General features: G+C 32.8%; 50 protein-coding genes and 5 pseudogenes (1 of these 55 only partly in view). 48 read left to right on the top strand and 7 right to left on the bottom strand.

Features of this window, described 5'->3' with window-relative positions; genetic code table 11:
- From MKX66_RS07710 to MKX66_RS07680, 7 genes are all read left to right on the top strand, one after another.
- Window positions 1–203, top strand: partial view of a PTS sugar transporter subunit IIB gene (locus tag MKX66_RS07710; protein WP_000865888.1) — the 3' portion only. It extends 103 nt beyond the left edge of the window; the window shows 203 of its 306 coding nt (coding positions 104–306); the start codon falls outside the window, past its left edge; its stop codon occupies window positions 201–203.
- 11 nt (window positions 204–214) lie between these two features.
- Window positions 215–1,498, top strand: coding sequence for a PTS sugar transporter subunit IIC (locus MKX66_RS07705; protein ID WP_002035111.1), 1,284 nt, complete (start codon window positions 215–217; stop codon window positions 1,496–1,498).
- A gap of 78 nt (window positions 1,499–1,576) precedes the next feature.
- Window positions 1,577–1,843, top strand: a complete 267-nt coding sequence (locus MKX66_RS07700; RefSeq protein WP_002136308.1) for a hypothetical protein — start codon at window positions 1,577–1,579, stop codon at window positions 1,841–1,843.
- Window positions 1,844–1,864: 21 nt separating this feature from the next.
- Window positions 1,865–3,016: an anhydro-N-acetylmuramic acid kinase AnmK gene (gene anmK / locus MKX66_RS07695; RefSeq protein ID WP_033709639.1), complete on the top strand. Its 1,152-nt coding sequence runs from the start codon at window positions 1,865–1,867 to the stop codon at window positions 3,014–3,016.
- Window positions 3,017–3,034: 18 nt separating this feature from the next.
- A complete protein-coding gene (locus MKX66_RS07690) occupies window positions 3,035–3,934 on the top strand; it encodes a BadF/BadG/BcrA/BcrD ATPase family protein (RefSeq protein WP_002035114.1) in 900 nt (299 codons plus the stop codon).
- A 135-nt stretch (window positions 3,935–4,069) separates the two neighbouring features.
- Window positions 4,070–4,618, top strand: coding sequence for a glycerol-3-phosphate 1-O-acyltransferase PlsY (plsY, locus tag MKX66_RS07685; RefSeq protein ID WP_341085867.1), 549 nt, complete (start codon window positions 4,070–4,072; stop codon window positions 4,616–4,618).
- A 69-nt stretch (window positions 4,619–4,687) separates the two neighbouring features.
- Complete coding sequence (locus MKX66_RS07680; RefSeq protein WP_326997822.1) at window positions 4,688–6,271, top strand: aminotransferase class V-fold PLP-dependent enzyme; 1,584 nt, start codon at window positions 4,688–4,690, stop codon at window positions 6,269–6,271.
- Between the two features lie 127 nt (window positions 6,272–6,398).
- Here the strand turns inward: MKX66_RS07680 and MKX66_RS07675 are convergent, their stop codons facing one another.
- A complete protein-coding gene (locus tag MKX66_RS07675) occupies window positions 6,399–6,536 on the bottom strand; it encodes a DUF3956 domain-containing protein (RefSeq protein ID WP_002127410.1) in 138 nt (45 codons plus the stop codon).
- A gap of 343 nt (window positions 6,537–6,879) precedes the next feature.
- On the opposite strand from MKX66_RS07675, the gene MKX66_RS07670 reads away from it, so the two are divergent.
- Entirely contained in the window at window positions 6,880–7,092 is a 213-nt protein-coding gene (locus MKX66_RS07670) for a hypothetical protein (protein WP_000416118.1), read from the top strand.
- 247 nt (window positions 7,093–7,339) lie between these two features.
- On the opposite strand, the gene MKX66_RS07665 is transcribed toward MKX66_RS07670, so the two are convergent.
- Window positions 7,340–7,669 (bottom strand): YkvA family protein, encoded by a 330-nt coding sequence (locus tag MKX66_RS07665; RefSeq protein WP_002035120.1) that lies wholly within the window; start codon window positions 7,667–7,669, stop codon window positions 7,340–7,342.
- Window positions 7,670–7,886: 217 nt separating this feature from the next.
- Between MKX66_RS07665 and MKX66_RS07660 the strand changes: the two genes are divergently transcribed.
- From MKX66_RS07660 to MKX66_RS07600, 12 genes and pseudogenes are all read left to right on the top strand, one after another.
- Complete coding sequence (locus MKX66_RS07660) at window positions 7,887–8,141, top strand: hypothetical protein (protein WP_326997821.1); 255 nt, start codon at window positions 7,887–7,889, stop codon at window positions 8,139–8,141.
- Window positions 8,095–9,103, top strand: a pseudogene (locus MKX66_RS07655) (N-acetylmuramoyl-L-alanine amidase); the annotation flags it as partial. The gene MKX66_RS07660 and the pseudogene MKX66_RS07655, both read left to right, overlap by 47 nt.
- Before the next feature lie 42 nt (window positions 9,104–9,145).
- The gene (locus MKX66_RS07650; RefSeq protein WP_326997835.1) at window positions 9,146–10,009 is read left to right on the top strand and encodes an exosporium leader peptide-containing protein; all 864 of its coding nucleotides are present in this window, start codon (window positions 9,146–9,148) and stop codon (window positions 10,007–10,009) included.
- Window positions 10,010–10,075: 66 nt separating this feature from the next.
- Window positions 10,076–10,277: pseudogene (locus MKX66_RS07645) on the top strand (N-acetylmuramoyl-L-alanine amidase); the annotation flags it as partial.
- 423 nt (window positions 10,278–10,700) lie between these two features.
- The gene (locus MKX66_RS07635; RefSeq protein ID WP_240379987.1) at window positions 10,701–10,970 is read left to right on the top strand and encodes a hypothetical protein; all 270 of its coding nucleotides are present in this window, start codon (window positions 10,701–10,703) and stop codon (window positions 10,968–10,970) included.
- A gap of 73 nt (window positions 10,971–11,043) precedes the next feature.
- Entirely contained in the window at window positions 11,044–12,396 is a 1,353-nt protein-coding gene (locus MKX66_RS07630; RefSeq protein ID WP_193653830.1) for a DEAD/DEAH box helicase, read from the top strand.
- Between the two features lie 256 nt (window positions 12,397–12,652).
- Window positions 12,653–13,288: a TetR/AcrR family transcriptional regulator gene (locus MKX66_RS07625; protein WP_002069302.1), complete on the top strand. Its 636-nt coding sequence runs from the start codon at window positions 12,653–12,655 to the stop codon at window positions 13,286–13,288.
- 46 nt (window positions 13,289–13,334) lie between these two features.
- The gene (locus tag MKX66_RS07620; protein ID WP_254904890.1) at window positions 13,335–14,597 is read left to right on the top strand and encodes an MFS transporter; all 1,263 of its coding nucleotides are present in this window, start codon (window positions 13,335–13,337) and stop codon (window positions 14,595–14,597) included.
- 6 nt (window positions 14,598–14,603) lie between these two features.
- Entirely contained in the window at window positions 14,604–16,943 is a 2,340-nt protein-coding gene (locus MKX66_RS07615; protein ID WP_326997819.1) for an ABC transporter permease, read from the top strand.
- 12 nt (window positions 16,944–16,955) lie between these two features.
- Window positions 16,956–17,717 (top strand): ABC transporter ATP-binding protein, encoded by a 762-nt coding sequence (locus MKX66_RS07610; RefSeq protein ID WP_341085866.1) that lies wholly within the window; start codon window positions 16,956–16,958, stop codon window positions 17,715–17,717.
- Between the two features lie 106 nt (window positions 17,718–17,823).
- Window positions 17,824–18,534, top strand: a complete 711-nt coding sequence (locus MKX66_RS07605) for a class I SAM-dependent methyltransferase (protein WP_002189612.1) — start codon at window positions 17,824–17,826, stop codon at window positions 18,532–18,534.
- 118 nt (window positions 18,535–18,652) lie between these two features.
- Window positions 18,653–19,066, top strand: a complete 414-nt coding sequence (locus MKX66_RS07600; RefSeq protein WP_002012925.1) for a VOC family protein — start codon at window positions 18,653–18,655, stop codon at window positions 19,064–19,066.
- 176 nt (window positions 19,067–19,242) lie between these two features.
- Here the strand turns inward: MKX66_RS07600 and MKX66_RS07595 are convergent, their stop codons facing one another.
- Window positions 19,243–19,875, bottom strand: a complete 633-nt coding sequence (locus tag MKX66_RS07595) for a type 1 glutamine amidotransferase family protein (protein ID WP_002017047.1) — start codon at window positions 19,873–19,875, stop codon at window positions 19,243–19,245.
- 273 nt (window positions 19,876–20,148) lie between these two features.
- Between MKX66_RS07595 and MKX66_RS07590 the strand changes: the two genes are divergently transcribed.
- From MKX66_RS07590 to spoIISB, 5 genes are all read left to right on the top strand, one after another.
- The gene (locus MKX66_RS07590) at window positions 20,149–20,625 is read left to right on the top strand and encodes a MarR family winged helix-turn-helix transcriptional regulator (RefSeq protein WP_002017049.1); all 477 of its coding nucleotides are present in this window, start codon (window positions 20,149–20,151) and stop codon (window positions 20,623–20,625) included.
- Between the two features lie 153 nt (window positions 20,626–20,778).
- Window positions 20,779–21,516, top strand: coding sequence for a 2,3-diphosphoglycerate-dependent phosphoglycerate mutase (gene gpmA, locus MKX66_RS07585; protein WP_326997715.1), 738 nt, complete (start codon window positions 20,779–20,781; stop codon window positions 21,514–21,516).
- 338 nt (window positions 21,517–21,854) lie between these two features.
- A complete protein-coding gene (locus MKX66_RS07580) occupies window positions 21,855–22,595 on the top strand; it encodes a type II toxin-antitoxin system SpoIISA family toxin (protein WP_002189615.1) in 741 nt (246 codons plus the stop codon).
- Between the two features lie 112 nt (window positions 22,596–22,707).
- Window positions 22,708–22,833: a hypothetical protein gene (locus MKX66_RS07575; RefSeq protein ID WP_002069312.1), complete on the top strand. Its 126-nt coding sequence runs from the start codon at window positions 22,708–22,710 to the stop codon at window positions 22,831–22,833.
- 76 nt (window positions 22,834–22,909) lie between these two features.
- Window positions 22,910–23,086 carry a stage II sporulation protein SB gene (gene spoIISB / locus MKX66_RS07570; RefSeq protein ID WP_002189619.1) on the top strand — a complete coding sequence of 59 codons (177 nt, stop codon included), beginning with the start codon at window positions 22,910–22,912 and terminating at the stop codon, window positions 23,084–23,086.
- 18 nt (window positions 23,087–23,104) lie between these two features.
- Here spoIISB and MKX66_RS07565 read toward each other — a convergent pair whose 3' ends face one another.
- Window positions 23,105–23,494, bottom strand: a complete 390-nt coding sequence (locus tag MKX66_RS07565; RefSeq protein ID WP_002189620.1) for a YxeA family protein — start codon at window positions 23,492–23,494, stop codon at window positions 23,105–23,107.
- A 217-nt stretch (window positions 23,495–23,711) separates the two neighbouring features.
- Here MKX66_RS07565 and pepD point away from each other — a divergent pair, with 217 nt between their 5' ends.
- Window positions 23,712–25,181 carry a beta-Ala-His dipeptidase gene (pepD, locus tag MKX66_RS07560; RefSeq protein ID WP_002189621.1) on the top strand — a complete coding sequence of 490 codons (1,470 nt, stop codon included), beginning with the start codon at window positions 23,712–23,714 and terminating at the stop codon, window positions 25,179–25,181.
- A 664-nt stretch (window positions 25,182–25,845) separates the two neighbouring features.
- Here pepD and MKX66_RS07555 read toward each other — a convergent pair.
- Window positions 25,846–27,264: an exosporium leader peptide-containing protein gene (locus MKX66_RS07555; RefSeq protein WP_341085865.1), complete on the bottom strand. Its 1,419-nt coding sequence runs from the start codon at window positions 27,262–27,264 to the stop codon at window positions 25,846–25,848.
- Window positions 27,265–28,180: 916 nt separating this feature from the next.
- A complete protein-coding gene (locus MKX66_RS07550; RefSeq protein ID WP_002189624.1) occupies window positions 28,181–28,651 on the bottom strand; it encodes a DUF5065 family protein in 471 nt (156 codons plus the stop codon).
- Window positions 28,652–29,105: 454 nt separating this feature from the next.
- On the opposite strand from MKX66_RS07550, the gene MKX66_RS07545 reads away from it, so the two are divergent.
- The 21 genes and pseudogenes from MKX66_RS07545 (at window position 29,106) to MKX66_RS07440 (ending at window position 53,274) form a co-directional block, all read left to right on the top strand.
- A complete protein-coding gene (locus MKX66_RS07545; protein ID WP_098635015.1) occupies window positions 29,106–29,765 on the top strand; it encodes a CatB-related O-acetyltransferase in 660 nt (219 codons plus the stop codon).
- 719 nt (window positions 29,766–30,484) lie between these two features.
- Window positions 30,485–31,236: pseudogene (locus MKX66_RS07535) on the top strand (ABC transporter ATP-binding protein).
- 16 nt (window positions 31,237–31,252) lie between these two features.
- On the top strand, window positions 31,253–33,100 hold the full coding sequence (locus MKX66_RS07530) for an ABC transporter permease (protein ID WP_341085864.1): 1,848 nt from the start codon (window positions 31,253–31,255) through the stop codon (window positions 33,098–33,100).
- Between the two features lie 322 nt (window positions 33,101–33,422).
- Window positions 33,423–34,589, top strand: coding sequence for a hypothetical protein (locus MKX66_RS07525; RefSeq protein ID WP_341085863.1), 1,167 nt, complete (start codon window positions 33,423–33,425; stop codon window positions 34,587–34,589).
- A 347-nt stretch (window positions 34,590–34,936) separates the two neighbouring features.
- Window positions 34,937–35,623 carry a response regulator transcription factor gene (locus MKX66_RS07520; protein WP_002189634.1) on the top strand — a complete coding sequence of 229 codons (687 nt, stop codon included), beginning with the start codon at window positions 34,937–34,939 and terminating at the stop codon, window positions 35,621–35,623.
- Window positions 35,620–36,702 carry a sensor histidine kinase gene (locus MKX66_RS07515; RefSeq protein ID WP_341085862.1) on the top strand — a complete coding sequence of 361 codons (1,083 nt, stop codon included), beginning with the start codon at window positions 35,620–35,622 and terminating at the stop codon, window positions 36,700–36,702. Before MKX66_RS07520 ends, MKX66_RS07515 begins: the two co-directional genes overlap by 4 nt.
- A 165-nt stretch (window positions 36,703–36,867) precedes the next feature.
- Window positions 36,868–37,169, top strand: a pseudogene (locus tag MKX66_RS07510) (SDR family oxidoreductase); the annotation flags it as partial.
- A 448-nt stretch (window positions 37,170–37,617) separates the two neighbouring features.
- Window positions 37,618–38,931: a D-alanyl-D-alanine carboxypeptidase family protein gene (locus MKX66_RS07505; protein WP_113769428.1), complete on the top strand. Its 1,314-nt coding sequence runs from the start codon at window positions 37,618–37,620 to the stop codon at window positions 38,929–38,931.
- Between the two features lie 754 nt (window positions 38,932–39,685).
- Window positions 39,686–40,201, top strand: coding sequence for a transglycosylase SLT domain-containing protein (locus tag MKX66_RS07500; RefSeq protein WP_326997836.1), 516 nt, complete (start codon window positions 39,686–39,688; stop codon window positions 40,199–40,201).
- A 142-nt stretch (window positions 40,202–40,343) separates the two neighbouring features.
- Window positions 40,344–41,501, top strand: coding sequence for an acyltransferase family protein (locus MKX66_RS07495; protein ID WP_341085861.1), 1,158 nt, complete (start codon window positions 40,344–40,346; stop codon window positions 41,499–41,501).
- A gap of 89 nt (window positions 41,502–41,590) precedes the next feature.
- Window positions 41,591–41,722 (top strand): annotated as a pseudogene (locus MKX66_RS07490) (Fic family protein); the annotation flags it as partial.
- 162 nt (window positions 41,723–41,884) lie between these two features.
- Window positions 41,885–42,916: a VanZ family protein gene (locus tag MKX66_RS07485; protein ID WP_341085860.1), complete on the top strand. Its 1,032-nt coding sequence runs from the start codon at window positions 41,885–41,887 to the stop codon at window positions 42,914–42,916.
- A gap of 169 nt (window positions 42,917–43,085) precedes the next feature.
- Window positions 43,086–43,679: an SGNH/GDSL hydrolase family protein gene (locus MKX66_RS07480; protein ID WP_002141809.1), complete on the top strand. Its 594-nt coding sequence runs from the start codon at window positions 43,086–43,088 to the stop codon at window positions 43,677–43,679.
- A gap of 450 nt (window positions 43,680–44,129) precedes the next feature.
- Entirely contained in the window at window positions 44,130–46,103 is a 1,974-nt protein-coding gene (locus MKX66_RS07475) for a penicillin-binding transpeptidase domain-containing protein (protein WP_002141810.1), read from the top strand.
- 395 nt (window positions 46,104–46,498) lie between these two features.
- On the top strand, window positions 46,499–47,203 hold the full coding sequence (locus MKX66_RS07470; protein ID WP_002085493.1) for a response regulator transcription factor: 705 nt from the start codon (window positions 46,499–46,501) through the stop codon (window positions 47,201–47,203).
- Between the two features lie 2 nt (window positions 47,204–47,205).
- The gene (locus tag MKX66_RS07465) at window positions 47,206–48,192 is read left to right on the top strand and encodes a sensor histidine kinase (protein ID WP_002017026.1); all 987 of its coding nucleotides are present in this window, start codon (window positions 47,206–47,208) and stop codon (window positions 48,190–48,192) included.
- Between the two features lie 128 nt (window positions 48,193–48,320).
- A complete protein-coding gene (locus tag MKX66_RS07460; protein ID WP_002017024.1) occupies window positions 48,321–49,091 on the top strand; it encodes an ABC transporter ATP-binding protein in 771 nt (256 codons plus the stop codon).
- Entirely contained in the window at window positions 49,066–51,003 is a 1,938-nt protein-coding gene (locus tag MKX66_RS07455) for an ABC transporter permease (RefSeq protein ID WP_341085859.1), read from the top strand. The genes MKX66_RS07460 and MKX66_RS07455 overlap by 26 nt, the downstream gene beginning before the upstream one ends.
- Before the next feature lie 35 nt (window positions 51,004–51,038).
- A complete protein-coding gene (locus MKX66_RS07450; protein ID WP_016101987.1) occupies window positions 51,039–51,719 on the top strand; it encodes a lipoprotein BA_5634 family protein in 681 nt (226 codons plus the stop codon).
- 204 nt (window positions 51,720–51,923) lie between these two features.
- Window positions 51,924–52,457: an RNA polymerase sigma factor gene (locus MKX66_RS07445; protein WP_002127457.1), complete on the top strand. Its 534-nt coding sequence runs from the start codon at window positions 51,924–51,926 to the stop codon at window positions 52,455–52,457.
- Window positions 52,447–53,274: an SH3 domain-containing protein gene (locus MKX66_RS07440; protein WP_341085858.1), complete on the top strand. Its 828-nt coding sequence runs from the start codon at window positions 52,447–52,449 to the stop codon at window positions 53,272–53,274. The genes MKX66_RS07445 and MKX66_RS07440 overlap by 11 nt, the downstream gene beginning before the upstream one ends.
- An 11-nt stretch (window positions 53,275–53,285) precedes the next feature.
- Here the strand turns inward: MKX66_RS07440 and MKX66_RS07435 are convergent, their stop codons facing one another.
- Window positions 53,286–55,046, bottom strand: coding sequence for a peptidoglycan D,D-transpeptidase FtsI family protein (locus MKX66_RS07435; RefSeq protein WP_341085857.1), 1,761 nt, complete (start codon window positions 55,044–55,046; stop codon window positions 53,286–53,288).
- Window positions 55,047–55,456: 410 nt separating this feature from the next.
- Here MKX66_RS07435 and MKX66_RS07430 point away from each other — a divergent pair, with 410 nt between their 5' ends.
- Window positions 55,457–57,592, top strand: a complete 2,136-nt coding sequence (locus MKX66_RS07430; protein ID WP_060751857.1) for a peptidoglycan D,D-transpeptidase FtsI family protein — start codon at window positions 55,457–55,459, stop codon at window positions 57,590–57,592.
- Window positions 57,593–57,671 lie beyond the last annotated feature (79 nt).

The raw sequence follows: 57,671 nt of genomic DNA, 5'->3' as shown, positions 1-57,671 counted from the left end.
CTATTGGAACAAGTGAGGTGGAGGAAGAAGTAAAGAATGGTTGGGATGTTGTAATGGTTGCACCTCAAGTTAGACATCGATTTGACGCTGTAAAAAAACTTACAGAACAAGAATCTATTCCGTGCGGTATTATTCCGCCGCAAGCATACACGCCGCTTGGTGGACCGACTTTATTAAAAACTGTAAATGAATTAATTAGTTAGGGGGAAGCGTTATGAATAAGTTTGTCACGTTTCTTGATAAAAACTTATCTGGACCGATGGCAAGGCTTTCTGAACAGAGGCATTTACAAGCAATCCGTGATGGAGTTATTTCGGCGTTACCATTTATTATCGTAGGGAGTTTCTTTTTAATAGTAGCATTTCCACCATTACCGAAAGATAGTTTCATATCAGCCTGGGCATTGAAAAATCAAACAAGTATATTAATACCATATCGTTTAACGATGTTTATTATGTCTTTATATATAGCATTTGGTATAGGATACAATTTAGCGAAAAGTTATAAGTTAGATGCTTTATCAGGGGCACAGTTAGCAGTATGCTCACTACTTTTAACATTGACGCCCGAATTAATCGATAAAAAAGGATTTATGCTTCCGATGACAAATCTCGGAGGGCATGGATTATTCGTAACGATGATCGTATCTATTTTATCAGTAGAGATTTTAAGATTTTGTAAGACGAAAAATGTAATGATTAAAATGCCAGAACAAGTACCGCCGTCTGTTTCACGTTCGTTTGAAGCACTTATACCTGCTGCATTCGTAATTATTTTAATGAGTTTAGTAACTGTCGTTTTTAGTATTGATTTACATCATGTAGTTGATAAATTAGCGGCACCGTTAGTAAAAGCTGGTGATAGTTACTTCGGTGTAATCATTCCAGTATTTTTAATTACATTTTTTTGGTCATTCGGAATCCATGGTGTGTCGGTTGTTGGAACTGTTGCCCGGCCATTATGGGAAGTATATTTAGGGAAAAATGGTGAAGCAGTTGCTAGTGGAGCAGATCAGTTGCCATTCATATCACCAGAGCCGTTATACCAATGGTTTATATGGATTGGTGGTTCTGGTGCGACGTTAGGGCTTGTATTAGCTATGATTGTATTTGGTCGATCAAAATATTCGAAAGCATTATCAAGAACTTGTATTGTTCCTGGTATTTTTAATATTAATGAACCTGTTATTTTCGGATTACCGATTGTACTAAATCCAATTTTAATTATCCCGTTTATCATTACACCACTAGTAACAGCAACTGTTGCATATTCAGCAACTGCGATGGGATTTGTAACGCCAACACATATTATGCCGCCGTGGACATTACCAGCTCCAATTGGCGCGTATTTAGCCACAGGTGGAGATTGGCGTGCAGTAGTATTAGTTTTTATAAATATAGCAATATCATTCCTTATTTACCTACCATTCTTTAAAATGTACGACAAAAACATGCTTGAAATTGAGAAAAATGGTGATGGGGAATCTGTTAATCCGTAAGTTTTATATTTTATTTTTGAGTGATAGGCATTTTGTCTATCACTTCTTTCACATTAAGTCCAGAGAGGGTGAAATAGAATGAATATAAAATTTAGCTATAAAGGTGTATTTTTATTGTTATTTGGAGTGATATGTGCAAATTTACTTTTCGTACCTTTATTAAGAATGCTAAATCTATCACAAATGCATAGTATATGGCTGGTTACAAGCTTTGCGGCAAGTATTTTGCTTACGGTAGTTGTTTCTTTCATTGATGGATCGTTTGCATCGAAAGCACAGTTGTTTTTTAGATTTATATTGTTTTCTGTAGGTTGTACGTTGTTTACTTACATAATTGTTTTTTAGTGAATAGGGGGCATGCATATTATGTATATTGCAGGGATAATGTCCGGTACATCGTTAGACGGAATAGATGTAGCGCTCGTTCATGTAGAAGGAAACGGTGTAGATTCTAAAGTCGAACTCATTCATTTTACTACTGTTCCATTTTGTAAGGATATAAAAAATGAGATACTGCAGGCTTTATCAATTGATACATCTAATGTTCAATTGATATGCAGTTTGAACTTTAAGCTTGGTTTATGTTTTGCCAATGCTGTGGAGGAAGTTTGTAAAAAGGCTGATTTGTCATTGGAACAATTAGATTTAATAGGTTCTCACGGACAAACGATTTATCATCAGCCAAAGCAAGAAGGCAATAGTATTTCTTCGACATTGCAAATTGGAGAACCAGCAGTTATAGCATATGAAACGAACACTACGGTTATCTCTAATTTTCGAACGATGGATATGGCAGCAGGGGGACAAGGTGCACCACTTGTGCCATATTCAGAGGTCATTTTGTATCGTCATCAAACTAAAAATAGATTACTACAAAATATTGGCGGAATCGGTAATGTTACAGTAGTACCAAGTCATCTAAGTGATAAGAGTGTTATTGCTTTTGATACTGGCCCAGGAAATATGGTAATCGATGATGTATGTCAAAGATTATTTCAGTTGCCATATGATCAAAATGGTAGGATTGCAAAACAAGGAGTAGTTGTAGATGAAATTTTGACATATTGTATGAACCATCCATTTTTGAAAATGAATCCACCGAAATCAACTGGTAGAGAACAGTTTGGAGAAAAGTTTGTAAGTGAATTATTGAAGCGGTTTGAAAAGCATGGTAAAGAAAATCTTTTGACGACTGTCACGATGTTTACAGCAAGTTCAATTGTTCATCATTATAAGGAGTTTATTCTGCCGTATTATGAAATCGATGAAGTAATTTTAGGTGGTGGGGGCAGTTATAATCGTACACTTGTTGAAATGATACGAAATGGATTGAAGGAAGAAAAGTGCGCGATATTCATTCAAGAAGATATAGGCTATTCTTCAGAGGCGAAAGAAGCAATTGCCTTTGCGATATTAGCAAACGAAACGCATCATCGTAATCCGAGTAATGTGCCAAGCGCAACAGGTGCAAAGCAATCTGTAGTTTTAGGGAATATAACATTCCCTCCAATAAGATGATGAAAATGAGGCGAACATATGAAGTATATGATTGGAGTAGATGGTGGGGGCACGAAGACAGAAGCAATTGCATTTGATCAAGACGGAAACGAAGTTGTAAGAGGTACGAGTGGGTTTGGAAATATATTAATAGATTATGAAAAAGCAGTTTCGCATATTATGGAGGCGATCGATCAATGCAAGAAAGCTTTAATAGATGGGCACTGCGTTTGTATTTGTTTAGGGTTAGCGGGTGTAAGTGGAGCAAATACAAATGAATTAACAGTACGTCTAAAAAAGAAGTACCAAACACAAATTGAAGTTTTAAATGACGCAATGATTGCACATGCAGCTGCTTTAAAAGGTAAGAATGGAATATTAACTATAGGTGGTACAGGTGCAATTTGTATAGGAAAGAAAGACGAAGTGTACGAGTATAGCGGTGGATGGGGACATATTTTAGGGGATGAGGGAAGCGGTTATTGGATTGCGTTACAAGGTTTAAAGAGAATGGCAAATCAATTTGATCAAGGAGTTAGACTTTGTCCATTAAGCTTAAGGATTCAAGACGAGTTTCGACTTTTAACATCATCTCATATAAAAAGACTAGTATATAGTTCTTCAAAAGATAAAGTTGCAGCAATTGCACCATTAATTATAGAGGAAGCGAGGAATGGGAATGATGATGCACATAAAATTATTCTGCAAGCGGCTAAGGAATTAACGATAATTACGGTGAATATTTACAACAAGATGCAGTTTGATTTATCACCTTTAATTGCAGTAAGTGGCAGTATATTGCGTTTCGTTCCTGAGATATATGCTGAATTTAAGAAATGCTGTGAGAAAAATATGGGAGAAGTTATATTCGTATCACCATCAGAAATGGCAGTGAAAGGAACATATCATTTAATGAAGGGTGTATATTTTATAAAATAGAAGTATGAGAATTTTTGTATGATTTGTAAAAATATGATGTTAAAATATACAAAGGGATGTAAAGCAAGAAAAAGTACAATATACATAGTCATTGAATATTGTATAAGTACTCCCATGTAGAAAGTGAATGATTACATGATTAATAGTATGCAATTTTTGTATTTGGTGGCTTCTTATTTATTTGGAAACATATTGACCGCTTATATAGTAACGAAATGGAAACATAATGTTGATATTCGTGAAGAAGGAAGTGGTAATCCTGGAGCAAGAAATATGGGGCGCGTATATGGAAAAGGGTATTTCGTCGCTACATTTTTAGGTGATGCGATCAAAGGGGCAATCGTAGTTTCTATTGCAAAATACCTTTTCGAAGATTCTACATTTGTAATGTTAGCTTTACTGGCTGTTATACTTGGACATATTTACCCAATTTTATTTAAAGGCAAGGGCGGAAAAGGCATTTCAACATTTATTGGAGGGTTAATTGCATTTGATTATTTGATAGCGCTTACTCTTATTGCTGTGTTCATTATATTTTATTTAATCTTTAAAAGATTTACTAAGCCCGGACTAATTACAATCGCTTGTTTACCAGTTTGCATGATTTTGTATTCTTACTCTATTGTTATGACTATTTTAAGTGCACTAATCATTGTACTTATTTTATATGTAAATCGAGAATGAAATGAACTTTTAATAAGTGGAGTTAATCTCCACTTATAATTTTTATTAAATACATAAAGGAGATACAACATGGGGTTAATTTATAAAGTTGCTGATCAAGCTTGGGAATTTGAAAGTATACATAAATTGAATTATAAAACATTTGTAGAAGAAATTCCGCAACATGAAGAAACGAAAGATCGTGTTCGTATAGATCATTTCCATGAAGAAAATACATATTTAATTTGTTTAGATGACGATAAGTTAGTAGGTATGGTTGCATTGCGAGGAAAACGACCATTCTCGTTAGATTATAAAATTCCAAATCTAGATTTTTATTTGCAAGAACATGGAGAAAATGTATATGAAATTCGTTTACTTTCAGTAGAACGTGAATATCGAAATGGAAGAGCATTGTTAGGTTTAATTCGCTTTTTACATCGTTATTTGCTTCTAAATGGATATGAATTGGCACTCATTTCTGCTACAACACGTGAACTACTTTTATATGAGCAAATGGGATTCAAATCTTTCCATACGTTAGTTGGTACTGAAGAAGCAGCCTTCCAGCCAATGTATGTTACCCCAGCTATGTTTGAAGAGTCGAGTGTTGGGGGTATTATGACGAAAGAATATACGTTTTTACCTGGTCCAGTGGATATTGAAGAAAATGTTCGAAAGGCATTTTCTACTAAGCCTATTTCGCATCGTTCTAAGTCATTTCAAGTGACAATGGAAAATGTAAAAAAACGTTTACTGCAAATGACAAAAGCAAAACGTGTGCAAATAATGTTAGGAACAGGGACGTTAGCGAATGATGCCATTGCTTTACAGTTGAATTCTTTAAAAGGGAAAGGACTAGTTTTAACAAATGGGGAATTTGGAAATAGGTTAGTGGGACATGCAACACGTGCGCAATTACATTATGATACGCATAAAAAAGAAATGGCAGAGCCGTTTATTTATACAGAATTAGAAAAAATAATGGCAACTGGAAATTATGAATGGCTTTGGTTTGTTCACCATGAAACATCAACTGGAATGTTAAATAATTTAGAAGAACTAAACATTCTTTGTAAAAAATATCAAATGAAACTATGTGTAGATTGTATAAGCTCAATTGGAGCAATATCAATAAATTTGAAGGATGTATATTTTGCAAGTGGTGTTAGCGGAAAAGCGATTAAATCATATACAGGATTATCTTTCGTTTTTCATAATCACATGATAGAGAAAAACGAAGCAATACCTATGTATATGGATATTGGTATGTATGAAATGAATGATAGTATTCCATACTCCCATTCATGGAATTTAATTTATGCATTGCAAGAAGCATTGAAGCGACTTGAAGATGAAGAGGCATTTGAAAAAATAAAAGAGGCGTATGCTTATATTGAACAAGCTATTAATACTATGGATTTAAAGCTTGTTTCACCTAAAGATCATGCCGCTCAAATTGTTCTTACCATTCAATTAAACGAAGGGCAGTGTTCTAAGGCAGTAGGTGATGCGTTAGCGTTACAAGGATATATGGTTCATTATGAATCAGCATATTTACAAAAGAATAACTGGATTCAAATAGCATGTCTGAATCACTATAAAGAACGTGATATGAAGAGGATGTTAAATTGTTTGCAGATGTGTGTGTTAAAGAAAGTTCTTTTAACGTAAATGCTTGTATATTTATTATATAATTTCTACAAGGCTATGAGTCACACTTGCTAAGTGTATAGAAGTGCATTTTTTGACAAGAGTTTAAAAGAGAGCGAAAGCTCTCTTTTAAACTTACTTAAATGAATTACCCACAGATTGGAATACCGAGAACTCTCAAAGCTAGTGCTACTTGAAGAGTAATTTCCAATCTAGCAATTTCGATGCCAGCAACTGTGAGTACTAAAAAAGGTTGGCCGTTTACGAACACAATACAACTTTCCATATATACGCCTCCTTTCTAGTGATCTACTACAGTATATGAATGAAACTGTAATACGTTATAGTTGGATTTATGAATTTTATAAAAATAATAGATTTACCCTATGTTTACGAAACAAATGGAGTTTCATAGTGTTAATAATTTAATTGTTAGACAAGGAAGCATCTATAATAAGATGCTTTTTATTATATTTACGTTTCAGCGTGACAATAAATAAAGTTAATCAATGACGAATTGAGAGGGAAATATATTGATAAATATTTGTATGAGGTAAACTAAGAAGGTTTTAGAAAAACGAAAAGGAATTTTTATACTTGTAACATAAAAATTCTAGGGGGATGTTAATATGGAAAAAACTATGATGGTAGAAACAACAAACATGATGATGTCTATGGAAAAAATGATGTGTGAAATGAAGTGTATGAAAATGATGATGAATAACATGATGCAAATGGATGTAGAAATGGATAAGGCAATGATGGTGAAAATGAATGAATGTGATGAAATGATGAAGACTACTATGTCTATGATGAAAGCGATGAAAGAGAAATGTTGTTGAAGTAGCAAAGTATAGCGTAAAATGATGATGATCTTGTAAATTTAAATTAGTAAAGAGCCTGTTTTAGTTGGTAAATTAAAATAGGCTCTTTTAACTATTGTTCAAAAATAAATTGAGTTGACAAAAAAGAACTAAAAGATTATTTTAGTTCTTTTTTCTGTATTAACACTGTTCAAATCATTTGTTTAAAAGCTATAGATGATGGTTAGGCAGTGAGCAAAGACAAGTAAGAGCCTATCTTTCTTCGTTAAATGTGTGCTGAAGTAAATAATGATTCCATTTTTATTTTACTCTTTTCTCTAATTTCAGCATCAGCATGTCGCATAACATATTTATGCGCCACAGCGATTGCTAAAACATCATCTAATAAGCCAATCCCAATAATAGCAGCTATATCTGGAATGAAATCGATTGTTAATACGTAATAGGATAAAGCGGCTAATATAATGAGTTTCGCTTTAGTAGGTAACTCTTTCTTTTTCATTGTGTAAAATAAAATAATACTTTCATATACGCTTGATTTCCCGAGGTTTACTGAGCTTTTTTTGAATTTTTTCCAAAGTGTCTGTTTCTCCATATAAACACTCCTTTTCCAAAAAACAGATTTTTTAAAAGGATGGACAAAGAAGCGAAAGAATAATCAATTTTATTGTTTTTTCTTATTGTATATTTCGATATTTATAAGCGAATACCTGTTCAAAATAAAACAATGCTTGTTAAGCGGATACGATTATGGAGATGGATGAAGAGAAAATCTGTTTTGGAAAGCAAATAAGTTTCCGATAGAGGTTTCAATGAATTATTTGCGTTCTGCAACGAAGGCAGAAAAAACTTTTGATTTCTTAATACCAGCTATCTTGATAATAATTATTAGATTGTTTATAGCGTATATGAATCCGAATACAACAATAATATTGAAAGGAATTAAGGATATAAATAATCAATCACTTACATTCATTCCAATTTTAGCTGGTTTTAATATAGCTAATTACCTCGTTCCTTATGATTCTAGTACTTGCTGGTTCATTTGCTACAAGTGTTTTTGCTGATAGAAAGTTTTTTATCCCTAATTTCCCAAAACAACCATATCGTTTTGGCGTAGGTATTTATGAGGGCGTAGTAGCTCATAGTACAGCGACTTCTGAAATATTCAAAAGTATGAATCTCGTACATGAAGAAACGTATTTGTTCAATATGCTGTTGATTGAGATGAAACAATCCAAATCGCTAATATAAAATACATTGCATATGGCGGTGGACCTGCTGCTAATAAACGATTTGTACATGTAGAGTTATGTGAAACAGCAGACCATACAAAGCTCGAGCGTTCATATGAAAAATACGTAAAACTTTTAGCGGAAATCTTAAAAGATAACAAGTTATCTGTAGGAAAAGGATTGTGGATTCACTACGATGTGATTAAATATCTTGGCAGTACAGATCATGAAGATCAACTTGATTATTTAAAATCTCATGGGGGATCAGGAGCTCAATCCCGTGCTGATGTACAACGGGCATACAATAATTCTAGTGTGGATGTTTCTGTACATGAAAGCCACCTAAACCAACAGAAGTACCAACAGCTGTAACCGATGGTATAGCTTATATTGAAGGCTACAACGTTAATTTACGTAAAGGACCAGACACAAGCTATTCTAAGATTCGTCAACTAAATAAATCAGAAGCTTATGTTGAATGGGGCGAAAAGCCTGGTTGGTTAAACCTTGGTGGAGAGCAATGGATTAAGAACACTCCATCCTATGTGAAGTTTAGTAAGAAAAGTACAGTAGATTCTTCTATTGTAGGAAAGCGTGTTGTTTCTAAAGTTAACATTCTACGTTTCTATGATGCTCGACCTTGGTAGGATAGAGACGTGGATGGTTTTGTAGATGTAGGTGAGGTATTTACAATTTTTAGGAAGTTAAATATGGAAGGTTCAGTACAATTTAAGGCGCACAATAGTATAGGGAAAACATATTATATTACGATCAATGAAGTTTATGTATATGTAACTGTATTACTACAGTATAGTACACTCATAGGAGGTAGTTATGTGTTTGATAAAAATGAAATACAAAAGGTAAATGGGATACTTCAAGCTAATGCATTAAATCCAAATTTAATTGGCCCTACACTTCCCCCAATCCCACCATTTACTTTACCCACAGGTCCAACAGGAGGGACAGGCCCAACGGGAGTAACGGGTCCAACGGGGGTAACGGGTCCAACAGGAGTAACGGGTCCAACAGGAGTAACGGGTCCAACAGGAGTAACGGGTCCAACGGGAGTAACGGGTCCAACGGGGGTAACGGGTCCAACAGGAGTAACGGGTCCAACAGGAGTAACGGGTCCAACGGGAGTAACGGGTCCAACGGGAATAACGGGTCCAACAGGAGAGACAGGCCCAACAGGAGGAACTGAAGGTTGTCTTTGTGATTGCTGTGTTTTACCTATGCAAAGCGTTTTACAACAACTTATTGGAGAAACTGTTATTCTTGGCACTATTGCAGACACACCCAACACGCCCCCGCTTTTCTTTCTATTTACTATCACTTCCGTGAATGATTTTTTAGTTACAGTTACAGATGGCACCACAACCTTTGTGGTCAATATATCTGATGTAACAGGGGTAGGTTTTTTACCACCAGGACCACCTATTACATTACTTCCACCTACCGATGTAGGATGCGAGTGTGAATGTCGTGAACGACCAATTAGACAATTACTGGATGCGTTTATCGGATCTACAGTAAGTCTTTTAGCAAGTAATGGTTCTATTGCAGCAGATTTTAGCGTGGAACAAACAGGACTTGGGATAGTACTAGGGACATTACCTATAAATCCAACTACAACCGTTAGGTTTGCAATTTCAACTTGTAAAATTACAGCTGTGAATATAACCCCTATTACGATGTAGTCTATTTCTTTCAGAAGTATCTGTTGCTACTCGATAAGAGAAGCACAGTTTATTTGTCCACCTTGAAAACGTATTGTTTTCAAAGTGGACAATCTACGTTTCTAGGATGCTCCATCTTGGAAATATAAAGATGGAGCTGATTCTGTAGATGCAGGGATTTATGATTGATGCAAAAGTGAGTGCCAATGGTTCGCCACAGTACAAAGCACACAGCAGTAAAGAAAAAACATACTATGTTACTGCAAATGAAGCCTATTTATTCATCTAACGCACTATACCTTCATGAGTAATTAACCATGCCCCCTTAATCTTTCTATATCCTTCATTTGTAAATTTCTTACTACTATATTATTGGCGTACAATATATGGCTAAATGTATCTAATTGGTTTTCTAAACGCACAAAATTCCCAAATTGATATGGTAAGGCTATAAAAATTATAATGAAAAATAATAAATATCTCTAATGCACTATTAGGATTTTTCCATTTTATATTGCAAACCATCTTTCTGAAAGATAAGCTCATATGCTAAATTAAAATGAAGGTTATATAATGCTTTCGTATTACATATTAAATTGTAGAACATAGTTCCTTGATGTACATATTGGTGTAATTTATTTTGAATTGGTGAAACAATAATTTTTAAAATTCCTTTAATATCTTCATTAAAGAAGTTATAGGAGGGAATAACTTGGACTCATTATTTGATGTAATAGCAAATGTTATTTTATTTTATCCTCGAAATGACATGAAATTAAAACACCATATTGCCAAATTAAGCGAATTTGAGTGGTTTCGAAGGTTACACGAAGATCCGAAATATACAAGTTTAATTTGGAGTAATAGAAAAATTAAAAAGTATATTTTGACTTCTGCAAATATGGAAGCATTAATAAAATCCGAGAAAAAACAAAAAGAATTTGTTCATCTAGTACAGGATGAATATAAAAAAAGAAGATAAGAATTTTTTTATTTTTCATATTTGGCGAAACAAATGGTACAATGAAAGCTAATGTGAAAAATAAGGAAAAGAAGTGGTCTATTTGAAAAACTTTTTAGAATTAGGAATTAGTGAAACTTTTAATCATACATTACGTGAAAATGGAATTACAGAAGCAACACCGATTCAGGAGAAGGCAATTCCTGTTATTATGTCAGGTAAAGATGTTATTGGGCAGGCGAAAACAGGAACGGGTAAAACGTTAGCATTCGTGTTACCGATTTTAGAAAAAATCGATCCAGAGTCTAGTGATGTTCAGGCTTTAATTGTTGCACCAACAAGGGAACTAGCACTGCAAATTACAACTGAAATTAAAAAAATGCTTGTTCAAAGAGAAGATATTAATGTACTAGCGATATATGGCGGACAAGATGTAGCACAACAATTGAGAAAATTAAAAGGTAATACACATATTGTTGTAGCGACACCAGGACGATTATTAGATCATATACGACGTGAAACAATTGATTTAAGTAATCTTTCAACGATTGTACTAGATGAAGCAGATCAAATGCTTTATTTCGGATTCTTATATGATATTGAAGATATTTTAGATGAGACACCTGATAGTAAACAAACGATGTTATTCTCAGCAACGATGCCAAAAGATATTAAAAAATTGGCGAAACGTTATATGGAAGAGCCGCAAATGATTCAAGTACAAAGTGAAGAAGTAACGGTAGATACAATTGAGCAGCGTGTCATTGAGACGACAGATCGTGCAAAGCCAGATGCACTTCGTTTTGTTATGGATCGTGATCAGCCATTTTTAGCAGTTATTTTCTGTCGTACAAAGGTTAGAGCAAGTAAGCTTTATGATGATTTAAAGGGACTTGGTTATAATTGTGCTGAACTTCATGGTGATATACCTCAAGCGAAACGTGAAAGAGTTATGAAGAGTTTCCGCGAAGCTAAAATTCAGTACTTAATCGCAACGGATGTAGCAGCTCGTGGACTTGATGTAGATGGTGTAACGCACGTATTTAACTTTGATATCCCTGAAGATGTAGAAAGTTATATTCACCGCATTGGCCGAACAGGACGTGCAGGTGGATCAGGTCTTGCAATTACGTTCGTTGCAGCGAAAGATGAAAAACATTTAGAAGAAATTGAAAAAACGCTTGGTGCACCAATACAAAGACAAATAATCGAACAACCGATGATAAAAAATGTAGATGAAAATGGAAAACCGGTACAAAAGCCGGCTCCAAAGAAATCAGGTCAATATCGTCAAAGAGATAGCCGTGAAGGTTCAAGAAGTGGTTCAAAAGGTGGTCCAAGAAACGATTCAAGAAATAGTTCTAGAAATGATAACAATCGATCATTTAATAAGCCAAGTAATAAGAAAAGTAGTACAAAACAAGGTCAGCAAAGACGTGGCCGTTAAATAGTTATTATTCAAAAAGAGTCGCAAAGTGTTGCGGCTCTTTTTTGTTTTTATACAACGAAGTCGATATAAGTACAAGGTTGATTGCATAGAAACAACCTTTAAAATTTCATTCACCGTATTAAAAATAAATTTTAAAATTCATAAAGGAAATATAAAGTAGGTTGTTGTATATGTACGATAACAGGAAACTTTTCACATACTAAACATATACTTTAAATAAACCGACAGTCGGTCCGTAGGAAGGAGTACATGAATGAGGATCGTAAAAGAATATGGGGAACGTAGAAATGAAATTTTAGAAACTGCTGAACGTTTGTTTGTTACAAAAGGGTATACGAAAACTACAGTAAATGACATTTTAAAAGAGATTGGTATAGCAAAGGGGACGTTTTATCATTATTTTAAGTCGAAAGAAGAAGTAATGGATGAAATTATTATGAGGATTATTAAAGCGGATGTTGCTAAAGCGAAAGCAATTGTCTCTAACCCTAATATCCCAGTTTTGGATAAGTTATTTCGAGTTTTAATGGAACAATCACCAAAATCAGGAGATGTAAAAGATAAAATGATTGAACAATTTCATCAGCCAAATAATGCGGAAATGCATCAAAAAAGTATAGTACAATCAATTATTCATTTATCTCCTGTTTTAGCAGAGATTTTAGAACAAGGAATCGCTGAAGGCATATTTTCTACTCCATACCCACAAGAAACGATTGAATTATTACTCTCTTCAGCACAAGTCATATTTGATGAGGGTTTATTCCAGTGGAAGCCGGAAGAAATGATGAGGAGGGCTAAAGCTTATATCAAAATGATGGAAGCATCTGTTGGAGCGAAAGAGGGAGCCTTTGATTACATGGTGGAGGTTTTAATCAAACAGAAATAGTAATTTTCTGTTTGGATATTATCGACCGACAGTCGGTCTGAATCGAATGAAAGGTGTGATAAGGATGTCAGCTAGTATAAGGTCTTCGATGAAAGATTTTCACTTAATGGTGAGTGGACAAATTATTACTATTTTAGGTTCAACACTTTTACGTTTTGCCCTGTCATTATATGTGCTAGATATAACAGGGCGTGCTGATATATTCGCAGGATTATATGCGGTAACGAGTATTCCGTTTTTACTAGCTCCTCTCGGCGGAGCGATAGCAGATCGTTTCAATCGCCGTGATTTAATGGTTATTTTTGACTTCATCAACGCTGCGATTGTATTAAGCTTTATAGTTTTGTTATTTACTGGACCTGTATCTATTATATTGATTGGAACAATTATGTTTTTACTAGCAGTCGTTAGTGCAATGTATTCACCTGTTGTAATGGCGAGTATTCCGCAATTAGTTCCAGAGAATAAGTTAGAGCAAGCAAACGGTATCGTAAATGGTGTGCAAGCATTGTCAAATATAGTTGCTCCTGTATTTGGAGGAATATTGTACGGCATAATTGGTTTGAAAATGCTCGTAATAATAAGTTGTCTTGCTTTCTTTTTATCTGCGATTTTAGAAATGTTTATTAAAATACCTTTTATAAAAAGAGCACGAGAAAGCCATATAATACCGACAATTGTAAAGGATATGAAAGAAGGATTTATATATGTTTTAAAACAACCATTTATTTTGAAATCTATGCTTTTAGCTGCATTACTAAATTTAATACTTACACCGCTATTTGTTGTTGGCGCTCCAATTATTATACGAGTAACAATGGAAAGTAGCGACACGTTATACGGAATTGGAATGGGATTGATCGATTTTGCTACTATTTTAGGTGCATTATCGATAGGTTTTTTTGCGAAAAAGCTACAGATGAAAACATTGTATTACTGGATGCTTTTAATAGCTTTATTAGTACTACCAATGGCACTATCAGTTACGCCAGTTATTCTTAATTTAGGATACTATCCACCATTTATCCTCTTTATACTTTCTTCTATTCTAATTGCAATGATCGTGACAATTGTATCCATCTATGTGATTACTGTAGTCCAAAAGAAAACACCAAATGAAAACCTAGGAAAAGTAATGGCAATTATAACAGCGGTATCTCAATGTATGGCACCAATTGGGCAAGTCATTTATGGTTTTATGTTTGAAGGATTCAGTATGAAAATTTATTTACCTATATTAGTTATTAGTTTCATAATGATAATAATAGCGATAGTGACGAAGAAAATATTATGGAATGAAGGGAACTAGCTCCATATGATTAGGAGAATGTTAAAAAGAGATTTCTCTCAAAATAAAATGATAATTACTATTCTATTTATGTTTATCATGTTATCAAGTCTTTTAATCGCAAGTGCTTCAAGTAACGTTATAAATCTATTGAACTCAACGGATCAATTGTTTAAAGTATCAAACGCACCGCACTTCGTACAAATGCATGCCGGAGAAATAAACCAAAAGTCAATCGATTCATTTGTAGCGCAAACTCCTTTTGTAAAAAAACAACAAACAGCAGAGATGGTTCAAATAGGCGGATCTAACATTTTTATAAAGAAGAAAAATCAAGCGGAACATAATAGTGTAATGGACATTAGCTTCGTTAAGCAAAATACTATTTTTGACTTTTTATTAGATTTAAATAATGAATTGATCGATGTTAGGAAAGGGGAAATAGGTGTACCAATTTATTATATGCAAAAATATAATTTGCGTATTGGAGATAAAATTTGGGTTGTTAAAAATAATAATGAGCTAGAATTTAATATTTCGGCATTTGTTCGTGATGTTCAAATGAACCCATCACTTGTTAGTTCAAAACGATTTGTAATAAGCGATGAAGACTTCGAAAGAATAAAGGGGAATTTTGGAGAAAGTGAATATCTTATTGAATTCCAGCTAACAGATTTAACTAAAATAAATGAATTTGAAACTTTATACCAGTCATCAAACTTACCTCAAAAAGGTCCCTCTATTACGTATTCACTCTTTAAAACACTCAATTCATTAACAGATGGAATAATAGCTGCAGTACTTATCATAATAAGTGCATTATTAATGCTAATCGCGATTTTATGTATTAGATTTACGATTATGACTTCAATGGAAGAAGATTATCGGGAAATTGGTGTTATGAAAGCTATCGGCATTCAAAGTAAAGATATTCAAAAACTATATGTAACAAAATATGTTGTTATTTCCGCTATCGGATGTATATGTGGATATATCCTTTCGTTATTTGTTACAAAAATATTTACCTCTAACATCGCACTTTATATGGGGACAGCTAATAAAAGTATTTTATATTATGTTGTGCCATTGATAGTCACAACATTGTTATTTCTAGCCGTTATCCTTTTTTGCCGCATCATTTTGCGGAATTTCAGGAGAATTACCGCAATAGACGCTTTACAATCAAGAGATAAACTAGGAAAAAGAAAGATTAGAAGATTTTTTTCTCTCTATCAAACTAAAATTACAAATGTAAATATATTTATTGGTATACAAGACGTAGTGAAACGATTTAAGTTATATCGAGTATTAAGTATCGTTTTAATTATTGCAGTGTTCATGATTGTTGTACCAGTTAACTTTTTGTACACGATTCAGTCACCGCAATTTGTTAATTATATGGGAACAGGAAAGAGTGATATACGAATAGATTTACAGCAATCTGAAAATATAGAAAAACGGTTTAATGACGTTATATCGTATGTCGGAAACGATGAAGAGGTAGAAAGATATGCAGCATTTGTAACGAGTACATTTAAAATGGTGAAAGCTGATGGTACACATGAAAACTTAAATGTAGAAGTGGGAGATTTCGCCCAATTTCCAATAGAATATGTTAAAGGTATGGCACCAAAAAATGAAAATGAGATCGCTCTCTCTTATATGAACGCAAATGAATTAAAAAAGAATATAGGGGATGAAATCGTTTTATTTGTAGAAGGAAAAGAGAAAATGCTAACTATTAGTGGTATATATCAAGATGTAACGAATGGAGGAAAAACAGCTAAAGCGAGTTTTTCTTATAATAAAGAAAATATATTATGGTACGTAGTAAATGTAGATATGAAACCCAAAGTGAATCTACAAGAAAAAGTGAAGGAGTATAAACAAAATTTTAATTTTGCAAAAATAACAGATACGGATAATTATTTATCTCAAACTTTAGGAGAGACAATTAAACAATTAAGACTCGTGACACAAGTGGCAATTTTGATTGCTATATTGATATCGGTTTTAATAACTGCGATGTTTTTTAAAATGTTATTGGTAAAAGATTCTTCGCAAATATTAATTATGAAAAGTATCGGCTTTTCCTACAAAGATATTCGTATACAATATGTTACTCGTTCTATTTCTATAGTATTAGTAGGTATTTTAACAGGGACATTTATAGCTGCTACGTTTGGAGAAACACTAATAAGCTGGTTAGGTTCATTTATGGGAGCAGCTCACATAAAGTTTGTTGTTAATCCGATCATTTCTTATGTAATATGTCCAGCTATTTTATTTATATCTGTGACCGTAGCAACACTTTTCAGTAGTTTTACAGTGAAACAAACAAATGATTTAAAGCAAAATGGGGAGTAGGAGGTGTGTAATTTGAAAAAAATTTTAGAAGTAAAACAATTAAATAAAAAATACGCAATGGATGGAAATAAAACTTACCATATGTTAAAAAATATAAATTTAGAGATTTATGAGGGAGAGTTTATATCGGTCATGGGACCTTCTGGTTCAGGGAAATCGACGTTACTATATAATATTAGCGGAATGGATCAAATGTCATCAGGAAGTGTGAAAGTTGATAGTAAAGAAATAACATGTATGAAAGAAGAGGTGTTAGCAAAATTACGACTCAGCGAAATGGGATTTATTTTTCAACAGAGCAATCTTCTTAGAAATTTGAATCTTTTTGATAATATAGTTTTACCTGCGTATTTAGCAAAATTTGAGAGCAGGAAAATAATAAATAAACGTGCACTTGAATTGATGAAAAAAATGGGGATTAGTCAAATTGCAACTAATAGTATAACTGAAGCATCAGGAGGAGAATTACAAAGGGTATCTATTTGTAGAGCACTCATAAATAAACCTAATATTATTTTTGCTGACGAACCAACGGGTGCTTTGAATTTAAAAGCGACAGAAGAAGTAATGGATATTTTAGCAAATATAAACCGCATGGGAACTACAATTTTGCTAGTTACTCATGACGTAAAGGTAGCAGCTAAAACAGAAAGAGTTCTTTTTATGGTGGACGGAGAAATTGTTAGCGAAATACAGATGGGTAAGTATAGAAACGATGATTTGAAGGTGCGAGAAGAGCAGTTGTTAAAATGGTTAACTGTACTTGGATTTTAAAGAGATAATATTTTTGACTCCTATTGAATATAGGAGTTTTTTCTTTGTTTGAAAGTTTAAAAAGAGATATAATAATTTTCTGACTATTGATTATGGAGGGGTATAAATGAAAAGTGAAACGTTACATACTCAAGAAGATATATTAAAAATGCTTGATTTATTATTAAGACCCGCAGTACCATTTTGGAATGAATTTTACACGAATAGAGAAAAGGATGTTCCTTTTTTTGCAAATGTTCCAGATGAGAATTTAGTTTCATATATACAAACAGAATGGATTTCAAAAGAGAAAGTGTTAGAGCTTGGATGTGGTCCAGGAAGAAATGCAATTTATTTAGCGAAACAAGGGTTTGATGTAACAGCCGTAGATTTGTCTATAGAAGGAATTAATTGGGCCAAAGAGAGGGCGTTAGAAAATGGAATAGAAATACAATTTGTTTGTGAATCGATTTTTAATTTGGATTTTCAAGATGAATATGATTTTGTATATGATTCCGGTTGCTTGCATCACATTCCACCACATAGAAGAATGAATTATGTTGATCTAGTTAAAAACTCATTAAAATCGGGTGGTTATTTCGGATTAACATGTTTTGCAGCAGGTGATTTGAATGAGCGAAATGGATCGGAAATAACGGACTGGGATGTGTATAGAGGATGGAGTTTGCAAGGTGGTCTTGCATATTCAGAAGAAAAGTTAAGAGAGATATTTAAAGAATTTGAAGTAATTGAAATTAGAAAAATGCAGCAAATTGAACAACCAAATAATATGTTTGGAGAATCATTTCTTTGGACAGCATTATTTAAGAAGAAATAAAACATAGATAATTGACAAACTCATCGTTTTTATAGACAATACACTTATGAGAATATACGTTCGGTTTTATTGTCCGATGTATGTTTTGCATAAATACATAACAAGGGGATGTCTCTAAATGGGTAACACAAATCAAAAAATCACTACGTTTTTAATGTTTGAGGGCAAAGCTGAGGAAGCGATGAATTTTTACACATCGCTATTTAATCAATCAGAAATTGTAAGTATCTCTCGTTATGATGAGAATGGACCAGGTAAAGAGGGAACTGTAATTCATGCAACTTTTACGCTAAATGGACAAGAGTTCATGTGTATTGATAGTTATGTAAAGCATGATTTTACATTCACTCCAGCTATGTCTCTTTATGTAACTTGTGATACGGAAGAGGAAATCGAAACAGTTTTTAATAAACTAGCACAAGATGGAAAAGTTCTTATGCCTTTAGGTTCATATCCGTTTAGTAAAAAGTTTGGCTGGTTAAATGATAAGTATGGTGTGTCTTGGCAGTTAACTCTTGCTGGAGATGAATAATTAAAATAATATGGTGATATTAATGTTATAAAAAATAAAAGGGATGATACAAGATAAATATGTATCATCCCTTTTATTTTTTGTTTTACAACCGTCATCGGTTGTATTTATAACGACTTTAGGGGTGCTTTTTAAGTTTTTTATATAATATAAAACTGCTAATTTAATTTTTCAGCTTATCTAGTAATTGAATTCATTAACTGGAAGAAGTATTCAGGCTTATAAGTCTTATTTAGGTTATACCATGAATGTAACGTATCTGGTGCAAATACATCAATTTTTTTCAATACTTCCATTGCAAATTCCAGAGGAGCTACTCCTGATGCAGTAATCAAATTTTCATCACATACTGCAGGTTCCATCTTATAAAGTTGTTCTCCTTTATAATTAGGACAAACCATTTTAATATATTCTAAATCATTGCTTGTATGTTTTCTAGAATCTAGGTATCCAAAATTCGCTAACCCCTCAGTTGCACCACAAATGGCAGCAACAATAGTGCCGAGTTTTAACGCTTCACCAATTTTTTTTAAGATAGGGTGATGAATGCTTTCCCCCCAAGTAGTCCCTCCAGGTAAAACTAAAAGATCGTTACTCTCAAGAGTACATTCATCCAGGGAAATATCTGGCTTTATGCTCAGTCCTCCCATCGTAGTAATAATTTCATTATTAGCTCCTACTGTAACTACCTTTAAAGGGGCTAACTCTTTTTTGAAATATCTTCCTGAGTTTAGTTCTGCAATTAAATGTCCATATTCCCAGTCTGACATCGTATTAAATACATAAAGATAAACTTTTTTTGTTTGCATACAATAACACTCCAATCACAATTGAGTTTTTAAAAAAATATTAATAAATAAATTTTACAATATTTATCATTTGAATTTAACCTATTTCCTTAAGAATTCTTTAAAAAATAATTTGGATACTTTATTTGAAGGTATGATTTACGAATTAAACAACCTTCAAAAAATATAATAGTTGAAATTTGTTGGTTTTAGAATGAAGAAATTAGGCTCAATATACCAACTTAATTATTCATAATTGAGTTGTGGTATAATTTACATACAGGGGGAAAGTAGATGACACAACATAAAGAAGAGCAAATGAATGAGGCATTAGCATTATTTTACTTTGCATATAAAACTTTTACAGAAAAACCAGATGAAATAATAAAAGAGTATAGTATACAGCGTGTACATCATAGAATTCTGTTTTTTATCGCTCGTTTTCCAGGGCTTAGTGTAAATGAACTGCTATCACTTTTAGAAATAAGTAAACAAGCTCTTCACGGACCGTTGCGCCAACTGTTAGATAAAGGACTTATTGAGAGTAATGAAGCTGCACATGATCGTCGTGTGAAACAGCTGTCTTTAACAGAAGAAGGAACAGACTTAGAGAAAAAACTGAGCGATGTTCAAAGAGAACAAATGGGAGCTATTTTCTCACAGTTTGGCGAATCATGTGAAGAAAATTGGCATCAAGTTATGAATGAAATGGCAAATAGCCGTTCAGGATTTGATGCATGGACGTCTAAGCGTGAAATACCAGTAGAATAAAAGATAGAAACAGTATCTTGTTTTGTAGTTTGAAAAATCATAAATTTTTATCTGTATATTTGGCAACTATGGATAAAAAATTCACATTGCCAAAAACTTTATATGTGTACGTATTGAAATTTTAAAATTCATATTTCCGAGAGGGGAATTATAATGATAAAACTTGTACTCATTCGTCACGGACAAAGTTTGTGGAATCTTGAAAATCGATTTACAGGATGGACAGATGTGGATTTATCAAAGAATGGATTAAGTGAAGCGAGAGAAGCAGGAACAATATTAAAAAAGAATGGATATACATTTGATGTTGCGTATACCTCGGTACTAAAACGAGCAATTCGTACATTATGGATTGTACTGCATGAAATGGATCTCACTTGGGTCCCTATACATAACTCATGGAAGTTGAATGAACGCCATTATGGTGCACTACAAGGATTGAATAAAGACGAAACTGCAAAAAAATATGGAGATGAACAAGTTCATATTTGGAGAAGAAGTATAGATGTGAGACCGCCTGCACTTACTGAAGATGATCCTCGATATGAGGCGAACAATCCAAGATATAAAACGTTAAAAAAAGATGAATTCCCATTGACTGAATGTTTAGAGGATACGGAGAAAAGAGTAGTTGATTATTGGCATTCAGAAATTGCACCGTCATTAAAAAGTGGTGAGAAAGTAATTATTTCATCGCACGGTAATACAATTCGTTCGCTAGTGAAATACTTAGACAACCTTTCAAGTGATGGTGTGGCTTCATTAAATATTCCAACTAGCATTCCGCTTGTTTATGAGTTAGATGAAAAATTACGTCCGATTCGTCATTATTACTTAAGTATGGATGGAGAAGTACCTGAAGGGGAAATTCCGAAACATATTTCTTTTTAACATGAAAATTTGAAACGCATGCTTGTCTACATATACAATGTAGATTCATGATAAAGTGAAACTTTAATCAGTGGAGGGTGTTCATCCCGCACTGATTATTAGCCTTCACCAATCGGGCTTTTATGGGCAGTTGATCCCTCACCTAACGTCTTTGCTTTCGCTGAATTTTGAGGTGGGGGGTCTTACTGCCCGTTAATGCGGGATAAAAGACGCGGCCTCCTTCTAATGTATATGCGATGTAGCTAAATTTAGAAGCTTGTCCACGTCTTTTGTCATAAAGAGAGCTGCTTGTGCATGTAATGATATCGTGAGTAGTTTTTGAATGGAGGGTGATATGATTGGTAATCTCTAACATTCGAATCGGCTTATTTATTTTAGCGATCATTTTTGTAGTTCTTGTTTTCTTTTATTGGAGAAATGAAGAGTTATACGAAGAGAAAAAGCAGCGAATTCGAAAAACTTGGTATGGATTATTCATAACATCAGTCACAGTTTATTTCATGATAAAAGGAATCGATTTAACCCTCTGGAAAAACTTATTAATGTTTACTGCGATGGTCATTTTCGTTGATATTGCATTTATTTTAACACCTAACATTTCTGAAATATGGGGAGCGAAATTTAGCGATATCGGTAAAACTGTTCAATCCATAAAGCGGTCATTAATCGCCTCAAAAGCAAGAGGAGAAATATATACGAACATTATCCAAAATATTAATCCAGCAGCATTTGGGACGATGGAATGGCATACGGAAGAGGAATATACAAAAAGCTTAAACGCATTTTTAGATTCATATGGGGAAAAAATTGGAGCGAAAATTGTTGTATTTGAAGCGGTGAAGGAATTAAATACAAACTTTCGTGGTATCCGCTCTCAATTTAGTATTATTGTTCCATTAGAACACATCGAGCAATTGAATGAGCAGAAAGCGGTGCAAGTAGAAAATGTCGGAATTATACCAGCAAAAATAGTTAGTGATGTTTTCATTGTTATTGATGGGAAGAAAAATAACCTTCAAGATCGAGATTTTGAAAATGTATATAATTTAACAATTCATCATAGTTATTTTAGTAAATAAGGACAGAATCTTTTTCTGTCCTTTTCACCTATACATAAAGGGAGAACAAATTCAGACAAGCTTGTATAAAATTGGACAATCATTCCTACACTAGCACGTAGAGGTGATTGTAGTGATAAAAGATTATGACAATGATTTTTTTAAAGAAAATAATGAAGATACAACAGATTTCTCTTTAATAAAAGGAGATACTTTGCAGCAAGTAGAAGAGTTAGAAGAAGAATTAAAAAGAAAATGATACGTGTACACTCTGTCTGCATTTGCTATATAATATAAATAAAAGGTTGTATTTTTTTATAAAAGGGGGAGAAGAGATGGCAGAAATAAATGTACAAAAATCTTCGTTTTTTAAAGAAAAAAAGGAAGAATCGAATACAGATTTCTCTCTTGTGAAAGGTGCACTAACAGAAAATATAAATCGTTTAGAAAAACTTATGAATAGAAACAGTTCGAAATATATACGAGTGAAAAAAACAAAAGAAAATGCATAGTGCATTTTCTTTTGTTTTTTATTTAGCATTTAACTTTTCTTTTACTTTTGCAGGTAACTCAGCTTCCTGAACCTCTTCATATGACTTCACTTCAATTGATGATATTTCATTTTTGCTCTTATCATCTTGATCTACATAAAGACATAAAAATGCCTTTTCATTTAATTTATGTTCGTTTGATGCTTTCTTACTTCTAAATGTAATTTGTTTTTTTACTCCGTCTTCGTCATAGGCGGGCAACGTGTAGTTTCGTAAGTTTTTACCTTCTACTTTTTCGATAGTCCCTTCGCCTTTTATCTGCACATAATACACATCTTTACCAATTCGATTTAGTGATGCTCGCTCACACCCAATAGTAATACTAGAAAATAATAAACATAGTGTAATAATTGATAAAAACTTTTTCATTTTGTTTATCTCCTTAAATTTGTTTCTTTACACAGTATACGGCTATTATGAAATGAGGAAAATCGATATAGCTTACAACACCCTTACAATATTGTAAGAGTGTTGTACATAAAATGAATAATATATTAAAAAGTTAAAAGAAAGGTAAAATAATGAATCATGGTATAATGATTAAAGACTTACATATTATTTTGTCATTTTGAGAGGAGCTTGAAAAATGTATTCTACTTTAGAACAATTAACAAAGCACCCTGTATTTTATCATTTTGCAGAAATTTCAAAGATTCCTAGAGGATCAGGTAATGAAAAGGAAATTAGTGATTATTTAGTGAGCTTTGCAAAAGAGCGTAATTTAGAAGTGATTCAAGATGAAGCATTGAATGTCATTATAAAAAAAGAAGCAACTGCTGGCTATGAAAATGTACCAGCTATTATCATTCAAGGTCATATGGATATGGTATGTGAAAAAAATCAAGCAACCGTACATGATTTTGAAAAAGATCCAATTGAATTACGAATTATTGGGGACATGTTATATGCAAATCAAACGACTTTAGGAGCGGATAATGGTATCGCAGTTGCGTATGCAATGGCTTTATTAGATGCATCAGACATTTCGCATCCAGCACTTGAAGTAGTTATTACTACTGAAGAAGAAACAACAATGGGCGGGGCTTTCGCTGTTGATGCAAATCACTTTGAAGGAAAGATTTTTATAAATATTGATTCTGAAGAAGATCATAAATTACTTGTAAGTAGTGCAGGTGGTGCGAAAGCTGTAGAAACAATTCCAGTAATATGGGATGAAGCGCCAGTGAATATGGATGCATTCCGTCTATATGTTGGTGGTCTAAAAGGCGGACATTCTGGTATGGAAATTGATAAACAACGCGGTAATGCGAACAAAGTATTAGGACGAGTATTACGTGATTTATCAGCAAATATCCAATTTGATGTAAGTGAGGTTCACGGCGGATTAAAAACAAATGCAATTCCGCGTGAAAGTGTGGCTACAATTGTATTGCGTACGGAAGATATAGAGAAAGTAGAAGAAAAACTAGAATCATGGACAAGAGTATTACAAGAAGAAATGCGTGCTGTTGATCCAGATGTTCATGTAACTCTTACAAAATTGGATGAGAAAGTAGAAAAAGTATTTGCTAAAGAGACACAAAAGCAACTTATTTCATCATTATTCTTAATTCCGAATGGCATTCAAAGTATGAGCATGGATATTAAAGGTCTAGTAGAAAGTTCAACAAATTTAGGCGTTATTGAAACGTTGCAAAATGAAATTAAATTACGTAACGAAGTGAGAAGTTCTGTCAGTAGTTTAAAACAACATGTTGCAGATGAAATTAAATGTATTGCCGAATTAGTTGGTGCAACATTTGAAATAGAGTCAGAGTATCCAGAATGGCCATACAATCCGAATTCACAGATTCGTAATTTGTTTGAAAAAGTGCATCAAGAAAAATACAATAAAGATGTTGAAATCTTTGCTGTGCATGCAGGGATCGAATGTAGTGTATTCGTTCAAAAGATGCCTGAATTAGATGCAATTTCATTCGGTCCAGATATATTCAACGTTCACACTCCAGATGAGCATATTAGTATTTCTTCTGTTGTGAATAACTGGGGATTCTTCGTTGATGTAATGAAGGGAACGAAAGAATTAGTTAAGTAATAATGATGAAATGAAAAGTAGCCTATAAAACTTTATAGGCTACTTTTTTTGTATAGAATTTTATTAGAAATTCATTTTTCATCAGTATGTAATATTAAGTTTTACAGTTAATAATGATTAATTGCTGTTTTTTTAGTACTTATGAAGGGGAAAATATACTTTATTGTATATATACTTCTGTTTATTTTATATTTTATATTTTATATTTTATATTTTATTTGTGTTATAGCAAAATCGTCATATGTTACATTTTAATGTATTAATATATATCCGAATTAATGCATAGGGAGATGGTACATTATATTTTGGTTAGGATGTATTTTAGGATACATTGTAGGACTGGTTATTACAAGTGCATTACTTTATTTTGGTTTTAGATCCGAGGAAGAACAAAAAGAAGATATACAAAGGAAAATGATAGATGTATTTGTAAAAAAGGAAATGGAGCCACTGACGGAGATAAAGAATAATGGGAAGAAAGTTCAATGGAATTTGAATTTTGTTAAGAAATAATTACTTTGTTTATCATATAGATTCATTTTTGAATATTGGATTTACTTAGAAACGAAAAAAGTCTCTCCAATAAGATTTGAAGAGACTTTCTCTCATATACCATAACAACTTAGCTTGTATAGAAACAGGGTTTAAGTTCTTTCTAAGGTATTTATGGAGTACCGATAGTTCCTGCGAGCAATGAAGCAATTCTATCTAAAGCTTCCTGTACTGTTGTAGGAGGAGGAGCAGCCCAATTTATTGGATTGATAGGTGCATAAGCTAAATCGAAAGCGTCATCAACTCTAATTAAAGAAGTATTTGTTCCTATAAGAGTTATTCGGGAACGAATAGGTAATGAATCAACTGTCGCTCTGACTCTTGTAATAATGTTATTAACGCCATTGACATTTAAATTACCTGAATTAGGACTGGGATTAAAAATGTTTTCTGTAATAGCAAAACTGGTTAAATTTAAAGGGTCAATTGGAATATGACCAGATTGTACATTAATAATGACATTACCATTTATTCCTCCACCAACTAAATTGACTTGAGTATCTGTGGTCGCTTGTGAATTAATAGTAATATTACCATTAGAAACGAATGAAGCAAACATCACCATGTTAATGCCATTTTGAGTATAACCAGCGGATAACATTGAGTCACGGATATTAACTTGATTCACAGAAGTAGATAAAGCTGTGAATATAGGAGTAGGGGTTATATTAACGCTAACAAAGAATAATTTACCTGAAATACTTTGCGCTGTTTGAAAGTTAAAATCAAGTGGCCCACTTATTAATGACAGATTGACAAACCCAGATCTAGGATCTTGTGAAAAATTCAAATCAAACCAAGTCGGATCATTTATATCAAAAGGAATTTGTAATCTAGTTAATAAAGTACTAGTCCCAATCAGTTGAATGTTAGCTTTTAAATGAATTAATGGTTCAATATAGGTACCGGGTCCAATTTTGATAGCATAACGTTTAGTTATATTTAAAGGATCCGGAAATGGCGCTATTGCATCCGTTATTGATGCCATTGCTGCAGTAACTGTTAAAAACGGTGCACATTCAGAACCATCAGCGGTAACGTCATTACCAGCTTTGTTTACATAGACTATTTGAGTGAATATTGGTAGTGGCTCTATACATCCAGGTCCAGTGGGCCCAGTAGATCCAGTGGGCCCAGTAGATCCAGTGGGTCCGGTAGGTCCAGTGGGTCCGGTAGGTCCAGTGGGCCCAGTAGATCCAGTGGGCCCAGTAGATCCAGTGGGTCCGGTAGGTCCAGTGGGCCCAGTAGATCCAGTGGGCCCGGTAGGTCCAGTGTCCCCAGTAGATCCAGTGGGCCCGGTAGGTCCAGTGTCCCCAGTAGATCCAGTGGGCCCGGTAGGTCCAGTAGGTCCAGTAGGTCCAGTAGGTCCAGTAGGTCCAGTGCTCCCGGTAGGTCCATCAGGTGGCCCAGTAGGCCCAGTAGGTCCGGTGTTGCCAGTAGGCCCAGTAGGAAGTGTGAATGGTGGAATAGGTGGTAAAGTAGGTCCGACTAAATTAGGATTTACTGAAGAAAAAGATAAAAACTCGTCCATAATAATTTCACCTCTGAAAAATTAGTATTACTAATAATAAATGCAGAAGTAGAGAAAAGCGAAATGGACAAGTGAAGAATTAGACAATGGAATTTTCATAAAAGCGTTATTTGAAAGAAAAGGAGAATGAAGATGGATCAAAAAATAAAAGGGCATTTTATATTAGGAATTGGATATCATGGTCTAATCATAAAGATGAACTTACTTTATAACAATTAGAATACGACCCAAAAATCCAGAAAGAGTTGGGAGCTTTCTTCGAGCAAGAGTGAAAAGAATGGTCAGCAAATTATATTGATGGTGGATGGAGTTTTGAAGAGGAAGATATTTGAATAGAAAGTGACAGCTGAAATGTTTGGGGCGTATTAGCTGTCACTAAAATAGATATTAATTTTTATTATTAGTTTTTTTTAGTTAGTATTTTTTCTCTTATTTCTAGAGGGAATTGTACCAAAGATTGCTCCGGATATTGCTCCAATTAAAGTCATAAAAATTGCACTCCATGCTGCAAATGACATTATTACACCTCCAAATAATAAATTATTGTTTCTTAGCCCTTTGAATAGAAATGATAATTGCAACACCTATTAAGAAAATAAGAGGAGACCAAGAAAAGAAAGACATTTAATATTCTCCTTTCAATATTAATTTTAAACTTTTGTATAAATAAATTATCAAATATTTAAAGAGTGAACATATAGAATATGCAATATTGCATATCGGATTGTAGAACATAAAGAAGTGAAAACGGTTAGTGAATAAAAATGCTAATTTATAAAGAAAGTAAGGATTTCTTCTAGCCCTAAAAAGGGGAAACAATCAAAAAATCCCCCCCCTTATATAAGGGGGCTTTTAAAATGGTCTTTGTCTAATAACAATAGTATTTAACATTTAATTAATGGCGAATTTACGTTAATTATTTTGAGATTTTAAAGCTGCCCCCATAATAATAATTTTCTCCAAGTTTCATAACAGCTACATATGTTCCTGGATTATAAACCTTAGTAATAGGTGTTACAAATCTACCATAATTATGTGTTATACCTGAGTCGTAAATGGTTTTATATCTATGCAAGTTTATTTCATCATTTTCATTTCCACTCAATTGATATATTTTTACAATACCAGTATCCTTACCACCAGTATATATATTAACATCGAATGTATCTCCATGCTTTAAGTCACCAACTGCTAACTCTTCTAAAAAATCTGCATTATGATGTAATAAAAAATAGTTTTGCCACCGCCAATTATCTAAAAGTTGTGATTCTTTTTGTGTAAGTTGCGATTCAGCAGACACGGGTGGGAGTGTACCAATTGTATTCGAAAATAAAAATCCTCCAACAGTCAATGCGCCAATAATTGTTGATTGCCTTAAAAGTTTCATGTTCTAAACCTCCTATTTACTTAAGGATTCAGAAATCGTATTTGTGAAAAACTAGCTGTGAAATCTAATGGATGATAATATCTTCTATAATCATATTAACATTTATTGATTTATCAGACAAATTAATAAATAATAAAATTATATCGAGGGAGTGAAGGCTAATATAAGAAAGAAGTTAGAGATATAGCTAATAAATCTTTATTATATGTAATTGCGATTTATTATTTGAAAACATGATTATTTTAAAACTGAAATTTCAATGCACGCGTTAAGTTTGAACACATAATTTTACAATTTGACTTATATAATTTATCACGTTATGATTTTTTTATTATAAAAGAAGGGCTTGAATATAATGATTCGTCGTTTGAGAAAGCTAAAAAATGTAGCAGTCGTATTAAGCTTCTAAGTGAATTACAAAGATCTACAATACTTAGAAGCGAGGAATAAAGTTATGAAGCATCCATTATATAATCATTGGTCAGAAACGAAGTATTTAAAAGATATAGTAACAAATCCACTCATTGAGGTAGGAGAGTACTCCTATTATTCAGGGTATTATGGTCATCAAAATTTTGAAGATGGCTGTGTAAGGTATTTGTGGGGGGATGCTAAGTCCCGAGTACTTTTCAATCCAATTGAACAGATGGGATGGCATCTTGATAAACTCATAATTGGGAATTATGTTTGTATTGCCAGTGGAGTAGTCATATTAATGGGTGGTAATCATAATCATCACTCAGAATGGATTACAGTATATCCATTCGCTGAGCAAATAGAACATTCATATGAACCGAAGGGCGATACAATCATTAAAAGTGATGCCTGGATTGGAATGAATGCTATTATAATGCCAGGCGTTACAATCGGTGAAGGTGCTATCGTTGCAGCAGGATCTGTCGTAAGTAAAGATGTTCCGCCATATACGATAGTGGGCGGTAATCCTGCTAAGGAAATAAAGAAACGGTTCACTGATACAGAAATGAATATGCTAATGGAAATGCGGTGGTATGATTGGGATAGAGAGTTGATTGAGAAGGCAATTCCTCTTTTATCTAGTCCAGCCATTGAACCATTATTTGCTTTTTATAAAAATGAAGTAAAAAATAAATAAATCAGCTAGAAAAACTACATTCAATATAGGATGTAGTTTTTTTATTATTTGTACTAGAAACAATTATGAAATAATCTCCCCATTATGGTTTAGTTTTTATAAATTATCTTAAGAAAAATTAAGAAATATAACCAGTAGTTCTTAATATGTTTTATTTATAATTCAAATGATTACACAAAATTGTTTCTTCATTTTCCCTTCAAGGTGTTCCATCACGAATTACTCGCCTGGAGGTAGAAAAGGTAGCTTATATGTTAGAAGTTTCAGTGATACTCCAAAAGCATCCACCTGAAGTATCTAGTGGGCAGCAACATGTATACTTGTGCATGAGCCAGCCATTATAAAGTTTATAAAGGCTGCAGCAATAATTCTTTTTTTGTGAGATGGCGAAAAGGGATTTTTTATGTGCAATTCATTCTGTTTTCTTAACAAAACACCTAGTGCTTTCTTATCTTAAAGGGGAACATATTTATTACTTAGATTGTCTATTATGTGTATTACTAAAAATAGATATTCAAATTAAATACAATAAATCCCGTTTGATACCTATTTTTATGTATTACAAAAGTATGAAAGGACTTATTATTTTGAAAAATAAAAGGATGTGTATTCGTGGTGGACAAGTTTAATACTTTTACAGATGAAGCATTGCAAGTGGAAACGAAAAAGACATAACTCAAACAGTAGCTTATCAATCATACAAACGTAGGAGGATATATATGACGAAACCAGTTGTAGACGTGAAAAACGTTCAAAAAGTGTACGGTAAAAAAGCTGAGAATCAATCACACGCATTAAAAGGTGTATTCAAGATGGTGAGTTTGTTGGGATTATGGGGCCATCTGGTTCTGGCAAAACAACATTATTAAATGTAATTTCGACTCTTGATAAAGCGACAGGTGGCGTTATTGAAATTGCAGGAACGGATATTACGAAAATGAAGCAAGGTGAGCTTTCTGATTTCCGTTCGCAAAAGTTAGGATTCATTTTCCAAGACTTTAATTTATTAGAGAATTTATCTATTTACGAAAACATTGCACTTCCATTATCTCTTCAAGGTGTCCCATCACGAAAAATTGGGCCGAAAGTAGAAAAGGTAGCTGATATGTTAGGGATTGTAGCAATACTTCAAAAGTACCCATCTGAAGTATCTGGTGGACAGAAACAGCGTTCAGCAGCAGCACGTGCGTTAGTGCATGAGCCTGCAATTATTTTAGGGGACGAGCCAACAGGAGCTCTTGATTCTAAAAATGCAACTAGTTTACTTAATGCAATGACAAATTTAAATAAAGAACAAGGTGTATCTATTATGATGGTTACACATGATCCATACAGTGCAAGTTACTGTCAGCGTATTTTATTCATTCAAGATGGTGAGTTATATAAAGAAATTCACCGTAATGGTACACGTGAAGAGTTTTACAAAGAAATTTTAGACGTGCTTGCAGACTTAGGCACACAAAAAGCATAAGAAAGGAGGTTTGGGCATGTTATTTAAACTTTCCATGTCAGGGCTAAAAAGTAAGTTACAAGATTATATTGTATTACTTATTGGTCTAATTGTATCTATTTCAACTTTCTATATGTTTCAAACGCTATCACTAAATAAAACGTTCCTTGAATCTAATGCAAACGTTGGTCCTATTGTATTAATATTCCAAATAGGTTCCTTTTTATTAGCGATTGTAACATTTTTTTACATTATGTATGCAAACTCTTTCTTATTATCTCTTCGCCAAAAAGAGTTTGGTATGTATATGATGTTAGGAGCAAAAAAGTATAAAGTTACATTACTGATGTTCCTTGAAACAATTGTATTAGGTGTGGCATCACTTGTAATTGGGATCACAATTGGTGTAGGACTTGCAGAAGGTATCGGACAGTTATTAATGAAACAATTGGAGTTAACTGGAGAAGGTTACAAAGCTTTGTACATTCCATCTATGGTTGCTACTTGCATCTTCTTCTTTGCATTATTTGTACTATCAGCAAGTATGAATAGTATTAAATTATCACGTATTTCTGTATTACAACTTGTACATGCAGATGCACAAACAGAGCGTGTCGCGGTAAAAGGAAAAATGACAGTTGTAGTTGCATTCCTTGGTCTGATTTTGTTAGGTATTGGTTATGCATCACTGCTCTATATACCACAGGCAAAAAATCTAGGAACCATTCCTACATTAATGGCTCTTGGATTAATCGCAGCAACTGTTAGTACTTACATGTTGTTTGGATCACTTCTCCCAGTCATGATAAAAAAAATAAAAAGTAATAAAAAGCGTAGTGAAAAAGGGCTTAATGCTTTTACCTTTGCTCAATTAAACTTCCGCATTAATGGCCTAACAAATGTGCTTGCGACGGTAGCAATCTTAGTAGCCCTTGGAGCAGGTGGAATTGCGTGTGGTATGGCATTTAAAAATGACGTTTTAAAGCAGACTGATAAAGGAACAATTTACGATTCGGTAGTTCATAATCCAACAGCAGAAGAAAAGAACATTTTGAGTAGTATTTTATTTCAAGAGAAACTTGAATATCGTTACAAAGTAGATGATAAGTATGTTTATTATATAAAAGAAGAGCTAGAGAACAATCGTCCTTTAGTAAAAGATAGAAAAAATGAGAAGATAATGAAAGTTTCAGAAGAGATTCCCATGGATGCATTTGCATTGTCAAGACAATGGGGTAAAGAGGATGCGGAATCAAAACAATGGAGAGAAGCTTTCGAAACAATTCAGCCAAATTATATACATCCTGATCATAAAATAAAAATTGTAGATCAAAACATATACGATAGTATGAAAGATACAGAAAATACGGTGTTTATTGGGAAAACAGATGTTTTTGGAGCATACGTAAAAGAATGGAAAAAAATTGATGAATTGCAGGTAGTTAAATATAAAAATGTGAAAGTGGAAGAACTGGATAGTAAGTATCAAACATATAAGGCGAATCAAAGTTTTTCCAGCGGACTAATGTTTATGGGGTTCTTCGTTGGAATTGCGTTTTTAGCAATGATGGCAAGTTGCTTAATGTTTAAAATTCTATCTGGCGCATCTAAAGATAGTATACGTTATCAAATGCTTCGTAAAATTGGTGTTCGCCGGGAATTATTAACACAATCGATTTATAAGGAGTTATCCTTCGTATTCTTAGTCCCAGCAATTATCGGTATTGTTCACATATTAGTTGGTATGAATATGTTTGGCCCTCTTTTAATCGATCCGTATTTTCGAATTTGGTTACCAATTGTTATTTTCATAGTGATTTACTCGATTTACTACTGGATTACAGTTCAATTGTATAAAAGAATTGTACTTCCGAAAGAAGGTTAATGTAATAATGTTATGTATACTAAATATCATCATAATTGGCCCCCGTTATGATGAAGGGAAAGGAAGAGGGAAAATAGCATCGTTCCTACATTGAGTACTACTTTAACCTTATTTGTAGGAACTCTTGCACTATCCCCTTACAATAAAATTGAATAATCATCCAATATTAATTGTTAACTATAACCGGAATTTTGACAGGATGGAACAATTATCAAAATAATATCTTGTATAAATTGTGCCTGCACCAAAAGAGTGTAAATAAACATAAAACTTGTAAACCTTACTCATCATAAGGATTATCGTTTTAGAAAAGGAGTGTGTGTTGAAAAAATTTTTAAAGGTAATTTTAATCTTATTAGTAATGTTTATAGGAATTATGTTGGGAAGCATAATTTTAAATAAAACATATCATACAGAGTTTAAGTCTTTAGATAATACGGATCAAAAGATGTTAAAAGAATTAGCTACTATTTATAAGAGCTTTGAAGAATCGAGTGATAAACTTTGGAATGAAGATTATCGCTTCGAAAAAATGCCATTGGTTCTGATACGTAGTAATAAAGACGGGGGATTCTTTAGACAAGAAGCTTATGCAGTTAATGTAACGGGATTAGAAAATAGTATTTTTGCAAAGGAAATAAAAGTCTCAAATTCTCTGCATCTACCTAAAGTTTATCGCTTAACTCGTTTTGATTTTAGAACTATTTCTACCTGGATTCCTTGGAATTTTGGGACAATAAATATTAATGATATGGATGTATTTTATTTAAAATATCATCCTAAAATGTTTAGTAATCCAGATTTATATTTTGATTTTTCATCTTTCTTATTACATGAAGGTTTTCATGCTTATAAACAAAAAGATTGGACATATGATGCAAATGGTGGAGAGTTTATTCACGAATATCCGATTAATAAAGAAAATTACGCGCTAATGGGATTAGAATTTAAGCTATTAGATAAAGCAATGATTGATACAAGCCCAGAAAGTATTAATCAGGCATTATATGATTGGACAATTGTACGTAACTATCGCTATAAAAAATGGCCTCAATTAATTGGAGAAACAAAAACTGAAGCAATAGAAGGTTCAGCACGATACTTAGAGTATCGTTATAGTAAGTTAACTGGTGGAAATCTTATGGTACTTGCAAAGAAACAGAAGCCATATCATGTTACTTTTATGGAGGCGTTCAACTTCGTTGCTAATGGACAGGCAGAATCTCCAAAGTTTTTAGAGCGGAATATGAGATATGAGACTGGTTCAGCCCTTGAATTAAGCATGGACAAAGCAAATATTCCATGGAAAGAAGCTATTGAAGATAGTGCAACCAAACAAGGAAAGACACCATATGAAGTATTAAATACGTACTTTAATATAAATAATACGCCCACAATTGAAAATAAAATCAAAGAAATTAAAGAGAACAATGACTATGAAACACTTTTAGAACAAGGAGAAAAACTGGTTAAAATAAGTAACGAGTAAAGAAAATAAGATTTGAAAAAGAATTTCCTTTAATGAGCGTATTGAAGAGGATTCTTTTTTCATTTTATAAGTTATATAAACTACAGGTGTAATCAAAAAAGTTTAATTAAAAGAAGGAATCTCAAAATAATTATTTTTTATTAAAAGCTAAATTTAATGAAGAAGAAAACTTATTAATTGTAAATGGATCTAAAGAAAATTTTGAACAATATTTAAGACATTATCTTTTATACCGATTATGTTATTTTGGCGCTTTTAATTGCAAGTATATACTAAAGAGAGGATAGAAATGTACCACCTGCTTTTGCCTTTAGTTGTTCAATACGAGAAAAATGTGGAGGAATATGATGGAGTCAAAAATTCTTATTGTTGATGATGATAAAGAGATTAGAAATCTTATCTCTGTTTATTTGGAAAATGAAGGTCTGAAAACTCAAAAGGCAGAAGATGCTATTGAAGCTTTAAAATTGTTAGAAGAAAAGAAGTTCGATCTTATTATTTTGGATGTCATGATGCCTAATATGGATGGTATTGAAGTGTGTATGAAGATTAGGGAAGAACGAAATATGCCTATTATCATGCTATCTGCAAAATCAGAGGATATAGACAAAATCCAGGGTCTAGCTTCTGGTGCCGATGATTATTTATCAAAACCGTTTAACCCGTTGGAGTTAATCGCTAGAGTAAAATCCCAATTAAGAAGGTTTAAAAAATACAATATGCATACAGATAATAATAAAAGCATCTTAGAAATTGGTGATTTAACCGTGAATACAGATACACGTCAAGTATGGGTAAGAGGAACGGAAGTAAGGCTAACTCCAAAAGAGTTCGATATACTCAAACTACTTGCTCGTAACAAAGGAATTGTTCTCAGTGTTGCAAAAATATATGAAGCAGTTTGGAAAGATGCTTTTTATAAATCGGATAATACTGTCATGGTGCATATTACAAAAATAAGAGACAAAATTGAAGAGGATTCTAAACATCCAATTTATATTAAAACTGTTTGGGGAATTGGGTACAAAATATGAAGAAGGTTAGTTTTAGAAATAAGATAATTATAAAACTTCTTGGTGCTGTTGCAGTTAGTTTTTTTGTTTCGTTTGGTTTAACAATCCTCACTTTTCTATATGTCATAATACCATTAAATCTAAATCACTATCTTGATGATCTTAGTACATTTGAAAATAATATGCTTACATTTCTTATATTCGCGTTAGCAATCTTTACTTTTATAATCATTTTTTTGATATTGGTTCGAAAGAAAATAATATATTTAAAGCTCATTTCTGATAGTGTTAATGATATTGCCAATGGAAAGCTGGGTTTGACAATTGGGATTGAGGGAAAGGATGAATTGAATCATCTTGCTCAAAATATTAATTATATGTCCAAGGAATTGGAGAATACATTTGAACAGGAAAGACAATTGGAACGTACAAAAAATGAACTCATAACCAACGTATCTCATGACTTACGCACACCGTTGACATCTATTATCGGCTATGTAGATTTATTAAAAAGAGGGCAATACGACAGTAAAGCACAATTACAGGAGTATCTCGAAACCACTTATTTAAAATCACAGAGATTGAAATATCTAATTGATGAACTATTTGAGTACACCCGTTTATCAGACATCGATGCTAAGTTAAACTTTAATGAAGTTGATTTATCAGGTTTGTTGGAGCAAATAGTTGGAGAATACATTCCTATATTTGAAAAGGAAAGTTTAATCGTTCAAAAATCAATAACGGAAGAAACAATACCTATTTTCATGGATGTAGAAAAAATGGTACGTGTATATGAAAATCTGTTTATGAATGCGATAAAGTACAGCATGAAACCATCCGAATTATCAATATGTCTTGAACTAATAGGTAACAAAGCAATTTTGAAAGTATCAAATAAAGTCGAGAAGCCGCCTGTTAGCGACCCTAATAAATTATTTGAAAGGTTTTTCAGGGGTGATAAGGCCAGAAAAGATGATCAAGGAAATGGACTGGGACTCGCTATTTCAAAAAGAATTGTTGAACTTCATAATGGTAATATACATGCAGAATATAAAGTAGGCTGGATGTCCTTTATTGTTGAACATCCAATTAAATAGAATGGCTTATGGAATGAAAGGTTCCATAAGCTTTTTTTTAAAACTTAAGAAACTTCTTAAGTTAATAATTCAAGTAGGCCATTCATAGTAGAAATGATACTGACAAATTATTTTATTTATTACTATAAGGTGAATACTGGAATGAAGGGGAAGTTCATTGATATCTCTCCGAGTGTTTTTGCCTACAGTATATTTAAGGGGGCAATAAATACACTCACTCGTACTTTAGCACAACAACTTAGTGCCCTTGGTATTACAGTAAATGCAATTCTCACGGGCATAATTAATACAGAAATGAATGCCGAGACATTGGGAATCGAGATGGACAGAAATATGCTGCAGATTTATCGACTTTTAATAGGTGGGGAGAACCTAAGGATATAGCTGATATTGCAGGTTTTCTTTCTTCATCAGACAGTCGTTGGGTAACTGGTGAGTTAATTGATGCAAGTGAAGGAAAATGCTAAAGATGTAATTAGAGAAGAATAGCAAAAGTCATAGTAATACGTGGTTCTGGTGCAAATATAGTAATTTTTGAAAAGTGACTGACAGACTCTGTCAAGTAGATAATAAGAAAACGGCTAAGCTACCAGTGTGTTTCGATATTTAATCGGGGCACACTGGTTTTATTTTTTTATAAATGTGGAACAAATGTATTACTTAGATTGTCTATTAAGTGTAATCCTAAAAGATATGAAAGTACAGATCATTTCGAAAAATACAAAGGTATTAAAAAGAGGGATATGTGTGGGAACACTAAGTGTCAGTGTGCCTAAAAGGGTGGGATGAGATGGCCTATATGAAAGTGGTTCTAATGTCTTATATGTATATAGAATTTGATAACGCTGTCTATTTTTTGGAGGATTATGTTAAAATAACGTTTTTTTGAGTACAAAGATATTGGAGGTAACAGAAGTGAAAAGTATGTTTTGCAAGAGATTTATTACAATAGTAACAGTGCTTACACTATTTTGTAGCATGGCCGTTCCATTTGGAAGAGCATCAGCGGAAACAGTTCCTGCTATAGACGTAGAAGCAGGATCAGCAATTTTAGTAGAAGCAAATTCCGGGAAAATTTTATATCAAAAAAATGCAGATGAATCATTAGCAATTGCTAGTATGACAAAAATGATGAGTGAATACTTAGTTCATGAAGCGGTGGATAAAGGAAAACTTAAATGGGATCAAAAAGTTAAAATTTCTGAATATGCATATAAGATTTCGCAAGATCGCTCATTATCAAACGTTCCATTAGAAAATGGTGGCTCTTATACGGTCAAAGAGTTATATGAGGCAATGGTAATCTACTCTGCAAACGGTGCAACAATTGCTTTAGCTGAAGAGATTGCTGGAAAAGAAGTCAATTTCGTGAAAATGATGAACGATAAATCAAAAGAGTTTGGAATGAAAAATTATAAATTTGTAAACTCTACAGGTTTAACAAACCATGATTTAAAAGGACATCACCCAGAAGGAACAACTCCAGACGAGAAAAATAAAATGTCCGCAAGAGATTGTGCGATTTTAGCACAACGTCTTATTCAAGATTTCCCGAAAATATTAGATACAGCAAAAATCCCTAAAAAAACATTCCAAAAGGGTGGCAAGTATCCGATTGATATGACGAACTTTAACTGGATGTTAAAAGGCTTAATTAAGCAATACGAAGGTGTAGATGGGTTAAAAACAGGAACTACTCCAGAAGCCGGAGATTGTTTTACTGGTACAGTAGAAAAAAACGGTATGCGTCTAATCTCTGTAGTTATAAAAGCAAACTCTCATACAGCACGTTTTGATGAAACAAAGAAATTATATGATTATGGATTTGCAAATTTTGAAGTGAAGAAGGTCTATGGAAAAGATTCAGTAGTAAAAGGTCATGAAACAGTGCGAGTAGCAAATGCAAAGGACAAAGATGTAGTTGTTCAAACGAAGCAAGCTGTTTCACTTCCAATGCCAAAGGGCAACAAAGACGTTTATAAAAAAGAATTTAAAGTATCGAATAAAGAACAAGAAGCGCCTATTAAAAAAGATGTAACAATTAGTAAAATGACTATATCACCTAAAGATAGTACAGATCCTGGATTTTTATCAGGTAAATCATTACAAGTAGACCTTGTAACAAAATCTGAAGTAGAACAAGCAAATTGGTTTACACGTTTAATGCGCGAAATAGGATCTTTCTTTAGCGGTATGTGGAATAGTGCGGTTGATATAGTAAAAGGCTAACTTTGTAGGATAAAACTAAATATTAGCCTAAAATAAAAGGTTTCAAAGTATTATAGATTCTTATGTGGATGGCTTGGAATGGAAGATTGCATTAATTTTCAAATCTGGTTCTTCGGAACTTTCGGTATTGCAATCAAGCTAAGATAAATTTGTATCCATATAATCAAAAAACGCTATTCTTTTTGTAGAAATATACAGAAAGGATGGCGTTTATTATGAATTGTTCGATTCAAAGGGTTCTGGTGCAAGGCTAGTTTAATAAAGTTACATGATGAAAATACATTCATTATTCCATCAAGTGACAATAAAAATAAATACCTGGTACTTATTCCTGTTATTAAATTTTATAAAAATTTAATAAAATCTTTTCTTCTTATTAAATATTTTGTTTTAAATTAATTATATAAAGAAATGGAGGCCGAAAAATGAATTTTTCAAAGAAATTTAAGTATCTTTTTATAGTGTTTATCCCTATGTATATAGTTATTCTTTAATTTCAATCGAATAAAAAAGCAAGGTATTCGAGAAAAAAGTACGGTACCATACAGAGAAAACGCTCTCCCATACAAAAGTAAATTGTACCGAAAGTGATAAAAGCGAATGTTATATGGAGGGAACTCCCTAATAAATTCACCTAAAAATCGGTAATTAATGAAACAAACAATAACAAAATGATACATGATTACGAGTTAATATCCCCAAAAGATAGGATTACTAGTGACAATCTTTGATACTGACAAGTGAGGTGACGTCGATGAGAGGGACATTAATAAAAAGTGGAGTATTTATTTTAGTTTTAACAGGAGGGGTATATCTTACAAAATACGCATATGACCATCATACTAACCGAGTTAAAGTAAGAGACACGATTCAACAAATATCAATAGAGCATGGTATACCGCCATGGATTCCTTTATCTATTGCATTCCATGAAAGTAAGTTTGATCGAAACGCAATTGGAGATCAGGGCACATCATTTGGACTGTTTCAGCTTCATCGAGGTGGACTAGCACCTAAAGATTTAACGAACGAAGATTTGAAAAATGCAGAAACCAATACTCGAATTGCAATATCTAATATGATAAATGCATATAACCGTGGTTTACAGCAAAATTTAAAAGGACCAGAGCTATTAAAATATGTTGCTAATACCTCAGGGTGGCCTGGGAATAAGGGTGTTCAATGGACAAATAAGCAGACAGACTATAACGAGGGTTTAGAAAACAGTTTTAAAATGTTTTCTAAACGACAATATGATTTTATAGAATGAAATTTCTTTTTTCTTTCTATTATTATATAACTTATGCCTAAATACGAAAGTTTCCTAAAACAGATACATAGATTGACTTTGTACTGCTTATATTAGGAATTTAAAGAAGCAATATGTATAATTCTCCCACTACAATAGTATAGTGGCCTTTATTAACAGCAAAATCTACAATTTACAAGGAGAACATTTTATGAGTAAGAGAATAAAAGAATTAGATTCCATGCGAGGGTTAGCAGCACTTACAGTGGTATTTGGACATTTTTGTTTAATGCTACCATCGTTGCCTAATTCTATTAAATTTTCCCCGCTTAGGTTTTTATGGGCTGGCGGGGAAGCTGTAATCGTTTTTTATGTACTCAGTGGTTTTGTGTTATCTATGGCACTTTATCATTCAAAAACAAATTATTGTGGATATTTAATTAAGCGATTTGTACGAATCTATATCCCTTATTATCTTTGGATAATCATTACCTTTGCTTTATTTATTTTGTTCTCGCCGTATGAAGTGGCTGGACTACGGGATTGGTTCTATGATAGGTGGCAAGGGTCTATAACAAAAATAGATATTATAAACCATTTTGTGCTTCTTAATAACTTTTTTACGGAAAATTATAATCCAGTTATCTGGTCATTGGCTCAAGAAATGCGTATATCTATTGTGTTTCCTTTGTTATTCCTTCTTTTTTATAAACTGAGTTGGAAGAAAACGATACTATTTGCTTTGAGCTTTTCTTTAATTAGTGTTTTCCTTAATATGTTGCATATAGGGAAAGCAGAGGGATTTTATAATGGTTATGCCGATACACTGCATTTCACATCGATGTTTATGGTAGGAATGTTACTTTTTAAGCATCAGGAAAAGCTTATCTACTTATATAGGAATATGAAAAAATTTAATAAAGGATTTCTTATTGCATTAGGAATTATTCTATATTTATATTCCATTTTAATTTATGGTTTTTCCCGTAATGATACTACTTTCTTATTAAAAGATTGGGGTGTCGTAATCGGTGTTAGTATATTTATAATAATGGCCATGAGTAACCTAAAAGTGAAAGCATTTTTAAATAAGAGTGTATTTGTATACTTAGGAGAAATTTCATACAGTATCTATTTGTGTCATTTTCCAATCATGATGGTACTATTTAAACTTTTGTATACAAAGATACCTATCTTTTTCCTTCTTGCTTTGTGTATTTCAATGACAATACTTTTTTCTATAGTTTCGTATCATTTAATTGAAAAGAAATGTATCAACTGGGCAAAACAAAGAACAACAAATTTTCGAAAAAAAGTGTAATGCTTGAAGGAATTTTATTTCTTTAGTAAATATACGAATATGACCGATTCCTAAGTATATTAGGAATCGGTCAATTACGGATTCTATATAAATATACTAAAATTGAACAAATTTTTAATTTTATACTTAACTCCAAAAATCCTCTTACTAAAGAGAATCTTCGTAATGTTTTTCCAGACATAGCCGAAAGTACAATTAGTAAAACGCTAGTTTCCTTGTAGCTGCTTGGTCAAATAAAGCTGGTTTCAAGAGGAAGAAATGCTCAATGTATACAGGTTTAATTCTGTATTAATAATTATTAGGGGTAACAACACATCGCTATCTATATCTAAAATGTTATATAAAACTATTGAATATTTTATTCGTAAAAACAGAGGTGTAAAATGAATTTTATTTCCGAACTACTTGTTACCTTTGCAATTCCTACAATACAACTCACATTCTTGTTACTACTCATTTTTGTTTTTAGCTACTTTGTAGTATACAAAAAGGTATGTAAAGGAGGGGGGGGATTTACCGTACAACAAGTTATATTGTTTATATTGATAATAGGATATTATTCCCTTGTATTATCAGCTACTTCATTTGGTCGTCCAGATGATATAACTTTTGCAAGAACAATTGACTTTGATGTACTTAGTGTTTATAAAAAAGCATGGAATACCTTTTCATTTTCTTCTTTTTTCCATATCATTGTGAATATAGGTATGCTTTTTCCGTTAGGAATTTTATTACCTTTATTTAGTAATGTTTTTCAAAAAACAAAATGGATGTTAATCAGCTCAATTATAGCAAGTTTATTGATTGAAATCCTTGAATTTACAATGCAACGTGGAAGTATGGAACTAGCCGATTTACTTCATAATACTTTAGGAATGATGCTAGGATATTCTATGTTAAATATAGTTCTTATATTGTTGAAGAAAAAAGAAACAGATACACAAATGACCAAATATTTATTTCTTCCGATTACAGTAAGTTTTGTTGCACTTGGAATAATGATTTCGTATCAAATGAAGGAATTTGGGAATATGCCTTTAGATCCCATTACAAAAACAGACATGACTGATGTCACTATAAAAACATCAATAGAGTTAAAAGACGAAGGTAATAAAATGCCTGTTTACAAAGAGGAAATTACAAAAATGCCTAATGACAATGAGCCAGTTACAAAAAAATCACATATTCGAGATGTCGAAATTCTGTCTCCCAAAGAAGTATTTCAAAAACTAAAACAAGGAGACTTTGATCCTATAATATCTTTCAAAGCAGGTGATACATTAGTCATTACAGATTATAATATAGATTACTACGCTGATACAAAAGGCTTTTCTCAACCTATATATGTTTTTCAAGTACGCTTAAATGATAATGGGAAAGATAGTTGGTCTCAACCTATTTCTGCGAGAAGATAACGTAGATTTTCATGTTTTTGTTCATGTGAAATAGTTTAATCGAGTTGTCTTGCTCATTTGAAAAATCTCCCATGGAATTTAATTGAAATTGAAAAACATTTAAGAAGAACAATTACGCTGTGGGCTATTGTATAGTGTAGATATGAATAACAAAAAAGGGGGACTATATATGTGGAAGCGATTTGTAGCGATTGGTGATAGTTTTACAGAGGGGATAGGGGATGAAGTTGAGGGAATAGCATTAAAAAGCTGGGTAGATCATTTTGTTCAACTGTGTGTAGATGATTTAAAATATGCTAATTTTGCAAAACGTGGGTTAGTAACTAAAGAAATTCGCTCACAGCAATTGGAACAGGCATTAACTTTTAATCCAGATTTGGTTAGTCTAATTGCAGGTGCAAACGATGTTTTAAAAGGACGTTGGAATCATCATGCATATAAGAACGATATGGAATTTATGATAGATACATTAAGTAAAACAGATGCTGATATTATTATAGCAAACCTTCCAGATTTTACAGTTCGGCTTCCGTTTCCTTCTGAAAAAAAACAAGTATTAAAAGAACAATTATTAGAGGCAAATGAAGTTATACTTTCACTGAGTAGAGAGTATAAGCTACATCATGTTGACTTTTGGAATCATCATTTAGTTAATGACAATACGCTTTGGTCTACGGATTTAATTCATCCAAACTCAAAAGGATATGTAAAAGTTGCTGAATTGATTTTTAGTAGTTTGCCTGTACATGACTCTTTTAAATAAGCTGTAGAATGACCTAAACTCCTGTCGCATGCTGTACAGGGGTTTTTGGTGCGAAAAAGAAGGATATAGAGTGCCTATAAATTATACTTTAAGTAATTCTTTTTATTGTTTATATTTTTGTTATTTTCTGTTGCAGAATCCTTATTATAAGGATTCTTTTTTTGTATCAATAATCTATAAAGAAAAAAGATGAAATTGGCGGAAATGAACTAAAAGGTATTTTAAATGAATTGTTAAAACAACACTAATAATGATAACGTTCGCTAAATATATTCGTCGTTTGTAAGAATCTTAAAATCCTCCCTTTTGGATGCAGCTTACCCATAAATTTAATTTTTTTGTAAATGTGGAACTATTTCATTACTTACACTGTCTATTAAGCGTTAAAACATTTTTTATTTAACATATTTAGAAAGGAATAATCATTTTTAATTAAGGGAGAAGATTGAATTGAAAAAAATATGGATGCTGCTTTTCTTTTGTTTTGGAGTTATGTTGGTAGGATGCAATAAAGATGAGCCGCCAAAACAAGCATTTGAAGAATATATCAATTTATGGAATGATAAAAAATTTACAAATATGTATGATTATTTATCAGAACATGCAAAAAAAACGATTTCTAAAAAGGAGTTCACAGAGAAATATCAAAAAATTTATGAGGGTATTGGAGTTAAGAATTTAAAAATTAAAACGAAAGGAGCGAATACTAAAGATAAAGAACTTTTTCTTTTTGAAGTTAATATGGATACGGATGGAGGAACAGTTTCATTCATCCATGAAGCAAAACTCGTGAAAGATAAAGATAAGGAATCTTGGAAAATAGATTGGACACCAGACTTCATTTTCCCAGGTATGAAAAAAGATTACAAAGTACGTATGCAAACAGAGCAAGGAAAACGCGGAGAAATATATGATCGAAATGGAAAAGGGCTTGCAACGAATGGTAAAGCGACTGAAGTTGGAATTATTCCAGAGAAACTAGGTGAAACGGCAGCGCAAACGAAAGAAATAGTAGCACAATTACTTGATATGTCTATAGAAGAGATCAATCAAAAGCTCGCAGCGAAATGGATAAAACCAGATTCCCTTGTACCAATTGGTATTTTAAAAGAGGGAACCAGACAGAATGATTATATTGAATTAGAAGGAGTTTCATCTCGCCCAGTAAATATTCGTACGTATCCATTAGGAGAAGCAGCGGCACACTTAACGGGATATATAGGAAAGGTAAATGCAGAGGAGTTAAAATCGCTTCAAAAAAAAGGTTATCAAGCAGATGATTTAGTGGGTAAGACAGGTTTAGAGAAAGTATTAGAGAATAAATTGCGTGGTGAAAAGGGTGGACGCGTATTTATGGAAGATGAGAACGGGAAAGAGATTAAAAACGTAGCAAAACAAGAAGCAAAAAAAGGGGAAAATGTTACGTTAACTATTGATGCTGCAATTCAAGAAAAAATCTTTAATGAGATGAAAAATGAAGCAGGATCTAGTGCAGCGGTCAATCCTAAAACGGGTGAAACAATCGCACTTGTAAGTAGCCCTGCTTATAATCCAAATACAATAGTTAGAGGAGCATCAAAAGCTCAACGGGAAGCATGGAATAACGACTCGAAACTGCCAATGATGAATCGCTTCACACAAGCATTTGTACCAGGTTCCGTATTTAAAACGATTACAGGTGCAATTGGTTTGGAAACAAACACAATAAATCCTAAGGAAGAATTTAAAATTCAAGGATTAAAGTGGACAAAAGATTCATCTTGGGGAAATTATTATGTAACACGTGTGAAGGATGCTAGTCCAGTTGATTTTGATAAGGCAATGAAGTACTCTGATAATATTTATTTTGCTCAACAAGCTTTGAAAATAGGAAAAGATCAGTATGTAAATGAATTTAAGAAATACGGATTTCATGAAAAATTACCAATTGAATACGAATTCCCTATTTCAATTATTGCAAAAGATGGGATAAAAAATGATATTCAACTAGCAGACACGGGGTACGGACAAGGACAAGTATTAATGACACCTCTTCATTTAGCATTGACTTATGCACCGATTGTCAATGAGGGTAACATTCCGTCACCGCATCTTATAAAAAAAACAAAAGAAGCGGGAAATTGGAAAGAAAATGTGATTTCTACCAAGAATCAAGAGATATTAAAAAGTGCGTTAATAAAGGTTATTAATGATCCTGATGGTGCCGGGAGAATTGCTAAAGTTGATGGTGTAACTCTCGCTGGTAAGACAGGTACAGCAGAACTGAAAGAATCGAAAGAAGCAGAGGGTAAAGAACTTGGATGGTTTGCAGCTTTCGATGCAAGCGCGCCAAACATGATTGTTACCATGATGATTGAAGATGTAAAAGGAAGAGGCGGGAGCAACGTTCCAGGTGAAAAAATAAAACATGTTTTTCAGAAATAATGCTTAATTAGTAGGTGAAATTTACTTCTTTAGTAAATATACAAACCTTACCGATCCAAGATTATATTAGGAATCGGTTAATTTATTTCTAAACGCAGATTTTATGATTTTAATAATCGTATTTAATTACGTGTTTTTTACACAATTAAATACGATTATTTTTTATTTGAAAATTATAAAACAACAAATTTTAAAATATTAAATTAGATAATTGAAATTTAAAAAATAAGAGCTATTATACTTAATTTTATTTTCAGAAATATTACAAAACTGTTAGTTTGAAGTAAGGTTATTCAATATAAGTAAGAGGGGAATTTCTTTATACTAAAAGATAAAAGTATTAATTAGATATTTCTAGATAATAAATAGATACATAAATAAAAGGAGCTAAATATATGTATAAAATCATGATTGTAGAAGATGACCAAAAAATTTCTAAACTACTTCAATCCCATATTAATAAGTACGGGTATGAAGGGAATATTACAGAGGATTTTGAAAATATTTTGGCTAACTTTGAAAAAATTCAACCTGATTTAGTTTTATTAGATGTAAATTTACCGAGTTTTGATGGTTTCTACTGGTGCCGACAAATTAGAACGGTCTCTACTTGTCCCATTATATTTATATCAGCACGTAGTGGAGAGATGGAGCAAGTTATGGCACTTGAACATGGTGCAGACGATTATATCACTAAACCGTTTCATTATGAAGTTGTAATGGCAAAAATCCGAAGTCATCTTCGAAGAATTTACGGAGAATACGCACCGAAAGCGGAAGAAAGAGTTGTTCAGCAATCCGGTTTAATACTTTATCCAGAAAAAATGGAATTAAAGCTAAATGATAGCATGTGTATACTGTCAAAAAAAGAAACTGTTTTACTAGAAACTCTCTTACGACAATCTCCTAGTATTGTTAGTCGAGAGAAAATTTTAGAAAAACTTTGGGATGACTATACGTATGTAGATGATAATACGTTAAGTGTAAATGTTACACGTGTCCGAAAAAAATTAGAGGAAATCGGAATAAAAAATGCATTAGAAACAGTTCGTGGTGCTGGATATCGTTTGAAAATAACTTGGAAGAATGATGAGGTATAATAATGAATTTATTTTTACGTGAACATATCCCTTTCATCTGTTTCTCAATCATTCAGCTATTTGTCGTTCTAACTGTTTATTGGCTGGATGGATATAACCACTTATCTACTGCGTTATATAGTGTGTTTTTAGGAGGATGCTTTTTAATTGCGTTTTTACTTTATCGCTACTTTAGCCATCGTAGATTTTATAACAAATTATCCAACCCTTCTGAAACATTAGAGGACTCCTTAGAAGAACTCGATTCCACTCCATTATCAGTAGCACTTCAGCGTGTGTTAAAGACACAATACAGTCAATATCATCAACAGTTAAAGACTTGGGAATATAAACAAAAAGAGCACCTTACATTTATTAATCAATGGGTGCATCAGATGAAAACGCCCCTATCAGTTATTGAACTGATCACACAAGAAGAGAATGGGGAGGTTTTTGAAAGTATTGTGGAAGAAGTAGATCAAATGCAGTACGGATTAGAAATGGTCTTATATATGGCGCGATTACAAACGTTTGAGCAAGATTTTTATGTGGAAAGAGTTTCGTTACAGGAAATCGTTCAAGAAGTAATCCGTGAAAATAAACGTCTGTTTATCCGTAGCTATGTTTATCCAGAAGTAAAAGTAAAACAAACTATTATGGTAGAAACTGATAGAAAGTGGCTTCGGTTTGTTATTCATCAAGTGATATCCAATGCCATTAAGTATTCAGCAGGAAGTAGAAAAAACGTTACTATTACTACATTAGAAGAAGAGCGCTCAGTAATCCTTGAAATACACGATCATGGTGTGGGAATCCCAAAAGAAGACCTCCCGAGAGTATTCCGCCCATTTTATACGGGAATAAACGGTCGGAAATTTAAGGAATCTACTGGGATGGGATTATATCTTGTGAAAAATATTATAAAAAGATTGGAACATGATATTGAAATAAAGTCGGAAGTAGGAAAAGGAACAACAATCTGTATTATTTTCCCTTATGCAAATCGTTAGAACGGTATTTATTTTGACTTTTCAGAAATATTACAGACCTGTTAGATATATGAAAGGTTAATCGATATGAGAAGAAGGGACGCTTAGATAAACTTAGGTTATTAAAAGATAAAAAGGAGCAAAACGATATGGAAATATTAAAGGTCTGTGAACTGAGTAAAATCTATACAGGAAAGGTATCTTATGAAGCGCTCGCCGACATTAATTTGAGTGTGAAAAAAGGGGAGTTTGTAGGAATAATGGGACCATCAGGAAGTGGAAAAACTACTTTGTTGAACATGGTTTCTACTATTGATTCTCCCACATCAGGAGAAATATTGATTAATGGAGAAAATCCATATCAATTATCTCAAAATGAACTGGCATTATTTCGAAGACGTGAATTAGGTTTTGTGTTTCAAGCATTCAATCTTCTTACAACATTAACTGTAAAAGAAAATATTGTTCTTCCTCTGACGTTAGATGGTACTAAAGTTGAGGATATGAATCAGCGTGTAGAAGGTATTGCAGAAAAATTAGGCATTCAAGATATATTAAATAAACGAACATATGAAATATCGGGCGGACAAGCACAAAGAACAGCAATTGCACGTGCTCTAATTCATAAACCTAAATTATTACTTGCAGATGAGCCGACAGGAAACTTAGATTCAAAAGCGGCTAATGATGTAATGGAGTTATTAAAACGATTAAATAAAGAACAAGATGCAACAATGATGCTTGTTACGCACGATCCAGTGGCTGCAAGTTTTTGTGATCGCGTTGTATTTATTAAAGATGGAAAATTATATAACGAAATTTATAACGGAGAAAACCAACAAATGTTTTATCAAAAAATTATAGATGTACTTGCATTACTAGGAGGTCGTAAGCATGACTTTTCAAAGATTCGCTTTTAATAATATCATTCGAAGTAAGCGGACTTATGCTGCACACTTTCTAAGTAGCTCATTTTCAGTTATGGTTTTTTTCACATATTCACTCTTACTTTTTCATCCTGATTTACAAGGAGAACTAGCCTCCACAAGTAAAACAATGAGCCTTTTAGGAACAATGGGGATGCAAATCTCTCAATATCTCATTTTTGTATTTTCATTCTTCTTTCTTTTATATTCGGTGAGTTCTTTTTTAAAAACAAGAAAAAAAGAATTTGGAATTTTAATCATGCATGGTATGACACCGGCGCAGTTAAATAAATTAATTTTTTTAGAAAATATGTTAATTGGAGTCGCTTCAATTACATTTGGTATCTTAATTGGTTTGATATTTTCAAAGCTCAATTTATTGGCAAGTGAAAATATATTAGCGATTGATAAGGGTCTTCCTTTTTACGTTCCTATAAAAGCTGTCTTTACGACAACTGGCGCATTTTTGATTCTGTTTCTAGTCATTTCGTTGTTTACTTCTAAAATGGTAAAAGCAAACAAGTTAATTGATTTGATGAAATCAGAGGAAAAGCCAAAACCAGAGCCAAAGGCATCAAAAGCATTAGCATTCCTTTCCGTATTATTAATTGGGTTAGGGTATGGATGTGTGTTCTATTTCGTACTAGAAAGAAACTTCATTATGCCTTACTTACTTGGAGGGGTAGTCTTTGTAGTGATAGGGACATATTTTCTATTTTCACAGTTGAGCGTGTATGTAATACGTGTCTTAAAGAAAAAAGACACTTTGTTTTTTAATAAAACAAACCTTCTTACTATATCTGAATTGGCCTATCGTATGAAGGATAATGCAACTATGTTCTTTATGCTAGCGATTGTTTCCGCTGTGGCCTTCACAGGGATTGGTACATGCCTAGCAATGGGAAATAAGGGATTAACCGAAATGACCAACCCATTTGCATTTACATATACTTCATTAGGAGAAAATGCACAAGAAGAAGAGGACATTACAGAAATAAAAAAACAACTTACTCGCTCAAATTTCTCTTATCAGGTAGCGGTTACGAATCCTAAATTCACGGAAAATAATTTAGTGCTAATCAAAGTATCAGAGTATAACAAGTTTGCAAAAATCTTCGGGTATGAAATGGAAAAGATAGATAATGATCAAGAAGCGATTATAGTACCCTCAATCATTTCGCAAAAAGAAAAGTATGCAAGAGGAAAAGATATACCCGAGAAAATAGATGTAGTACAGGAAAACTTAGAAATGTCCCTCCGGGTCAAGAAGGCGGTCCCACATATAGTTCTCCCAAATTCAATTGGAGCCATTATTGTTGTTTCGGATTCTCTGTACGATAAAATCCCTAACAGAAAGACGGAAGATGATTCTTACGTAATGAAAAGTCAATATGGTTTTGTCGTGGAAAATTGGGAGAAATCAAGAGTGGTTACAAAAAAATTAGAAGAAACAATGGGTAATCATAATTCGGGGCAAGCACATCATTATTTTAAAGCGTTGTATTCTGAATGGATTTCTTCGAAACAAGAGAACGGTATTTTACTTATTGTCAGTGTATTAGTAGGGATCGTATTCTTTACGTTTGCAGCCAGCCTATTATATTTCAGGCTATATGCAGATTTAGAAAGAGAACAACAACAATACGAAATGATTGCGAAGGTCGGTCTAAGTAGAAAAGAACTAAAGAAAATCGTAACACGACAGCTTATACTAATGTTCTTCTTGCCTATCATTATAGCGATTATTCATAGCGGGGTCGCTTTTATAGCCTTGCAACAGCTAATTGACTACTCAGTTTTAAAGATTTCGATTTTAATTATACTAGCCTTTATATCCATTCAAAGTGTGTACTTTTTCACTGTCCGTTGGCGTTATTTACAACGGTTATATAAAAAAATTATGTAGCGTATTGATAAAACAAGCAAAGAGGAGAAAAAGCAATGAAAAAAGTAATGAAAGTGTGCGTGGCAGGGATTGTATCTATTTCTATGTTAGGAGCTTGTTCTTTTGGGAAGAAAGAAGAACCAAGGAATGCCGCTTTATTAATTGGAGGAGAACAATCATTAAAAGGAATAGTAAATCAACATAAAAGTGAAATTAAGACCAACACTTTGTATAAAGTGAAGCAAGCAGAAATTGATGGTAAACAAGTATTAATGATGGATCAAAAAACAGCGAAAAAAATGGTTGGGTTAGGTGTATTAAGAGAGTCAGATAATGATGATGAAGTATGGAGTTCAGACCCAATTAAGTCAGTACCTTCAGTTCCAAAAGGTAAAGCTGTCTTACTAGCTAGTAAGAAAAATAAAAAAATCAAGGAATTAACAATTAATGAAAAGAAAATAGATGTCCAGTATGCTAGTGATACTTGGTTTGGTCACTATCGTAATCCAAATTACGAGGAATTGATTGTAATTGTTGATAATGCAACTTTCAATCAAATCCCTGTAAATGAAACATCAATGGAAATCCTTCATTTCAATAAATCGTATGGTGAAGATAGACCATATAACACAGATGATGTTACGGCTGTACAAGCAGAAACTGAATGGAAAAAACTCACTAAAACTATGGGGAGTCAAGTGGATGTATTAGATGCGGTTTCTATTATAAAAAAATAATGAAAATATATTTAATACAGAAAAACCAGGATGATTTTAAGAATTTATCCTGGTCTTTTTTATTACATTTTTTTTAGAAATATCATCTGTCGAAAAAAAAGATAAACAATGGAACAAATGAAACTTGTATCATGTCTATATATTGAAACCATATTAAAAGTGAGGGCAGCTTTATGTTTATTCAAATAAGTTTGAGGTGTGGAAATGGAACAGAAGTTTATTGAAAAATGTAATCATGATGAGCTTGACTATGTTATAAAAGACTATTGGCAAGATGTATGGAATTATTCATTTATTATTACGAAAGATCCACACTTATCAGATGACATCACACAAGATGTATTTATTAAGGTTTTTAAACATTGGAATTCGTTTCGAAAGGAGTCATCTATTAAAACGTGGATATTAAAAATTACAAGAAATACGGCAATAAACTATTTGAAATCCTCTTATTTTAAAAGGATATCTTTAGTGGGATTTTTTAGTGACGATAAGCAATCTCCATCGGCAGAACAAGAATTTTTTAATCAAGAGGAAATGAATGATGTGTGGGATGTTGTATTAAAACTACCTAAAAAACACCGCGAAATACTAATATTGGACGCGAAATATGAATTATCTTATGAAGAAATGGCTGAAACATTAGGTGTATCCATTGGAACAGTCAAATCTAGGTTAAGCAGAGCAAGAAGTAAAGTTTCAAAATTAATAGGGGAGGGTAGAAGTGATGAACAGTAAAAAAAATCCTGACTGGTATAGCAAATTAAAAAATGGACCAATGGAGCGTCGTAAAGATGAAGAAGCATTTATTTATAAAATAAAGCAATCGATATACCAAAATAGTGAAGTAGACTCTGTACCATACAAGAGACCATTTCGTAAAAAAGCATTGCCTATTGTAGTTGTTTTGGTTTGTACAATGTTATTTTTTATTGTTCAACAACCTTGGCTTGATGATAATAAATCACCGGTACAAAGTAGTACTCAAATTAAGCCTAAAACAAAAGATGAGTCTGCTCAAGATCCATCATTAAAACAATTTATGAATGAGTTATATCGAAGTACAAATTCAAAAAATGAAAATGACCTGTATAGAGCGTTAAATGATGAAGTTCTATTTAAAGGGAAAATTTATCAGAAGGATGAATTGAAGTTTGATGAGGATATTTTTCATGAGTTGCAAGTCGCTCTTACAATGGGGGGAGAATTTGCAAATGATACAAAGAAAGTATACAAAGTACCAAGTGGATTGACAGAAAGTAACCAACCAAAGCAATCGCATTTTATATATGCAACTGTTACTGGAAATAAAACGAAAATTTTAGCTGAACCAAAACGAGAATCACAAGTTTTATATGAAGTATCTAATGAAATGGTAAAAGCTTTGATTCCAGAAAAAGCGCAGAATGATGGATATATAAAAATATCGACAATTAACGGTTATACTGGATATGTACAAAAAGAGTATGTTTTAACTGATAGTAAATATTCTTTCATATTTGAAAAGAATGATGAAGGTATATGGGAAATAACGAATATAGATTCTATTTGGTAAAAGAGGAAGGTTCACTTTAATGAACCTTCCTCTTTATCTTTATCCTCTTTTTGAAGTGAATTCCAGCATTCTAAAATTTCTGATGTAACGAGAGCAGCAATATTTTTTTCTGAATTACTACCAGGAATAACGACAGAAATAGCAATTTTTGGATCTTCGGTAGGAGCATATGCAATGAAAAGAGAATGATTTATCATTCTTTCTTGCTCGTTCGGAGAGCCAGTTATCCCTGTTTTACCCGCGACATGAAAGGGCAAGTTTTTAATCTCCTCTATATTTTGACTCATCCCACCTTGCACGACACTCCAAAATTTCATAGGATAACGATTTGAACTTTCTAAGAGTGGTTTAAACTTTTTTGTTTCCTTATCGTCTTGACCAATAATAGCACTTACGATTTGAGGTTTATATTTATCACCTTTACTTGCCAAAGTTGCTGCATATTGAGCAAGTTGAAGAGGGGTGTGTACTTCATTTCCTCCCCAAGATGCATTTAATAAAGCAGAGATTCCATTTTCAAACTTATTAGATGGATGAAATTCATATTCTCCGTCTTCTTCAAAGGGTAAATCAATACCAGTTTTAGAGCGGAGGCCAAATTGCTTTAAATAATCTGTCCATATATTTGCTACTTTTTCTATATTCCCATTATTTCGGTTGAATAAGGGGAGAGCTACTTTTGCTGTCATAAATGTATTTGATGAATTAATGATAGCTTGACTCGGTGTAATTTCACCTGTTGGTGTTCCAGGAGCATTGGTGATGTTATTTTGATTATCATACTGAAAACTACCATTATCCAAATATGTATCCTCAGGTTGAAAAAGCTTTTCGTTTAATCCGATTAAAATAGTAAGTGGCTTTATAGTAGAGGCCATATTTACATAAGATTCACCATACTTTAATTTTTGAATTGCTTTATTTTGCGAAAGGGATTTAATGTTTTCTTTTTTAGATGATACATGTGTATTTAATATATTTGGATCAAAAACTGCCGAATTGGCCATAGTTAATATTGCGCCAGTTTTTACATCGGTTACTACTGCATAACCAGCATTAGCATCAGGTACTTTCTTAATTTGAGATCTTAGTGCTTCCTCTGTTTTTTGCTGCAATTTAGAGTCTAAAGCTAGCCGGACATCTTTTCCTTTTTGTGCTTTTTGAATGTTCCATAAGAACTTTTTATTATTCATTTTAAAAATCAGAGTTTTTCCGGGTTTTCCTTTTAAATCATTTTCATATTGAAGCTCAATCCCACTTTTTCCAACAGGTCCATACTTAGAATTAAGGTCATTTTCTACATACCCAATTACTTGTGAAGCAATTTCGTTCTTTGGATAATATCGAATGAATTCGTCTTTGATCACTACATTTTTAGGTTTATTCTTGTTTATGAATGAAATTTCATTTTCATTTATATCATAGTATAAGGATATTCCATTCATAGTCTGCTTATTACAGGATTGTTGTAATTGAGATTTTATGTTCTCTGTAGAAATGTCATGTTGAAACTCGTTTGAAAATTGATTGAAAAAAGCTAATGTGTTTGATGTATCTTTATTCGATAGTTTTTCATCATTAGAAGTGCAATATAGAGACTTAACTTTCTTATTTGTAGCTAGTATTACACCATTTTGATCAAAAATTTTTCCTCTTTCAGCTGAAGAAGTTGCGATAGTAATTGAAATGAAGTTGATTTTTAATAAAATTAGTAAAATCACACTTACAATAGAAAGAACCGCAAAAAATCTCCTTCTTTTCGTATGTAACATATAACCCTCCCTTATGTAGCCTATTCCATCTTATAGTTAATTATTTTTTTTGTAAATGTGGAACAACTTTATGATTTAGATTGTCTATTAAGTATAACAGCATGAAGAAAGGAACAATCAGTATGAAAAAAAGTACATGTTAATAGTAAGTCTATGTGTAAGTTTAATATGAGTCATTATACAGTTTAGCATTTCTAATGCAGGCGACAAAAAAATAGAGAAAAAAACAGGAAGGGAGATTTATCAATTACGCGGCTAAACCAAAAGGAATGGATGCTTACAAGGATTTAACAAAAAAGATAAGACACTATTATAACTGAATAGTGGTTTCTAATATATAGGGAACGCTTTTAGTATATTTATTTACTAAGTATTAGTGAGGATTTCCTGAAGAATTATATGGAGGATTTATGAAAGAACAAAAAGTAAAGAAACAGAAGACATATATATCTATTCGATTGAATATAATGTTCCTTTGCATATTTGTACTATTCTCAGCTATTATTATGCAGCTAGGAAAAGTACAAATCGTTGAGGGAGAGGCTTATAAGAACCAAGTGGAAAACAGTCAAAATGAAACAACTAGTATACCAGTTCCACGTGGACAGATTCTAGATCGAGAAGGGAAAACGGTCGTTAATAATAAATCTCTTCGCACAATTACGTATACAAGGGTGAAGGGGATTACGAGTGAAGATATTTTAAAAACAGCAAAAGACTTGGCGAAGGTACTTGAAATGCCTGAGCAAGATATAAATAAATTAACCGATATCGATAAAAAAGATTTCTGGATGCAATTGAATACGAAACGTGCGGAATCAAAGATTACTAAAAACGACATAGGAAAGTTTAAAGAAAAGGGAATAGAGGGAAAAGAACTAGACAAAAAAATTCAAGACTTAAGACGAAGTCGCGTTACAGAAGTAGAATTGGCAGAATTAACAGCACAAGATTTAAAGGTGTTAGCTATTAAAAGTAAAATGAGTTCAGGTTATCAACTGACACCACAAATTATAAAAAAAGATGTGACAGATCAAGAATATGCGCGGATAAGTGAAAAACTTGCGGAGTTTCCAGGAGTAGATACAACAGTTGATTGGGAACGTAATTATGTAAATGGTAATTTATTTCGTTCCGTGTTAGGTAATATTACAAGTAGTGAAGAAGGATTACCGAAAGAAAACTTAGATTCTTATTTGGTACGTGGATATAACCGTAATGATCGTGTAGGAAAAAGTTATATTGAACAACGATATGAAGATGTATTACACGGCACAAAAGAAGAAGTGAAAAACATTACTGATAAATCAGGAAACATTATAAACACAGAAATAATCTCTAAAGGAAAAAGTGGTAATAGTTTAACATTAACGATTGATATGGAATTACAAAAGAAAGTGGAAGAAAGTATAGAGAAAAATTTGAGAGCTTTTAAGAGTTCAGAGCCATTGTTGGACCGAGCGTTTGTCGTCATGACAAATCCAAATAACGGACAGATTTTATCTATGGCAGGCAAAAAGATTGTAGAAAAAGAAGGGAAAATAGAGATTGAGGATTTGGCATTAGGTAACATGACAACTTCGTATGAGCTAGGATCAGCTGTAAAAGGCGCAACGTTATTAACTGGATATGAGACAGGGGCAATACAGCCAGGAGATCAATTTTATGATGCACCGATGAAATTTAAAGGTACACAAGCCAAGAAATCATGGAATGTATCCGGATTTGGTAATATTAATGATTTACGAGCTTTACAAGTATCTTCGAATGTATACATGTTCCAGACAGCTTTAAAAATTGCGGGAGTTAATTACGTACCAAATGGTTCATTGGATATTAAACAAGAAGCATTTGATAAAATGCGTTATTATTTTAAACAATTTGGTCTAGGTGTCCCAACAGGTATTGATTTACCGAATGAAATAATTGGGCAAACGAGAAAAGTAGATAGTCAACCTGGGTTTTTACTAGATTTTTCTATCGGTCAGTATGATACGTATACGCCATTGCAATTGGCACAATATATTTCAACTATTGCAAATGGTGGATATAGAATGCAACCCCAAATTGTACAAGAAATACGAGAGCAATCAATAAAAGAAGAAGAGGTCGGTAAAGTTATACGCTCTATAGAGCCTGTCGTATTAAATCGAGTTGATATGAAGAAAGAACATATTGATCGGATAAAAGAAGGCTTTAGATGGGTATTCCAAGAAGGTGATGGAACTGGCGTGAAGTATTTCAAAAATGCGCCATATAAACCAGCAGGAAAGACAGGGACAGCTCAAACTGTATATGGTGGAGATGATCCAATTGGTAGAAATGCAAAAGGAGAACGTATGGAATGTTATAACTTAACATTAGTTGGATATGCTCCATATGATAATCCGGAAGTAGCATTTTCTGTAGTAGTCCCATGGCTTCATGATGATAAAAATGGAATTAATTCTATAATTGGAAAGGAAATTTTAGATGTATACTTTGATTTAAAAAAGCAACGTATACATGGTGAAGCTGCTAGTATAGATAGTTCGAATCAAAATTAGTAAAATTTGTGCACTTTTCTCAGGGGAAGAGACCCTGTTTATATAAAAGCCTTTATAAGTTAAAGAAAAAGGAAGATTT

Origin of the sequence: Bacillus sp. FSL R9-9530 (assembly GCF_038008145.1) — a bacterium.
Taxonomy (GTDB): domain Bacteria; phylum Bacillota; class Bacilli; order Bacillales; family Bacillaceae_G; genus Bacillus_A; species Bacillus_A mycoides.
This window is presented reverse-complemented; position numbering and strand designations above follow the sequence as displayed.

Bases quoted from the DNA above. Each gene is read 5' to 3' on its own strand.
- MKX66_RS07705 (WP_002035111.1), top strand. From the start codon at position 215: ATGAATAAGTTTGTCACGTTTCTTGATAAAAACTTATCTGGACCGATG.
- MKX66_RS07700 (WP_002136308.1), top strand. From the start codon at position 1,577: ATGAATATAAAATTTAGCTATAAAGGTGTATTTTTATTGTTATTTGGA.
- anmK (WP_033709639.1), top strand. From the start codon at position 1,865: ATGTATATTGCAGGGATAATGTCCGGTACATCGTTAGACGGAATAGAT.
- MKX66_RS07690 (WP_002035114.1), top strand. From the start codon at position 3,035: ATGAAGTATATGATTGGAGTAGATGGTGGGGGCACGAAGACAGAAGCA.
- plsY (WP_341085867.1), top strand. From the start codon at position 4,070: ATGATTAATAGTATGCAATTTTTGTATTTGGTGGCTTCTTATTTATTT.
- MKX66_RS07680 (WP_326997822.1), top strand. From the start codon at position 4,688: ATGGGGTTAATTTATAAAGTTGCTGATCAAGCTTGGGAATTTGAAAGT.
- MKX66_RS07675 (WP_002127410.1), bottom strand. From the start codon at position 6,536: ATGGAAAGTTGTATTGTGTTCGTAAACGGCCAACCTTTTTTAGTACTC.
- MKX66_RS07670 (WP_000416118.1), top strand. From the start codon at position 6,880: ATGGAAAAAACTATGATGGTAGAAACAACAAACATGATGATGTCTATG.
- MKX66_RS07665 (WP_002035120.1), bottom strand. From the start codon at position 7,669: ATGGAGAAACAGACACTTTGGAAAAAATTCAAAAAAAGCTCAGTAAAC.
- MKX66_RS07660 (WP_326997821.1), top strand. From the start codon at position 7,887: ATGAATTATTTGCGTTCTGCAACGAAGGCAGAAAAAACTTTTGATTTC.
- MKX66_RS07625 (WP_002069302.1), top strand. From the start codon at position 12,653: ATGAGGATCGTAAAAGAATATGGGGAACGTAGAAATGAAATTTTAGAA.
- MKX66_RS07620 (WP_254904890.1), top strand. From the start codon at position 13,335: ATGAAAGGTGTGATAAGGATGTCAGCTAGTATAAGGTCTTCGATGAAA.
- MKX66_RS07615 (WP_326997819.1), top strand. From the start codon at position 14,604: ATGATTAGGAGAATGTTAAAAAGAGATTTCTCTCAAAATAAAATGATA.
- MKX66_RS07605 (WP_002189612.1), top strand. From the start codon at position 17,824: ATGAAAAGTGAAACGTTACATACTCAAGAAGATATATTAAAAATGCTT.
- MKX66_RS07600 (WP_002012925.1), top strand. From the start codon at position 18,653: ATGGGTAACACAAATCAAAAAATCACTACGTTTTTAATGTTTGAGGGC.
- MKX66_RS07595 (WP_002017047.1), bottom strand. From the start codon at position 19,875: ATGCAAACAAAAAAAGTTTATCTTTATGTATTTAATACGATGTCAGAC.
- MKX66_RS07590 (WP_002017049.1), top strand. From the start codon at position 20,149: ATGACACAACATAAAGAAGAGCAAATGAATGAGGCATTAGCATTATTT.
- gpmA (WP_326997715.1), top strand. From the start codon at position 20,779: ATGATAAAACTTGTACTCATTCGTCACGGACAAAGTTTGTGGAATCTT.
- spoIISB (WP_002189619.1), top strand. From the start codon at position 22,910: ATGGCAGAAATAAATGTACAAAAATCTTCGTTTTTTAAAGAAAAAAAG.
- MKX66_RS07565 (WP_002189620.1), bottom strand. From the start codon at position 23,494: ATGAAAAAGTTTTTATCAATTATTACACTATGTTTATTATTTTCTAGT.
- pepD (WP_002189621.1), top strand. From the start codon at position 23,712: ATGTATTCTACTTTAGAACAATTAACAAAGCACCCTGTATTTTATCAT.
- MKX66_RS07555 (WP_341085865.1), bottom strand. From the start codon at position 27,264: ATGGACGAGTTTTTATCTTTTTCTTCAGTAAATCCTAATTTAGTCGGA.
- MKX66_RS07550 (WP_002189624.1), bottom strand. From the start codon at position 28,651: ATGAAACTTTTAAGGCAATCAACAATTATTGGCGCATTGACTGTTGGA.
- MKX66_RS07545 (WP_098635015.1), top strand. From the start codon at position 29,106: ATGAAGCATCCATTATATAATCATTGGTCAGAAACGAAGTATTTAAAA.
- MKX66_RS07530 (WP_341085864.1), top strand. From the start codon at position 31,253: ATGTTATTTAAACTTTCCATGTCAGGGCTAAAAAGTAAGTTACAAGAT.
- MKX66_RS07520 (WP_002189634.1), top strand. From the start codon at position 34,937: ATGGAGTCAAAAATTCTTATTGTTGATGATGATAAAGAGATTAGAAAT.
- MKX66_RS07515 (WP_341085862.1), top strand. From the start codon at position 35,620: ATGAAGAAGGTTAGTTTTAGAAATAAGATAATTATAAAACTTCTTGGT.
- MKX66_RS07500 (WP_326997836.1), top strand. From the start codon at position 39,686: ATGAGAGGGACATTAATAAAAAGTGGAGTATTTATTTTAGTTTTAACA.
- MKX66_RS07485 (WP_341085860.1), top strand. From the start codon at position 41,885: ATGAATTTTATTTCCGAACTACTTGTTACCTTTGCAATTCCTACAATA.
- MKX66_RS07480 (WP_002141809.1), top strand. From the start codon at position 43,086: ATGTGGAAGCGATTTGTAGCGATTGGTGATAGTTTTACAGAGGGGATA.
- MKX66_RS07470 (WP_002085493.1), top strand. From the start codon at position 46,499: ATGTATAAAATCATGATTGTAGAAGATGACCAAAAAATTTCTAAACTA.
- MKX66_RS07465 (WP_002017026.1), top strand. From the start codon at position 47,206: ATGAATTTATTTTTACGTGAACATATCCCTTTCATCTGTTTCTCAATC.
- MKX66_RS07460 (WP_002017024.1), top strand. From the start codon at position 48,321: ATGGAAATATTAAAGGTCTGTGAACTGAGTAAAATCTATACAGGAAAG.
- MKX66_RS07455 (WP_341085859.1), top strand. From the start codon at position 49,066: ATGACTTTTCAAAGATTCGCTTTTAATAATATCATTCGAAGTAAGCGG.
- MKX66_RS07450 (WP_016101987.1), top strand. From the start codon at position 51,039: ATGAAAAAAGTAATGAAAGTGTGCGTGGCAGGGATTGTATCTATTTCT.
- MKX66_RS07445 (WP_002127457.1), top strand. From the start codon at position 51,924: ATGGAACAGAAGTTTATTGAAAAATGTAATCATGATGAGCTTGACTAT.
- MKX66_RS07440 (WP_341085858.1), top strand. From the start codon at position 52,447: ATGAACAGTAAAAAAAATCCTGACTGGTATAGCAAATTAAAAAATGGA.
- MKX66_RS07435 (WP_341085857.1), bottom strand. From the start codon at position 55,046: ATGTTACATACGAAAAGAAGGAGATTTTTTGCGGTTCTTTCTATTGTA.
- MKX66_RS07430 (WP_060751857.1), top strand. From the start codon at position 55,457: ATGAAAGAACAAAAAGTAAAGAAACAGAAGACATATATATCTATTCGA.